33 protein-coding genes, 1 pseudogene and 1 riboswitch are annotated in these 40894 nt (G+C 72.9%); of the genes and pseudogenes, 11 read left to right on the plus strand and 23 right to left on the minus strand.

Features of this window, described 5'->3' with window-relative positions; translation table 11 throughout:
* From ABZ641_RS03340 to ABZ641_RS03365, 6 genes are all read right to left on the minus strand, one after another.
* The coding region (locus tag ABZ641_RS03340) for a right-handed parallel beta-helix repeat-containing protein (protein ID WP_359978807.1) at positions 1–2118 on the minus strand (2118 nt) is incomplete at its 3' end.
* Between the two features lie 185 nt (positions 2119–2303).
* Positions 2304–4511: a right-handed parallel beta-helix repeat-containing protein gene (locus ABZ641_RS03345; RefSeq protein WP_359978810.1), complete on the minus strand. Its 2208-nt coding sequence runs from the start codon at positions 4509–4511 to the stop codon at positions 2304–2306.
* 194 nt (positions 4512–4705) lie between these two features.
* Positions 4706–5395, minus strand: coding sequence for an SDR family oxidoreductase (locus ABZ641_RS03350; RefSeq protein ID WP_359978812.1), 690 nt, complete (start codon positions 5393–5395; stop codon positions 4706–4708).
* Positions 5396–5410: 15 nt separating this feature from the next.
* Positions 5411–5938, minus strand: a complete 528-nt coding sequence (locus ABZ641_RS03355; protein ID WP_344622907.1) for a TIGR00730 family Rossman fold protein — start codon at positions 5936–5938, stop codon at positions 5411–5413.
* Positions 5939–5950: 12 nt separating this feature from the next.
* Complete coding sequence (gene mnmA / locus ABZ641_RS03360; RefSeq protein ID WP_359978815.1) at positions 5951–7150, minus strand: tRNA 2-thiouridine(34) synthase MnmA; 1200 nt, start codon at positions 7148–7150, stop codon at positions 5951–5953.
* A gap of 60 nt (positions 7151–7210) precedes the next feature.
* Entirely contained in the window at positions 7211–8392 is a 1182-nt protein-coding gene (locus ABZ641_RS03365) for a cysteine desulfurase family protein (protein ID WP_359978818.1), read from the minus strand.
* 134 nt (positions 8393–8526) lie between these two features.
* Between ABZ641_RS03365 and ABZ641_RS03370 the strand changes: the two genes are divergently transcribed.
* Positions 8527–9357 carry an IclR family transcriptional regulator gene (locus tag ABZ641_RS03370; RefSeq protein WP_359978820.1) on the plus strand — a complete coding sequence of 277 codons (831 nt, stop codon included), beginning with the start codon at positions 8527–8529 and terminating at the stop codon, positions 9355–9357.
* Here ABZ641_RS03370 and ABZ641_RS03375 read toward each other — a convergent pair.
* Positions 9293–9952 (minus strand): trimeric intracellular cation channel family protein, encoded by a 660-nt coding sequence (locus ABZ641_RS03375; protein WP_344622903.1) that lies wholly within the window; start codon positions 9950–9952, stop codon positions 9293–9295. The two genes, ABZ641_RS03370 and ABZ641_RS03375, sit on opposite strands and share 65 nt — an antisense overlap.
* On the opposite strand from ABZ641_RS03375, the pseudogene ABZ641_RS03380 reads away from it, so the two are divergent.
* Positions 9897–10415 (plus strand): annotated as a pseudogene (locus tag ABZ641_RS03380) (FHA domain-containing protein); the annotation flags it as partial. The gene ABZ641_RS03375 and the pseudogene ABZ641_RS03380 overlap by 56 nt on opposite strands.
* A gap of 236 nt (positions 10416–10651) precedes the next feature.
* Here ABZ641_RS03380 and ABZ641_RS03385 read toward each other — a convergent pair.
* The 4 genes from ABZ641_RS03385 to ABZ641_RS03400 form a co-directional block, all read right to left on the minus strand.
* Positions 10652–11089: a hypothetical protein gene (locus ABZ641_RS03385; RefSeq protein WP_359978823.1), complete on the minus strand. Its 438-nt coding sequence runs from the start codon at positions 11087–11089 to the stop codon at positions 10652–10654.
* 99 nt (positions 11090–11188) lie between these two features.
* Entirely contained in the window at positions 11189–11968 is a 780-nt protein-coding gene (locus tag ABZ641_RS03390) for a ferritin-like domain-containing protein (RefSeq protein WP_344622899.1), read from the minus strand.
* 143 nt (positions 11969–12111) lie between these two features.
* Positions 12112–12924: a class I SAM-dependent methyltransferase gene (locus ABZ641_RS03395; RefSeq protein WP_359978825.1), complete on the minus strand. Its 813-nt coding sequence runs from the start codon at positions 12922–12924 to the stop codon at positions 12112–12114.
* Positions 12921–13370 carry a VOC family protein gene (locus ABZ641_RS03400; protein ID WP_344622897.1) on the minus strand — a complete coding sequence of 150 codons (450 nt, stop codon included), beginning with the start codon at positions 13368–13370 and terminating at the stop codon, positions 12921–12923. The genes ABZ641_RS03395 and ABZ641_RS03400 overlap by 4 nt, the downstream gene beginning before the upstream one ends.
* A gap of 21 nt (positions 13371–13391) precedes the next feature.
* On the opposite strand from ABZ641_RS03400, the gene ABZ641_RS03405 reads away from it, so the two are divergent.
* On the plus strand, positions 13392–13991 hold the full coding sequence (locus ABZ641_RS03405) for a CGNR zinc finger domain-containing protein (RefSeq protein ID WP_359978828.1): 600 nt from the start codon (positions 13392–13394) through the stop codon (positions 13989–13991).
* Between the two features lie 187 nt (positions 13992–14178).
* Positions 14179–14397, plus strand: a complete 219-nt coding sequence (locus tag ABZ641_RS03410; protein ID WP_359978831.1) for a hypothetical protein — start codon at positions 14179–14181, stop codon at positions 14395–14397.
* A gap of 49 nt (positions 14398–14446) precedes the next feature.
* Here ABZ641_RS03410 and ABZ641_RS03415 read toward each other — a convergent pair whose 3' ends face one another.
* The 7 genes from ABZ641_RS03415 to ABZ641_RS03445 all read right to left on the minus strand — a co-directional run bounded on the left by ABZ641_RS03415 (position 14447) and on the right by ABZ641_RS03445 (position 23044).
* The gene (locus ABZ641_RS03415) at positions 14447–15526 is read right to left on the minus strand and encodes a dipeptide ABC transporter ATP-binding protein (protein WP_344622894.1); all 1080 of its coding nucleotides are present in this window, start codon (positions 15524–15526) and stop codon (positions 14447–14449) included.
* A 34-nt stretch (positions 15527–15560) separates the two neighbouring features.
* Complete coding sequence (locus ABZ641_RS03420; RefSeq protein WP_344622893.1) at positions 15561–16622, minus strand: ABC transporter ATP-binding protein; 1062 nt, start codon at positions 16620–16622, stop codon at positions 15561–15563.
* Positions 16619–17617: an ABC transporter permease gene (locus tag ABZ641_RS03425; protein WP_263103577.1), complete on the minus strand. Its 999-nt coding sequence runs from the start codon at positions 17615–17617 to the stop codon at positions 16619–16621. The genes ABZ641_RS03420 and ABZ641_RS03425 overlap by 4 nt, the downstream gene beginning before the upstream one ends.
* A 117-nt stretch (positions 17618–17734) precedes the next feature.
* Complete coding sequence (locus ABZ641_RS03430; RefSeq protein ID WP_359978835.1) at positions 17735–19501, minus strand: ABC transporter substrate-binding protein; 1767 nt, start codon at positions 19499–19501, stop codon at positions 17735–17737.
* Positions 19502–19599: 98 nt separating this feature from the next.
* A complete protein-coding gene (locus ABZ641_RS03435; RefSeq protein ID WP_344622891.1) occupies positions 19600–20586 on the minus strand; it encodes an ABC transporter permease in 987 nt (328 codons plus the stop codon).
* Positions 20587–21175: 589 nt separating this feature from the next.
* Complete coding sequence (locus ABZ641_RS03440; protein WP_359978839.1) at positions 21176–22063, minus strand: enhanced serine sensitivity protein SseB C-terminal domain-containing protein; 888 nt, start codon at positions 22061–22063, stop codon at positions 21176–21178.
* A gap of 189 nt (positions 22064–22252) precedes the next feature.
* Positions 22253–23044, minus strand: coding sequence for an enhanced serine sensitivity protein SseB (locus ABZ641_RS03445; RefSeq protein ID WP_344622889.1), 792 nt, complete (start codon positions 23042–23044; stop codon positions 22253–22255).
* Positions 23045–23160: 116 nt separating this feature from the next.
* Positions 23161–23263: riboswitch (glycine riboswitch) on the plus strand.
* Between the two features lie 186 nt (positions 23264–23449).
* Between ABZ641_RS03445 and gcvT the strand changes: the two genes are divergently transcribed.
* From gcvT to ABZ641_RS03465, 4 genes are all read left to right on the plus strand, one after another.
* Positions 23450–24568, plus strand: coding sequence for a glycine cleavage system aminomethyltransferase GcvT (gcvT, locus tag ABZ641_RS03450; protein WP_359978843.1), 1119 nt, complete (start codon positions 23450–23452; stop codon positions 24566–24568).
* A 113-nt stretch (positions 24569–24681) separates the two neighbouring features.
* Positions 24682–25056, plus strand: coding sequence for a glycine cleavage system protein GcvH (gcvH, locus tag ABZ641_RS03455; RefSeq protein ID WP_344622887.1), 375 nt, complete (start codon positions 24682–24684; stop codon positions 25054–25056).
* 77 nt (positions 25057–25133) lie between these two features.
* Positions 25134–26402: a serine hydroxymethyltransferase gene (glyA, locus tag ABZ641_RS03460; protein ID WP_344622886.1), complete on the plus strand. Its 1269-nt coding sequence runs from the start codon at positions 25134–25136 to the stop codon at positions 26400–26402.
* 209 nt (positions 26403–26611) lie between these two features.
* The gene (locus ABZ641_RS03465) at positions 26612–27994 is read left to right on the plus strand and encodes an L-serine ammonia-lyase (RefSeq protein ID WP_344622885.1); all 1383 of its coding nucleotides are present in this window, start codon (positions 26612–26614) and stop codon (positions 27992–27994) included.
* Between the two features lie 288 nt (positions 27995–28282).
* On the opposite strand, the gene ABZ641_RS03470 is transcribed toward ABZ641_RS03465, so the two are convergent.
* The 4 genes from ABZ641_RS03470 to ABZ641_RS03485 all read right to left on the minus strand — a co-directional run bounded on the left by ABZ641_RS03470 (position 28283) and on the right by ABZ641_RS03485 (position 33013).
* Positions 28283–28831: an ATP-binding protein gene (locus ABZ641_RS03470; RefSeq protein ID WP_344622884.1), complete on the minus strand. Its 549-nt coding sequence runs from the start codon at positions 28829–28831 to the stop codon at positions 28283–28285.
* A gap of 93 nt (positions 28832–28924) precedes the next feature.
* Positions 28925–30127 (minus strand): Ig-like domain-containing protein, encoded by a 1203-nt coding sequence (locus ABZ641_RS03475; protein ID WP_359978847.1) that lies wholly within the window; start codon positions 30125–30127, stop codon positions 28925–28927.
* A gap of 184 nt (positions 30128–30311) precedes the next feature.
* Positions 30312–31607, minus strand: a complete 1296-nt coding sequence (locus tag ABZ641_RS03480) for an Ig-like domain-containing protein (RefSeq protein WP_359978849.1) — start codon at positions 31605–31607, stop codon at positions 30312–30314.
* 197 nt (positions 31608–31804) lie between these two features.
* Positions 31805–33013 carry an Ig-like domain-containing protein gene (locus ABZ641_RS03485; protein WP_359978851.1) on the minus strand — a complete coding sequence of 403 codons (1209 nt, stop codon included), beginning with the start codon at positions 33011–33013 and terminating at the stop codon, positions 31805–31807.
* Positions 33014–33256: 243 nt separating this feature from the next.
* On the opposite strand from ABZ641_RS03485, the gene glgX reads away from it, so the two are divergent.
* A complete protein-coding gene (glgX, locus tag ABZ641_RS03490; RefSeq protein ID WP_359978854.1) occupies positions 33257–35503 on the plus strand; it encodes a glycogen debranching protein GlgX in 2247 nt (748 codons plus the stop codon).
* A 7-nt stretch (positions 35504–35510) separates the two neighbouring features.
* Here glgX and ABZ641_RS03495 read toward each other — a convergent pair whose 3' ends face one another.
* A complete protein-coding gene (locus ABZ641_RS03495; protein WP_359978857.1) occupies positions 35511–36935 on the minus strand; it encodes a family 2B encapsulin nanocompartment shell protein in 1425 nt (474 codons plus the stop codon).
* 258 nt (positions 36936–37193) lie between these two features.
* Between ABZ641_RS03495 and ABZ641_RS03500 the strand changes: the two genes are divergently transcribed.
* Complete coding sequence (locus tag ABZ641_RS03500) at positions 37194–38987, plus strand: ABC transporter ATP-binding protein (protein WP_359978860.1); 1794 nt, start codon at positions 37194–37196, stop codon at positions 38985–38987.
* Positions 38984–40816, plus strand: a complete 1833-nt coding sequence (locus ABZ641_RS03505) for an ABC transporter ATP-binding protein (RefSeq protein WP_359978863.1) — start codon at positions 38984–38986, stop codon at positions 40814–40816. Before ABZ641_RS03500 ends, ABZ641_RS03505 begins: the two co-directional genes overlap by 4 nt.
* Positions 40817–40894 lie beyond the last annotated feature (78 nt).

The raw sequence follows: 40894 nt of genomic DNA on the forward strand, positions 1-40894 counted from the left end.
GTTCGGCCGGACGGTGCCGTTCGGGTAGACCGTCAGGAAGCCGGGGCCGCCAGGCTCGGTCACCGTGACGTTCAGGGTCACGGCCGTCGCGTTGGGGACGTTGACCGCCAGGTCGAGGGTGCCCTTGGCCGCGACGGCGCCCGCGGGACGGGCCGGCCCTTCGCCGCCGCCCCAGTTCTGGCGGGTGTCCATCGCCCGCCACGGGCCGAGCGGCCGGTAGGTGTCGAGGCCCTTGGCTCCGTAGTAGCCGGCGAGGTCCGCGACCACGTGCACGGTGCCGCCGGAGGAGTTGTGGAAGGAGACCTTGCCGTCCTTGACCGGGACGGTCACCAGGTTCGGGATCGTCCGGCCCGCCGTCCAGTTCAGGTTCGAGGCGTTGGGAACGGCGTCACCGTGCGGATAGACCGTCAGGAAGCCGGCCTGGGCGGTGTCGGTGACGGTGACGTTCATCGTCACCGCGGTCACCCCGCTCGCCGGCACCCCGGCCACGCCCGCCACCTGGAGTGCCACGTCGCCGCCGGCGGCGACCGCGGTGGTGGTCGGCACGCCGATCTTCGACCGGGTGTCCAGCAGCCGGGTCGGACCGGCGGCCGTGAAGACGCTGCCCTTGGTGCCGTAGTAGCCGGCGAGGTCTGCCACGATGTGCGCGGTGCCGCCGGAGGAGTTGCGGAAGGAGACCTTGCCGTCCTTGACCGGAACGGTCACCAGGTTCGGGATCGTCTGACCCGCCACCCAGTTGATGTTCGAGGCGTTCGGCATCTCGTCGCCGTGCGGGTACACGGTCAGGAAGCCGGGCTTGGCGGTGTCGGTGACGGTGACGTTCATGGTCACCGCCGTCACCCCGCTCGCCGGGATCCCGGCGACGCCCGCCACCTGGAGGTCGACCGTGGCGCCCGGGGCCACCGCGGTGGTGGTCGGCACGCCGACCTTCTCCCGGGTGTCCAGCAGCCGGGTCGGGCCGGCAGGGGTGAAGACGCTGCCGAAGTCGGCGAACTCGTTCCACCCGCGGTCGTGGTAGCCGCTGCCGGTGCCCGTGTTGGCGACCACCGGGTCGTCGAGGATCGGGTATCCCAGGCCGTCGGTGGTCAGCATGCCGGGCGCGTTCTCGTCCGCCGAGTCGATGATCGGGGACGGCGAGCCCTTCGGGTTCGGGTCGGACACGAAGTCGTGCGCGCCCTGGCCGGTCGCGGCGGTGAACGCCTGCTGGCCCGTGTGGGCCGTGCCGGCCCAGTTGTAGGCGGCGCCGCCGCTCACCGGCGAGACCACGTTGTAGTCGACCTTGGTGCCGGCGGTGGCCGTCTGGGCGACGGTGATCCCGGTGTCGTGGGTGTGCGAGGCGCACGCCTGGTACCAGTTCGACGTGTCGACCACGTTGTTCTCGACGGTCGCCCCGCCGGAGGCACCGTTCAGCACGACGCCCGGGAAGCAGTGCGACATGATGCTGTTCGCCACCACGACCGTGTTCGGCGCGTCGTTCACCAGCACGCCGGTCATGTCGTCGGCGTAGTTGGCGTCGATCTCGTTGGTGGTCACGACCGTGCCGGTGGAACCGCCGTCCACCAGGACCGCGGGCCCCCGGTTGTAGGCGAACCGGCCGCGGCCGTAGACCACGTTGCTGGAACCATTGGTGATCTTGGCACTGCCGGACCAGGTCTGGATCCCCATGAAGGTGACGTCCGAGGCACCGTCCACCAGGACGGCCTGCTTCTGGTTCGCCTCGACCGACAGGTTCTCGATCCTGAGGTGCTGGGCCCCCTGCACGACCAGCCCGTAGGCGGGGCTGCTCGGCGCCCGGAGCGCGGCGGTGCCCGTCGTGTTGGGATCCCACTTCGGGCCGCGGAAGGTGATCGGTGCCTCGGCCGTGCCCGAGCGGGTGAGGACGACGTTGCCGTTGTAGTCGCCGGGCGCGATCTCGACCGTCTGGCCGGGCTCCACGACGGCGGCCGCGGCCGAGACCTGGCAGAACGGGACGGCCTGCGTGCCGCTCCCGGCGTCCGAACAGTGCGCACCCTGGGCGTTGTTCACGTAGAGCGTGGCGCCCTCGGCCGCCGCACCGCCCGACGCGACGACGGGCAGGCCGACCGCGCCGAGCAGGGCGGCGCCGACGGCAGCCGCCATTCGATTCCTGTGGATGGTTGCCCCCCTGGGCAGACAGAAGTGAGCCGCATGCACGCGGCGCCCTCGACATTCGCACACACATGTGGATGGAGAGCGAACGGATCATGCCACAGCGGCGTCGCACGCGCCAGGAGGAATTTCGCAGGCGGACGAGCCCGGCGGGGGAGGCCCCGCCGGGCGGTCCGTCAGCGCGACTGGTAGCCGAAGACGTCCACCACGACGTGCACGGGGTAGCCGCTGGCGTTGTAGAACGACACCTTGCCGTCCTTGACCGGGACGACGACCTGGTTGGCGATGGTCTGGCCCGCCACCCAGTTCAGGTTGGAGGCGTTGGGAACGGCATCACCCTGCGGATACACCGTCAGGAAGCCGGGGCCGCCGGGCTCGGTCACCGTGACGTTCAGGGTCATGGCCGTCGCGTTGGGGGCGGTGACCGCCAGGTCGAGGGTGCCCTTGGCCGCGATCGGGGCCGCGCGGCGGGTGTCCATCGCCCGCCACGGGCTCACCGGCCGGTACATGTCGAGGCCCTCGGCGCCGTAGTAGCCAGCGAGGTCCGCGACCACGTGCACGGTGCCGCCGGAGGAGTTGTGGAAGGAGACCTTGCCGTCCTTGACCGGGACGGTCACCAGGTTCGGGATCGTCCGGCCCGCCGTCCAGTTCAGGTTCGAGGCGTTGGGAACGGCATCGCCGTGCGGATACACCGTCAGGAAGCCGGCCTGCGCCGTGTCGGTCACGGTCACGTTCATCGTCACCGCCGTCACCCCGCTCGCCGGCACCCCGGCCACGCCGGCCACCTGCAGGTCCACATCGCCGCCCGGGGCCACCGCGGTGGTGGTCGGCACGCCGATCTTCGACCGGGTGTCCAGCAGCCGGGTCGGACCGGCGGCCGTGAACAGACTGCCCTTGGCACCGTAGTAGCCGGCGAGGTCGGCCACGATGTGCGCGGTGCCGCCGGAGGAGTTGCGGAAGGAGACCTTGCCGTCCTTGACCGGGACGGTCACCAGGTTCGGGATCGTCTGACCCGCCACCCAGTTCAGGTTCGACACGTTGGGAACGCCATCGCCGTGCGGATACACGGTCAGGAAGCCGGCCTGCGCGGTGTCGGTCACGGTGACGTTCATCGTCACCGCGGTCACCCCGCTCGCCGGGATCCCGGCCACGCCGGCCACCTGGAGGTCGACCGTGGCGCCGGGCGCCACCGCGGTGGTGGTCGGCACGCCCACCTTCTCCCGGGTGTCCAGCAGCCGGGTCGGACCGGCGGGGGTGAAGACGCTGCCGAAGTCCGCGAACTCGCTCCAACCCCGGTCGCGGTAGCCGCTGCCGGTGCCCGTGTTCGGGATCACCGGGTGGTCGAGGATCGGGTGGCCCGAGCCGTCGGTGGTCAGCATGCCGGGCGCGTTCTCGTCCGCCGAGTCGATGATCGGGGACGGCGAGCCCTTCGGGTTCGGGTCGGCCACGAAGTCGTGCGCGCCCTGACCGGTCTCGTCGGTGAAGACCTTCCGGTCCGTGTAGGGCGTGCCGGCCCAGTTGTAGGCGGCGCCGCCGCTCAACGGCGAGACCACGTTGTAGTCGACCTTGGTGCCGGCGGTGGCCGTCGGGGCGACGGTGATCCCCGTGTCGTGCGTGTGCGAGGCGCACGCCTGGGACGAGGCCGACGTGTCGACCACGTTGTTCTCGACGGTCGCCCCGCCAGAGGCACCGCTCAGCACGATTCCGGGCGAACACCGCGTGGCGATGGTGTTCGAGACGACGACCGTGTTCGGTGCGTCGTTCACCTGCACGCCGGCATTGTCCTCGAGGTCGCCCGTGGGGATCCTGTTGGTGGTCACGACCGTTCCGGTGGAACCGCCGTCCACCAGGACGGTGGGCCCCGACTTGAAGACGAAAGTGCCGCGACCGTAGACCACGTTGCTGGAGCCGTTGGTGATCCTGACGCCGCCCATCCAGGTCTGGGTCCGCAAAAGGGTGACGTCCGAGGCGCCGTCCACCAGCACGGCCTGCTGCTGGTTCCCCTCCACCACCAGGCCCTCGATCCTGAGGTGCTGGGCCCCCTGGACGACCAGCCCGTGGCCGGGGCTGCTCGGTGCCTTGAGCCTGGCGCTGCCCGTCGTGCGGCGGAAGGTGATCGGCGCGTCGGCCGTGCCCGAGCGGGTGAGGACGACGTTGTGGTAGTTGCCGGGCGCGATCTCGACCGTCTGGCCGGGCTCCACGACGGCGGCCGCGGCCGAGACCTGGCAGAACGGGACGGCCTGCGTGCCGCTCCCGGTGTCCGAGCAGTTGGAGTCCGGGGCGCTGTTCACGTAGAGCGTGGTGCCCTCGGCCGCCGCACCGCCGGACGCGACGGCGGGCAGGCCGACCGCGCCGAGCACGGCGGCGCCGACGGCAGCCGCCATTCGATTCCTGTAGATGGTTGCCCCCTGGGCAGGCAGAAGTGAGCCGCTGTCAGCGGAGCTCTCGACATTCGCACGCGCGTGTGGATGGAGAGCGAACGGATCATGCCACAGCGGCGTCACGCGCGCCAGGAGGAATTTCGCAGACGGACGGGCCCCGACAGGGATCGCCCTGTCGGGGCCCGTCAGGCTGTTCGTCAGTTGCCGGGGCGGACGGTGATCTCGGTGAGTTCGGCGTCGCGCGGGAGGTCGAGCGCGGTGAGGATCGCGGTGGCCACGGACTCGGGGGCGATCCACTGCGCCGGGTCGTACGAGCGGCCCTCCTGGCGGTGGACCTTCTCCTGCATCGGGGTGGCCGTGCGGCCCGGGTACACGGTGGTGACCCGGACGCCGTTGCCGTGCTCCTCGGCACGCAGCGCGTCGGCGAGCGCCCGGACGGCGAACTTGCTGGCCGCGTAGGCGGACCAGTCGGCGTCGGCGCGCAGCCCCGCACCGGAGTTGACGAAGACCACGTGGCCGCGGGCCAGCCGCAGCGAGGGCAGCAGCAGCCGGGTGATCTCCGCGGGGGCGACCGCGTTGACGTTCAGCTGTTCCTGCCAGGCCTTCACCGGGAGGTCGCCGACCCGGCCGAGTTCGACCACGCCGGCGATGTGCAGCAGCGAGTCCAGCTCGACCGGCAGGCTCTGGTGGCCGAACGCCCAGGACAGCTTCGCCGGGTCGCCGAGGTCGCCGACCAGGGTGGCGGCACCGGTGAAGCGCTCGCGCAGCTCGGCGGCGCGCCGGGCGTCCCGGGCCAGCAGCAGGACGTCCTCGCCGCGGGCGAGCAGTCTCTCGGCGACGACCGCGCCGATGCCGGAGCCGGCGCCGGTGATCAGGTGGGTTCCCATGGGGTGGTCCTGTCGTCAGAGGCGGTCGAGGGCCGCGAAGGCCTCGGCCGGGGTGGTGGCGAACACGACGAGCTCGGCCAGCGGACGCGGCAGGAAACCCTCGGTCTCCATCCGCTCCAGCTGGGTGCGCAGGCCCGCGTAGAAGCCCTCGGTGTCCAGGAACACCACCGGCTTGTCGTGCAGGGCGTGCTTCTTGAGCTCCAGCACCTCGGTGACCTCGTCCAGGGTGCCGAGGCCGCCGACCAGGACGACCACGGCGTCCGCGCGCTCCAGCAGCCGGGCCTTGCGGTCGGCCAGGTCGGGCGCGGTGACCAGCTCGTCGGCGCCCTCGTAGGCCTTGTGCGCGAGCAGCTCCACGGAGATGCCGACGAGCCGGCCGCCGGCCTCCTTCACGCCGTCGGCCAGCAGGCCCATCAGGCCGGCGTGCGAACCGCCCCAGACCAGGGTGTGGCCGCGCTCGCCGAGCAGCCGGGCGAACTCGGCGGCCGGTGCGGTGTAGCGCTCGTCGAGCGAGTACGCGGAGCAGAAGACGGTGATGTTCACAGGACCCCAGATCTACCACGGGCGGCATCCCGCCCGGCGAACAGTTTCGGTACGCGGCCGGTCAGCGCCGTACGGCGACGCCGCTCGGGCGGCGACGGTGCGGCGCTCGGTGGTGGCGATCGTCGCCGAGCCCACCACCCGGGTGCCGTCGTACAGCACCACCGCTTGGCCGGGGGCGATGCCCCGGGCCGGGGTGTCCAGCCGGACGCGCAGCACCTCGCCGTCCAGCTCGGCGGTGACGGGCACCTCCTCGCCGTGCGCGCGCAGCTGCGCCGTGTACCGGCCCTCCCCCGCGGCGGGCTCGCCGCACCAGCGCGGCTTGACCGCGGTCAGCCCCAGCACGTCCAGCCCCTCGGCCGGGCCGACGGTGACGGTGTTGGTCACCGGCGAGATGTCCAGCACGTAGCGGGGCTTGCCGTCCGCGGCCGGACGCCCGATCCGCAGACCCTTGCGCTGGCCGATGGTGAAGCCGTACGCGCCCTCGTGCTCGCCCAGCTTGGTGCCGTCGGTGTCCACGATGTCGCCGGTGGCGGTGCCGAGGTGCTGGGCCAGGAAGCCCTGGGTGTCGCCGTCCGCGATGAAGCAGATGTCGTGGCTGTCCGGCTTCTTCGCCACGGCCAGCCCACGGCGCTCGGCCTCCAGCCGGATCTCGTCCTTGGTGGTGTCGCCGAGCGGGAACAGCGAGTGCGCCAGCTGGTCGGCGTCCAGCACGCCGAGGACGTACGACTGGTCCTTCGCGCCGTCCACCGCGCGGTGCAGCTCGCGGCCGCCACCGGGGAGGTCGACGATCCGGGCGTAGTGGCCGGTGCACACCGCGTCGAAGCCGAGGGCGATCGCCTTGTCGAGCAGCGCCGCGAACTTGATCTTCTCGTTGCAGCGCAGGCAGGGGTTGGGGGTGCGGCCCGCGGCGTACTCGGCGACGAAGTCGTCGATGACGTCCTCGCGGAAGCGCTCGGCGAGGTCCCAGACGTAGAACGGGATGCCGATCACGTCGGCGGCCCGGCGGGCGTCACGGGAGTCCTCGATGGTGCAGCAGCCGCGGGCGCCCGTCCGGAACGACTGCGGGTTCGACGACAGCGCCAGATGCACGCCGGTCACGTCGTGGCCGGCCTCGGCGGCACGGGCCGCGGCGACGGCGGAGTCCACACCGCCGGACATCGCGGCGAGCACACGGAGGCGGGGGGCGGTCGGGGCACCGGCGAAGTCACTCATGATGCCCCCAAGCCTACGTGCTCCGGCCAAACGAAATCCGGTCGGCACATCAGGGACGCGTCAGCGGCGGGCGGTGGCGAGGCCCGCGTTGCGGGCGCGTTCGACGGCCGGGGTGATGGCGTCGGTCAGGGCGTCGACGTCCCCGGGGGTGGAGGTGTGGCCGAGGGAGAAGCGGAGGCTGGCGCGGGCGAGCAGCGGGTCCGCCCCCATGGCGAGCAGCACGTGGCTGGGCTGCGGCACGCCGGCCGAGCAGGCGGAGCCGGTCGAGCATTCGACGCCCTGGGCGTCGAGCAGCATGAGCAGGGCGTCGCCCTCGCAGCCGGGGAAGGAGAAGTGGGCGTTGGCGGGGAGCCGTCCGGCCGGGTCGGGGTCGCCGTTGAGGACGGCGTCGGGGACGGCGGCGGTGACGGCGGCGACGAGTCCGTCGCGGAGGGCGCCGACCGTGGTGGCGAAGTCGCTGCGCCGTTCGACGGCGAGTGCGGCCGCGGCGGCGAAGCCTGCGGAGGCGGGCACGTCGAGGGTGCCGGAGCGGACGTCGCGTTCCTGGCCGCCGCCGTGCAGCAGCGGGACGGGGGTGGCGTTGCGGGCGAGCAGCAGGGCGCCGATGCCGTACGGGCCGCCGATCTTGTGGCCGGTGACGGTGAGTGCGGTGAGTCCGGAGTCGGCGAAGGAGACCGGGACCTGGCCGAGCGCCTGCACCGCGTCCGCGTGCATGGGGATGTCGAACTCGCGGGCGACGGCGGCGAGTTCGACGACGGGCTGGAGGGTGCCGACCTCGTTGTTGGCCCACATGACGGTGACCAGGGCAACGTCGGCGGGGTTGCGGAGGACGGCCTCGCGCAGCGCGTCGGGGTGGACCCGCCCGTACGCGTCGACGGGCAGGTAGTCGACCTGGGCGCCCTCGTGCTCGGAGAGCCAGTGGACGGCGTCGAGGACGGCGTGGTGCTCGACGGGGCTGCACAGGATGCGGCGGCGGGCCGGGTCGGCGTCGCGGCGGGCCCAGTAGAGGCCCTTGACGGCGAGGTTGTCCGACTCGGTGCCGCCGGCGGTGAGGACGATCTCGCTGGGTCGGGCGCCGAGGGACTCGGCGAGCGACTCCCGGGACTCCTCGACGACCCGGCGGGCGCGGCGGCCGGCCGCGTGCAGCGAGGAGGCGTTGCCGACGACGCCGAGGTGGGCGGTCATGGCGGCGACCGCCTCGGGCAGCATCGGCGTGGTGGCCGCATGATCGAGGTATGGCATGGCGGCTCCCAGTGTAGGGGCCGTCACCGGGTGCGCCGGGCGGGAGGTCCGCCGGGGTCACGATTTGGCCATTGCAGCCCGTGCAACGCGCCGTTAGCCTCCTGCCTCACTGCCGTGCGTTGAGGGGTGGACGGATGTCGCAGACGGTGGACCGGGCCCTGACGATCCTCGCCTCGCTCGGAGAGGGTCCCGCCTCGCTCGAGCAGGCGGCCGCCCGGATCGGCGTGCACAAGTCGACGGCGCTGCGGCTGCTGCGGACCCTGCAGGAGCACGGCTTCGTGCACCGCCAGCCGGACCACCGCTACCGGCTGGGCGGGCGGCTGTTCGGGCTGGCGCAGCAGGCCCTGGAGTGCATCGACATCCGGCAGGTCGCCGCGCCGTACCTGGCCTCGCTGTGCGAACGGTACGGGCACACGGTGCAGCTGGCGGTGCTGGAGGACGGCTCGGTGCTGTACCTGGACCGGGTCGAGGGCCGGTACCCGGCGGAGCCGAGCGGCGCCCCGGAGGCGGCCGGCCGGATCGGCACCCGTGTCCCGGCGGCGGCGAGCGCGGCCGGCAAGGTGCTGCTGGCCGATCTGCCGGAGGAGCAGCTGACGGCCCTTCTGGACGGCCCGGACGGCGGGCCCGCGACGGCCGCGCCCCCGACCGACGGACTGCGGGCCGACGGGCTGCGGGCGGAACTGGCGGCGGTGCGCCGGCAGGGCTGGGCGGCGGGCCAGGGCGGCTACCGGGACTCGGTGGACTGCCTGGCGGCGCCGATCGTGGGTGCCGAGGGCCGGTCCATCGCGGTGTGCACCATATCCGCCCCGCCCCGCCTCGCACCAGGCGCCGAACTGAGCCGGCTGCTGCCGGAGCTGCTCTGCACGGCGGAGGCGATCTCGCTGGCGTACGGCGGTTCGCCTACTCCTCGCTGGTGCGAGAATCGTTGCGGTGCCAAGCACGCGGTGCGCGCCAGCCGTACCTGAGCGCGAGCATCCGGATGGCGAAGGCGCTGAGCGCGGCCGCACCGGCGTTCAGCGGGGTGAGCCGGTTGCCGGCGATGAGCGCCGCGACGACGGTGGAGCCGACCAGGGCGGGCACGGCGTAGATCTCGCGGTCCCAGCGCAGCAGGGCGGGCGGTTCGAGGGCGAGCAGGTCGCGGACGACGCCGCCGCCGGCCGCGGTGAGCATGCCCAGGGCGACGGACGGGACGAAGCCGAGGCCGTAGTCGTGGGCCTTGATGGTGCCGGCGACGCAGAACAGGCCGAGTCCGGCGGCGTCCAGGGTCTGCACGGCGGTGTTGATCCGTTCGACCTGCGGGTGCAGGAAGAAGACGACGAGCCCGGCGGCGAGCGGGGTGGAGAAGTAGCCGAGGTCGGAGAAGGCCGCCACCGGCGTGGCCCCGATGACCAGGTCGCGCATGACGCCCCCGCCGAGGGCGGTCGCCTCGGCGAGGACGCAGATGCCGAAGATGTCCATGTTCTTGCGGACAGCCAGCAGGCCGCCGGACAGGGCGAAGACGAAGATGCCGACCAGGTCCAGGGCCTGCTGCAGCCCCGGGGAGAAGATTTGCGAGCTCACCGCCCCATCCTCCCCGGTCGGATTGTCCGATCTTGCACCACCCTGCCGCGAGGTACGCCCGGTCGGGGGATCGCCCCGGGCGGCACCGTTCCGGCAGACTCCGCTGCAGGGCCGAAGGCCGGGGGCGCGTGTGCCGTACGGCGCTGTCGACCGGTGCGGCTGCGGAGCCGCCCGGCCGGACGGGCGGCAGCTGGTCTGCCGCGGCTGCCTGACGCCGTACGCACTGCTGCGGCCGGGGCCGGTGCTGCGACTGGGGTTCCCGACCGGCACCGTCGAACCGGCCGCCGGCGAGCAGGCGGTGCTCGGCCGGGACCCGGTGCAGTCGCCGTACGCGTACCTCTTCCGGGACCTGCCCGTCATGTCGGCACGGCACCTGAGGGCCGGACTCCCGCCCGGCGGACCGGCCTGGGTGGAGGACCTGGGCTCCACCAACCGCACCACGCTGAACGGCCGCCGCCTCCCGCCCGGCGAACGCCGCCCCCCTCACCGACGGAGACCGCCTCCGCATCGCCCGCGACATCCCCGTCCGCATCCACCTCCCCCCTCCGGTCCTGCCGTAGGGGGCGCGGAGGACCCTGATACGTCCGAGCCGGAACAGGGGCGCGTCCCCGCTGGCAGGCACAGCCTCCCCGGCCTGCGCAGTTCTCCCCCCAGCCTTCGCCCGGGAGGTGACCCCACGCACCCCTGCGGTCTCGCCCCTCAGTGCGGCGGCAGGGTGTGGACCGCTCGGGAGAGGGGGTGGTGGGCCTCGCCGAGGTCGGCGAGCGGCTGCTGGTGGGTGGGGCAGTGCGGGGTGCGGTGGCCGCGGCAGTCGGGCAGCGGTCCTGCGGCGGGTGCGGCGGGGCCGAAGGTCGGGCAGCCGGGGGCCGGGCAGCGCCAGCGGCGGGAGAGCAGGTCGCGGCGGGGTCCGTCGCCGCGGCGGCGGTAGGGCCCGGCGGCGAGCAGCGCGCTCTCCTCCTCCTTGCGGGAGATCACCCAGTCGGGGGGCAGTTCCATCAGGCGGGGGACGACGGCGATGCCGGGTGGGGCGCCGATCGGAACGGGTTTCAGGAAGCGCCGCCGGAAGCGGCCGAGGTCGGCGGCCCGGCTGCCGAGGAGTCCGGTCTCGCGGGCCACGTCGGAGAGGTCGACGACCACGTCGGCGGCGAGCGCGTCGACGGCGGGGTGCGGCCCCGGCTGTATGGCACGGAAGGCAGCACCCCGCCGTCGGGCGGTTCGGTCCTTCGCCCGATCGGGTCAGGCGAAGGACTCCTGCGGGGCCGGGCCGCCGAGGGCGTTGCGCCGCTCGGGCATCGCCAGGGTGGTCATCCGCCGCCAGCCGAGGGCGCGTTCGTAGAGGTAGACGCCGTGGATGCCGGCCGCGAGCGCCGCCGACTTGGCGCGCGGCCAGCGGAGGATCGTCCCCATGTGCGCCATGACGGCGAGGCTGACGTCGCGGTAGGTGCGGATCTCGGCGTGCGCGGTCCGCTGAAGGGTGGTCAGGATCGCCCGGCCGTGGCCCTCGGCGGCGAGGCGCAGCAGTTCCTCGTGGCAGAAGGCGAGGTGGTTGTCCTCGTCGTTGGAGATCATGCGTACCGCGCGGCCGACCACCGGGTGGTCGCCGAAGACCTTCTTCAGCAGCTGCATCTGCTCGGCGGCGCGCTGCTCGGTGACCCGGCTGTGCGCGAGGTAGGTGATGACGTCCTGCCGGGTGAGCGGTTCGTCGCGCTTGAGCCTGGTGTGGGCGAGGCCGATGCCCTGGCGTTCCAGCATCATCGTGTAGTCGGTGTCGTCGGGGACGTCGACCGGTGCGAGGCCGCGCTTGTGGAGCAGGGCGTTGAAGATCCGGCCGTGCTTGTCCTCGTCGGCGCCGTGGCGGGCGATCTTGGGGGCGAGGACCTGGTCGGAGACCAGCTTGGAGATCCGCCCGTTCTCCCAGCCGCCCTGGTCCTCGCCCTTGGCGGCGATGCTGCAGAACAGTCGGAACGAGTCGTCGTTGTCGTGGATCTCCTGGAACAGGCTGCGTGCGGAGAGCATCTGGCCCACCTCCCCCGGTCGCCGGGCAGGCGCCGTCGTCGATCGGATCCGAACACCGTCAGTGAACGCAGCCTCCCGGGCGCCCGCAACAGCAGGCCGGGCGGCACTGGTCCGGACGAAGGACCCGCGCCGCCCGGGGCCGCTCAGCCGCGGGTTCCGGTGGCGACCAGTGCGGCGACCGGCAGGCCCCGGGCCGCGTACGGGGCGGCCAGCCGGAGGTACTCGGTGCGGATCGCGTCGATCTCCTCGGGCGGGCGGCCCTCGACCAGGGCGGCGGTGATCACTGTGCCGCCGAGGACGTGCCGCCACCAGTCGGCCGGGTCGACCCGGTGCGTCCAGCGGACCCGGTCGACCGACACCTCGGTGAAGCCGGCGCCGGCGAGCAGGGCGGCGAGGCCGTCGGGCGAGGCGTACCGGGTGAAGGGGGCGACGCCGGGGAGTCCGGCGGGCGGCGGGCCGCCGGCCGCGCGGACGGCGTCGAAGACCAGGCCCTGCGCCCGGTTGGCGGCGAGGGTGTCCCAGCAGGAGAGGGCGAGCCGGCCGCCGGGGGCGAGCACCCGGTGGAGGTCGCCCGCGGCGGCGGGCGGGTCGGGCACGTGGTTGATCACGAAGGCGCCGACCGCCGCGTCGAACCGGCCGTCCGGGTACGGGAGCCCGGGCAGGGCCGCCCGTTCGACCCGGGCGCCGGACAGCGCGGCCGCGGCGGCCTCGACCATCTCGGGGACGGCGTCGGTGGCGGTCACGTCGGCGCCGCGCCGCAGGGCGAGCGCGGCGAGCCGGCCGGTGCCGCAGCCGACCTCCAGCAGCCGGGTGCCGGGGCCCGCGCCGACGGCGTCGAGCAGAGCCGGGTGGGCCCCGGCGGTCATCGCGCCGAAGCCCTCGCCGTAGGTGGTGCTGCGGGCGGCCCAGCCGCGCCGTTCGAACGCGGCGAAGTCCGCCGCCCCTGCGCCGCTCACTGGACGCAGAACTCGTTGCCCTCGGGGTCGGCGAGGGTGACGTGCCTGGTGCCGGGCTCGTCGATCCGGGCGAGCACGGTGGCCCCCAGGGCGACCAGCCGGTCCACCTCGGCCTCACGGCGCTCGGGCCCGGCGTGCAGGTCGAGGTGGAGCCGGTTCTTGACGGTCTTGGCCTCGGGGACGGCCTGGAAGAGCAGGCGCCGGCCGTGGCCGATGCCGGTGGCCGGGTCGAAGGGGTCCTCGGGGTGCCGGACGGCGGCCATCGCCTTGAAGGCCTTGCGCCCGTCGACGACCGTCCAGGCCTCGGCGGGCAGCATGCCGCCGGTGATCAGCCGCTCCACGACGGGGCTGTTGTCCTCGACGAGGTAGCCGAGGGCCTCGCCCCAGAACGCGGCCTGGCGGTGCGGGTCCGCGCAGTCCACGACGATCTTGTAGTCGAGAGTCATGCTACCGGTTATAGTGGTTACATGGACGACGCCGCAACCGGACTCGTGCTGCACCACCCCGACGGCACCTCCCACCGCTTCGACCCCGGCGCGCTCTGCCTGGAGCTGCTGCCCACCGGCGGGCCCGGCGCCCACGCCCGCTACGAGGTGCTGCACCGGCCTGCCGACCTCGCCGAGTGGATCGCCGCCTGCCGGCTGGACACCGGCGAGGTCGCCGTCGACGAGGCCGGGGTGGCCGCCGCCCGGGAGCTGCGCGACGCGCTCTGGCGGCTCACCGAAGCCAGGGCCGAGGGCCTCCCCGGCGCCCCCGCGGACTACGCGGCGGTCAACCGGGCCGCCGCCGCTCCCCCGCCCGTCCCCCGGATCGGCCCCGACGGACGGCGCGCCGAACCCGCGCCCACCACCGCGGGCGCGGTGCTCTCCGCGGTCGCCCGGGACGCCGTCGAGCTGTTCACCGGCCCGTACGCCGACCGGATCCGCGTCTGCGGCGCCCACGACTGCCAACTGCACTTCGTCGACACCTCGCGGCCCGGCCGGCGGCGCTGGTGCTCGATGGAGCGCTGCGGCAACCGGCAGAAGGTCCGGGCGCTGCGCGCCCGGCAGTCGGGAGGAGAGGGCTGACGCCCACCGGGCTCACCGGGGACGCAGGCCGGCGGATCGGCGTCCCGCGCACCCTGCCGCACCGCCCGGGGCGCTCTGGCTGCTCGTCACCTCGGCCGGGGGCACCGCGCTCCGGCCGGGCGCGGGCGTCCACCCGCCGGGCGGCCCCGGCAGCCGGTACGAGTCGTCGGACGGCACCACCGGCGAGGTGCGCCGCCACCACCCGGGCTCGCGGCTGCGGCTGACCCGGCGTCCGCCCGGCCGCGCCGCCGACACCGTGCTGCAGGTGACCGTCTCGCCCGCACCGCACGGCGTGGCGCTCCGCTTCCACCGGGAGCGGCCGGCCGACGCGGCGGAGCGGGAGCGGCGGCGGGCGCACCGGGCCGCGGTGATCGACGCGCTGGAACGCCTCGGCCCGGGTGCCTGATTCAGGCACCCGGGCCGGGGTGGGTACTGCTTCGAACAGACTTTGCGGGTCAGCGGCCGCGCTGGGCGTGGATGCCCGGCTTGCGCGTGCCGACCGACAGGTCGTCGTTCTCCGGGAAGTGGCAGGCCACCTGGTGGCCCGGCCGCGCGGCGACGAGCGGCGGCTCCTGGGTGGCGCAGACGTCCTGCGCCTTCCAGCAGCGGGTGCGGAAGCGGCAGCCGCTCGGCGGGTTGAGCGGCGACGGCACGTCACCGGTGAGCAGGATGCGCTCGCGGCGCTCCTTGCGGCGCGGGTCCGGCGTCGGCACCGCCGACATCAGCGCGTTGGTGTACGGGTGCATCGGCACGCTGTAGAGCGAGTCGCGGTCGGCGATCTCGACGATCTTGCCGAGGTACATCACCGCGACGCGGTCCGACACGTGCCGGACGACCGAGAGGTCGTGGGCGATGATCAGGTAGGTCAGGCCCAGCTCGTTCTGCAGGTCGTCGAGGAGGTTGACCACCTGCGCCTGGATCGACACGTCGAGCGCGGAGACCGGCTCGTCCGCCACGATCATCTTCGGCTTGAGGGCCAGCGCGCGGGCGATGCCGATGCGCTGGCGCTGGCCGCCGGAGAACTCGTGCGGGTAGCGGTTGTAGTGCTCCGGGCTCAGGCCGCAGAGCTCCAACAGCTCCTGCACGGCCTTCTTGACGCCGCCCTCGGTGGCCACCTTCTGCAGCCGGAACGGCGCGCCGACGATGGTGCCGACGGTGTGCCGCGGGTTCAGCGACGAGTACGGGTCCTGGAAGATCATCTGGATGTCCCGGCGGAGCGGGCGCATCGCCGAGACGCCGAGGTGCGTGATGTCCGTGCCCTCGAACTCGATCTTCCCGCCGGTGGGCTCGTCCAGACGGGTCACCAGGCGGCCCATGGTGGACTTGCCGCAGCCGGACTCGCCGACCACGCCGAGGGTCTCGCCGGGCCGGACCTCGAAGTCGAGGCCGTCCACGGCGCGCACGGCGCCGGCCTGGCGGCGCAGCAGCCCCTTGGTGATCGGGAAGTGCTTGGTCAGCCCGGTCACCTTGAGCAGGGGCTGACGGTCGGAGGCGGGCGCGGGTGCGGGGATCGCCGCCGTCTTCGAATCCGTCATCGGTTGTCTCCTGAGTGTGTTGCTGGCGGCCGGGTCACAGCCGGGGCGCGATCTCGTCGGCGAAGATCCGGTGCCGTTCGGCGATCGGCAGGTGGCAGGCCGCGAGGTGCCGGGGGGCGGCCTCGGCCAGCACGGGCACCTCGGAGGTGGACCGGCCGCCGGTCAGCTCGGCGTACGGGCAGCGCGGGTGGAAGGCGCAGCCGGACGGCACGTTGATCAGGCTCGGCGGGGTGCCCTTGACCGGGATCAGCCGGTCCTGGAGCTCCCGGTCGAGCCGGGGCATCGAGCCGAGCAGGCCCCAGGTGTAGGGGTGCTCGGGCGCCTCGAAGAGGGACGCGGCCGGGCCGCGCTCCACGGACTTGCCGCCGTACATCACCAGGATGTCGTCGGCCAGTTCGGCCACCACGCCGAGGTCGTGCGTGATGATGATGACGGCCGAGCCGAACTCCTTCTGCAGGTCCCGGATGAGGTCCAGGATCTGCGCCTGGACGGTGACGTCCAGGGCGGTGGTGGGCTCGTCCGCGATCAGCAGCGACGGGTCGTTGACCAGGGCCATCGCGATCATGGCGCGCTGGCGCATGCCGCCGGAGAACTCGTGCGGGTAGGCGTCCACCCGCTTGTCCGGCTGCGGGATGCCGACCCGGTCGAGCATCTCGATCGCGCGGGTGCGCGCCTGCTTCTTGGTGGCGCCCGGGTGGTGGGCCCGGTAGCCCTCGACGATCTGCGCGCCGACCGTGTAGTACGGGTGCATCGCGGTCAGCGGGTCCTGGAAGATCATCGCCATCTTCTGGCCGCGGAGCTTGCGGACCCGCTCGGGGTCGGCGGCGACGAGCTCCTCGCCGTCCAGCCAGACCTCGCCGGTGATCCGCGGGGCGCCGCGCTTGGTGCCGGTGCGGTGCAGGCCCATGATCGACAGCGAGGTGACGGACTTCCCGGAGCCGGACTCGCCGACGATGCCGAGCGTCTTGCCCTTCTCCAGGTCGAAGGTGAGGCCGTCGACCGACTTGACCAGTCCGTCCTCGGTGGGGAAGTGCACCCGCAGGTCGCGCACCGAGAGGAAGGCGGAGGGCTTGGTGGTGTTCAGGGTCTTGCTCATGCCAGCCTCACCCGAGGATCGACAACGGCGTACAGCACGTCAACCAGCAGGTTGGCGATGATGATGAAGAAGCCGGCGAAGAGCGTGACACCCATGATCACCGGGAGGTCGCTGGAGCTGACCGCGGAGACCGCCTCGTAACCCAGACCACGGAAGTTGAAGGTCGACTCGGTGAGCACCGCGCCGCCGATCAGGGCGCCCAGGTCCATGCCGAAGACGGTGAGGATCGGGGTGAGGGTGGAGCGCATGGCGTGCTTGCCGATGACCGTCCGCTCGCCGAGGCCCTTGGCCCGGGCGGTGCGGATGTAGTCCTCGCCGAGCACCTCGAGCAGGGTGGCGCGGGTGAGGCGGGCGTAGGTCGCGGCGTAGAGGAACGCCAGGGTGACCCACGGCAGCACCAGGTTCTGGAACCACGCGACCGGGTCGTCGCCCAGGTTCACGTAGTCGTGCGGGAACCAGCCGAGCTGGTAGACGAAGATCGCGCTGGCGAGCATGCCGGTGAAGTAGATCGGCAGCGAGACGCCGGCCAGGGCGGTCGTCATGGTGAAGCGGTCCAGCAGGGTGCGGCGGCGCAGCGCGGAGACGACGCCGGTCGCGGTGCCGAACACGAGCCACAGGGTGGCCGCGCCGGCGGCGAGCGAGGCGGTGACGCCCAGTCGGTCCAGCAGGACGGGCCACACCTCCTGCTCGGTCTTGAAGGAGTAACCGAAGCACGGCGCGGAGCAGTGGGTGATGTCCACGCCGGTGCTGTAGTCGCGCCCGACGAACAGGCCCTTCAGGAACAGGAAGTACTGCTCGACGATGGACTTGTCGAGGCCCATCTTGTGTCGGATACCCTCGACGGCCACCTTGTCGGCGATCTTGCCGACGTAGAGCAGCGCGGGGTCGGTCCCGGTCAGTTTCGGCACCATGAAGAAGATGCCGAAGGTGACCGCGGAGACCACCAGCAGCATGGCGACGACATTGACGAGCCGTCGGATGAGATATACGAGCACTGCGGTCGGCCCCGCCCCGGGCCGGCCGCGTCCCTGTGGGGACGCCGGCCGACCCGGGCGGAGCCTTCACCTGCCCTTCGGACTAGCTGTGCGAACTACGATTGCGGGCGGGGCAGGTCACTTGCCGTCGGAGACGCCCAGGGCCTGGAAGTCGACCTCGCCGAACGCGTCGGTGATGAAGACGTTGGTCAGGCGCGGGTTGCGGTAGTTGAGCGCCTTGTCGGCCACGATGGGCAGCCACACCGCGGTGTCGACGACCTTGTGGTTGATCTGCTTGTAGAGGTCGGCAGCCTTGGCCGGGTCCGTCTGGGCGGCGGCGTCGTCGAAGAGCTTGTCGATCGCCGGGTCAGAGGTCTCGGGGTAGTTGCTGTTGCCGTTCTTGGTGATGAAGCGGCTGTCCATCAGGGGCTGCATGTAGCCGGCGCCGTTCGGGTAGTCGGCACCCCAGCCGGCGACGATCAGGCCGTAGCCCTTCTGGTGGACGACGTCCGGCGCACCGGCGACGGAGGCGAGCAGCTTGCCGTCGTACTGGTCGACGTTCACCGTCACGTTGATGGCCTTGAGGGCGGTCTGCAGCGCGACGGCCGAGTTGACCTCCTTGGCCTTGTTGCCGCGGACGGCGATCGTGGTGGTGAAGCCGTCGGCCTTGCCGCACTCCTTGAGCTCGGCCTTGGCCTTCTCCAGGTCCGCCTTGCCGTCGGTCAGGCCGAACGGGTCGTACTCGTCCGAGCCGAGGATGTTCGGGGGCAGCATGTTGCCGTAGGTGGAACCGGCGACCGAACCGCCGCGGGCGGTCTGCAGCGCGGTGGGGTCGGCCGCGTACAGCACGGCCTTGCGGCAGTGGATGTTGTCGAAGGGGGCGACCTTCTGGTTCAGCGCGATGAAGCGGATGAAGCCGTTGTACGGGTCGTCCGTGTTGGCCTTCAGCTTCTCGTCCTGCAGGACCTTGACCTGGGCGGCCTGGGAGAGACCGGTCTGGCCGAAGTCGATGTCGACGGAGCCGGCCAGCAGGCGGGCGTCCATGTCGTCGGCGTTCGAGGTGACGGTCAGCTTGACGGTGTCCGGCAGCGCCTTGCGGAACGGGTCGGAGGCCGGGTCCCAGTTCTCGTTGCGGACCAGCTCGTAGCCCTTGCCCGGCTCGACCTTGGCGAACTTGTAGGGGCCGGAGGAGACCGGCTTGTCGCCGTACTTCGCGCCGGTGTCCAGCTTCTGCGGGACGGGGGCGGCGGAGCCCATCGCGAGCAGGTACGGGAAGGACGAGTCCGCCTTCGCCAGCTTGAAGACGATGGTGGTGTCGGTCGGGGTCTCGACCGACTTCAGACCCAGCTTGTTGGGGTCGGTGTCGGTGTAGGGGCCCTTGTAGTTCTGGCCCTGGTCCAGGGACTGGATCAGGTAGGTCGGGCCGCCGGAGACGACGTCCTGCGCGAAGATGCGCTCGATGCCGTACTTGATGTCCTTCGAGGTGATCGGCGAGCCGTCCTCGAACTTCAGACCCTGCTTCAGGTGGAAGGTGTAGGTCTTGCCGTCGGAGGACACGGCCGGCTGGTTCGCCGCCAGGTCCGGGACGAGCTTGAGGCCTTCCTTGCCCGGCTTGGCGTCGTAGGCCAGGAGGGTGCGGGCGTAGTAGCGCTCGAAGTTCCACACCGAGGCGTAGTAGGCACGGCCCGGGTCGAGCGAGTCGACGTCGGTGCTCGTCCAGAGGTTGAGCGTGCCGCCCTTCTTGTCGGAGGGGTTCAGCACCTTGTCAACCGCGGCGTTGAAGCCGGCCGAGCCCTTGCTCGCGCTGTCGCTCGTGCCACCGCCCTTGGTGCCGCCGCAGGCCGCGGTGGTCAGGGCGAGCGCAGCCACGAGGGAAGCTGCGGCAAGTGTCCTGTTGCGCTTCATGGGTACGGAGTCCTCCTGGTGATGTGCGGGCACGAACGGTCCGCCGGGGGTGGGCAGGCTGAGAGGGACCTGCCTGGTATGTGGGGGGAGAGGGAGGGCTAGTTGCCCTTGGGGTCGAGCGCGTCCCGGAGGCCGTCGCCGAAGAGGTTGAACGCGAGCACCGTGACGAAGATCGCGAGACCGGGGACGACCATGTAGGTCGGGTCGGCCTGGTAGATCCGGGTCGCCTCGGAGAGCATCTGTCCCCAGGAGGGCGTCGGCGGCTTGACGCCGGCACCCAGGAAGCTGAGCGCCGCCTCGCTGAGGATGTTGGTGGGGATGATCAGCGTCGTGTAGACGAGGATCGGGGCGACCAGGTTCGGCAGCAGCTCGCGGAAGAGGATGTGGATGCTGCCGGCGCCGAGGCTGCGGGCGGCGTCCACGAACTCCCGCTCGCGCAGCGACAGTGCCTGGCCGCGGACGATGCGGCCGATGTACGGCCAGCCGAAGAAGCCGATGACCAGGACCAGGATGCCCATGCGCAGGGCGGTGCCGCCGAGGCCGAGCAGCGAGTTCGGCATGACCGAGACGAGCGCGATGGAGAACAGCAGCTGCGGGAAGGCCAGCAGCACGTCCATCACCCGGCTGATCGCCGCGTCGACCCAGCCGCCGAAGTAGCCGGCCGCGGCGCCGAGCACGACGCCGATCAGGACGGAGACGCCGGCCGCGAGGAAGGCCACGGTGAGCGAGATCTGGGCGCCGTAGAGGATCCGGCTGAAGACGTCGCGGCCGAACGTCGGGTCGACGCCGAGCAGGAAGTCGCCGCTCATGCCGCCGAACGCGCCCCTGGGGAGGCCGAGGTCCGGGTTGATCTGGTCCGGGTGGGGCTCGTCGACCGGGTGGCCGAACAGCGCCGTCAGCACCGGCGCGAAGATCGCGGCGAGGATCAGCAGGAGCACCACGGTGCCGCCCGCGAGGGCGACCTTGTCACGCTTCAGCCGGTCCCAGGCGATCCGGCCCGGAGAGCGGCCCTGGATGCGCTTGGCCGGGGCGGCAGTTGCGGCCTCGGGCCGGGCAGAGCCGGTGGTCTCGGTGGGTGTGGTCATGAGTCAGTTCGTTCCCCTCGCCGACGGTGGCCGGCCCACGGCCCGGTCCGGCGGGGCGACCCGGGCCCGATCAGGGCCCGGACCCCGGTGCGGTCCGGAGTTCGCGACAGGTGCGGTGCAGAGCGGTGCGGTGGTTCCGTACGCCGGTGCGGCGGTGCAGAGTTCGTTTTCGGGGTGCCGGAGCCTGCCGTCCGGGCACGGGGCCGGGGCGGCGGATCACGGCGTTTGCGGGGGTACTGCGGGTCCTGCGTGGTGCCGGAGTGCGCGGCATGCACATCGCGCGGTTCGGCGTCGCCAGGGCGCGATCACCTTTGTGGGGATCGGCTCGCGCACTGGCCGTGGGCAGCACTCTCTGTCATCGGGGAGAGGTTCCGCCAGAGGGGGCAACCGAAGGATGCCTAACTGTGATCTGTCGGCATGCAGCCCGTTGTGACCGCGAATACACCTCTTCACACGGCTGAAACAAGCCTGTCAAGACGGGTACTGACGGAAGCCCGCCAACGGCGGGAAACCGCCACCACCTGGGCATGACCCGCCACTGGCGGACGGTCGCCACAAGGGCGGGTAAAGGGGAGGGAAAGGCGAAGGATCAGCGGCCGGGGTAGCCCGGCCACGGCTGCTGGGGCCACGGCTGCGGACCCGGCGCCGATTGCGGAGAGTAACCGTAGGGCGGGTAGGGGGCCGCGCCCTGCGGGTGCCCGAACTGGGTGTCGCGGTCGAAGAACGGGCGGGCGTTCGCCCGCATCCACATCGCGACCGGGTCGAACTCGTCCGCCATCGCGACCGTCGACACCGCCAGCCCCTCCGGGGCGAGCTGCGCGGCCCGCTGCACCAGGGCGCGGGCGGCCTCCACCGACGGCGGAGAGTTGTCGTACAGGTCCAGGCCGACGGCCAGGTACGCCTCGCCCAGAGCGGGCTGCACCCACGCCTGGCGCAGCGAGCGCAGCGGACGGGTCTGCACGGCCTGCTGCTCCAGCAGACCGTAGAACTGCGGCGCGTTCAGCCGCGGCTCGGAGATCCGCAGCGGACCGGCCGGCAGCCGGTCCAGGCCGATCGCGACGCGTCTCAGGTCGGCCCAGGGGACGCCGACGCCGCCGCCCGGGGCGTGCGGGTTCAGCCACAGGCCCCAGCGGGTGCGGAAGAGCGCGGCGGCGATCTCCTGGCCGGAGATCACCTCGTGGGCGCGGGCCCAGCCGCTGGCGGCGAGCTGCTCGGCCGAGGTGACGGCGGGGGCGTAGCCGTGCCCGCCGATGTCCATGTTCCCGTACTGGGCGTCCGGGCTGCCGGGCGTGCCGTGCCAGAGCAGCATCCAGACCTGCCCCTGGGCGAGCGCCCGCAGCAGGTTCTCGTACGCGTCGTAGCGTTCCGGGACGACCGCGCCGAGGGCGCGCTCGATGGCGCCCGGGTCACCGCCGGGCGGTGCCACGGGTGCCTGGCCCCACGGGCCCGGCCCGCCGCCTGCCGCTGCCGCGCTCATGCGCCCGCCTCGCTCCGCTCGCTCACGTCGCCGTGCCCCGTCTTGTTCCGTCTTCCGCCGCTCGTGCCCACTGCCGGGCAGCACCCTATTGCGCGCGGCCGACAGGCGTCATGCCGCATACCCCCTCGTGATACCCCCGGGCGGCGCCGGTGTCCCGCCGGCAGGCGCCCGGGCCGGCCGGACCGGCGGTCACGCCCGGACGTAGAAGGGCGCCACGCAGGTCAGCAGCCACTCGACGACGGGGTCGTCGGCCATGTCCAGCAGCACCAGGTGGACGCCCCACGGCGGCGGCGCGGTTCCGAGCGCGCGGCCGAGCGCCTCGTTGACCTGCACCGGATCGGCCGGACCGGCCGGGTCGAGCTGGATCCCGACGTACAGCTGCGGGGCGTCCGCCTCCACCCGGGCGAGCGCCCGACGGGCCGTCAGCACGCCGGGCAGCCGGGACAGTTCGGAGGTGGCCGCGGCGAGGAAGGCGTACGGCTCCTGGTGCGGCTCGGGCTCGCGCAGCGCCACCGAGGCGCCCTCGACGGCCTCGCCGGCGGTGCGGCCGCCCTGCGGTCCGCGGCGCAGCTCGCCGACGCCCTCCGGCGGCACCGGGATGCCCACCGGCGCCTCCGGGTTGACGGCGATGCCGATGCCGAGCGGCAGCCCGCGGGCGAACTCCCACACCGGTGCGATCGCGAACGCCATGCCCGGGGCGTGCTGCAGGAACTGCTCCTGCGAGGAGAACACCGGCACGTAGGGGGTACCGGCGAGTTCGATGGTCGGCAGGTCCAGCGAGGTGCCCTGCGGGTCGGCGCCGGCCGGCAGCGGGATCCACACCTGGCTGCGGGCGAGCACCTCGATCACCCGGGGCGTGGCGCCGGGGTCGCCGAGCGCGGCGGTGAGCACCTGCTCCAGTTCGTTGGACGGCCAGGTGCCGCCCTCCGGCGCCGTGCCGGGTGCGGCCCACGCCTGTGCCTCGCCCGCCGGATACCCCATGTACGGCCCCTTCGCTCGTCCCCTGCACAGAGCCTAGCGGGCCGCCCCCTCTCCCATCAGGCCCGGCGGCATGCCATGATGAGCGCGCTCGACCCTCCAAGTTCATACTGGCCGCTCGAACCCGCGCGGGAGAGTCCGGAACGCCCCCAGGGGCGAGGCCGGCGCCGAAGGAGCAAGTCCTCCCCGGAATCTCTCAGGCACCCATACCGCACGGGCGAGGCACATCTGGAAAGTGGACACGGCCGCGCCGTGCGCCCACCCACGGTGCAAGCCGCCATCCTTGAGGTGGCGGTGAAGCTCTCAGGTTGTTGACGACAGACGGGGAGACTCCATCCGCCGTCCTGCCCGTTTCCGGGCGGGAGGGTCGCCCGTGTGCCCGCAGAGCAGCCAAGGAGTCCTGCCGTCATGTCCCTCCGCCTCACCGCGCTCGACGCGCTGCACCGTTCGCTCGGTGCCACCATGACCGACTTCGCCGGCTGGGACATGCCGCTGCGCTACGGCAGCGAGCGCGAGGAGCACCTCGCCGTCCGCACGAAGGCCGGTCTGTTCGACCTCTCGCACATGGGCGAGATCACCGTCTCCGGCCCGCAGGCCGGCGAGATGCTGGACCACGCGCTGGTCGGCTTCATCTCGGCGCTGGGCGTGCTGCGCGCCCGCTACACCATGATCTGCCGCGAGGACGGCGGCATCCTCGACGACCTGATCGTCTACCGCACCGCGGAGGACGAGTACATGGTGGTCGCGAACGCCTCCAACGCCCAGGTGGTGCTGGACGCGCTGACCGAGCGCGCCGAGGGCTTCGACGCCGTCGTCCGCGACGACCGCGACGCCTACGCGCTGATCGCCGTCCAGGGCCCGGAGGCGAACGACATCCTCGCCTCGCTGACCGACGCCGACCTGCCCGGCCTGAAGTACTACGCGCTGCTGCCCGCGACCGTCGCCGGCAAGCAGGTCTGGCTCGCCCGTACGGGCTACACCGGCGAGGACGGTTTCGAGGTCTTCTGCGCCCCGGCCGACGCCGAGCACCTGTGGTCGGCGCTGACCGCGGCCGGTGCCGACAAGGGCCTGGTGCCGTGCGGCCTGTCCTGCCGCGACACGCTGCGCCTGGAGGCGGGCATGCCGCTGTACGGCCACGAGCTGTCCACCGACCTGACCCCGTTCGACGCCGGCCTCGGCCGCGTGGTGCGCTTCGACAAGACCACCAACGAGGGCGCCTTCGTCGGGCGCAAGGCCCTGGAGCAGGCGGCCGTCGAGGCCGAGTCCGCGCCGCCGCGCAAGCTGGTCGGCCTGGTCTCCGAGGGCAAGCGGGTGCCGCGCGCCGAGTACGCGGTGGTCGACGCCGACGGCAACCCGATCGGCCGGATCACCTCGGGCGCGCCCTCCCCCACCCTCGGCAAGCCGATCGCCATCGCCTACGTGGACGCGGCGCACGCCGCGCCCGGCACCGCCGTCGCGGTCGACGTGCGCGGCAAGGCCGAGCCGGTCGAGGTCGTGGCGCTGCCGTTCTACAAGCGCGCCCGCTGAGCGCCCCCGCCGCTCCCAGCACCGCCCTGAACCGTCCTGAACCGTCCTGCCCGGGGCGGTCCGCTCAGCGGACGGCCACGCCCCTCCCTCTTGCGATCCTGGAGAATGACGCCATGAGCAACCCCACGCACCTGCAGTACACCAAGGAGCACGAGTGGCTGACCGCCGCCGTGGACGGGGTGTCGACGATCGGCATCACCGCGCACGCGGCCGACGCCCTCGGCGACATCGTCTACGTCCAGCTCCCGGAGGTCGGTGACAGCGTCACCGCCGGTGAGACCTGTGGCGAGCTCGAGTCCACCAAGTCGGTCAGCGACCTGTTCTCGCCCGTCACCGGCGAGGTCGTGGAGGTCAACCAGGCCGTCCTCGACGACAACGCCCTGGTGAACAGCTCCCCGTTCGAGGATGGCTGGCTGTTCAAGGTCCGCGTCGAGGCGACCGACGAGCTGCTCGACGCCGAGGCGTACACCGCGTTCATCGGCGGCTGACCGCCCGCCCAACGGGGCGGCCGCAGTGCGGCGGCCGCCCCGCTCCAGCCCTTCGCTCCACGGGGAGACCCCACCTCATGACGGTTCTGAACCAGTCCCTGCACGCGCTCGACCCGGAGATCGCGGCCGCGGTCGACGCCGAGCTGCACCGCCAGCAGACCACCCTCGAAATGATCGCCTCCGAGAACTTCGCCCCGGTGGCGGTCATGGAGGCCCAGGGTTCGGTCCTGACCAACAAGTACGCCGAGGGCTACCCCGGCAAGCGCTACTACGGCGGCTGCGAGCACGTCGACGTCGCCGAGCAGATCGCCATCGACCGGGTGAAGGCGCTGTTCGGGGCGGAGCACGCCAACGTCCAGCCGCACTCCGGTGCGCAGGCGAACGCCGCCGCGATGTTCGCGCTGATCCAGCCGGGCGACACCATCCTGGGCCTGAGCCTGGCGCACGGCGGCCACCTCACCCACGGCATGAAGATCAACTTCTCCGGCAAGCTCTACAACGTGGCCGCGTACCACGTCGACGAGAAGACCGGCCAGGTGGACATGGCCGAGGTCGAGCGCCTCGCCAAGGAGCACCAGCCCAAGCTGATCATCGCCGGCTGGTCCGCCTACCCGCGCCAGCTGGACTTCGCCGAGTTCCGCCGCATCGCGGACGAGGTCGGCGCGCTGCTCATGGTCGACATGGCGCACTTCGCCGGCCTGGTCGCCGCGGGCCTGCACCCCTCGCCCGTGCCGTACGCGGACGTGGTCACCACCACCACCCACAAGACGCTGGGCGGCCCGCGCGGCGGCGTCATCCTCTGCAAGGAGCAGTGGGCCAAGAAGATCAACTCCGCGGTCTTCCCCGGCCAGCAGGGCGGCCCGCTGGAGCACGTGATCGCCGCCAAGGCCGTGGCCTTCAAGGTCGCCGCCTCGGAGGAGTTCAAGGACCGCCAGCGCCGCACCCTGGAGGGCGCGAAGATCCTGGCCGAGCGCCTGCTGCGCCAGGACACCGTGGACGCCGGCGTCTCGGTGCTCTCCGGCGGCACCGACGTGCACCTCGTCCTGGTCGACCTGCGCAACAGCGAGCTCAACGGCCAGGACGCCGAGGACCGCCTGCACGAGGTCGGCATCACCGTGAACCGCAACGCGGTGCCGAACGACCCCCGCCCGCCGATGGTCACCTCCGGCCTGCGCATCGGCACCCCGGCGCTGGCCACCCGCGGCTTCGGCGCGGAGGACTTCCGCGAGGTCGCCGACGTCATCGCCGAGACCCTGCTGCCCGGCTTCGACGAGGCCAAGGCCACCGCGCTCAAGGCCCGGGTGACCGCGCTCGCCGCGAAGTACCCGCTCTACCCCGAGCTGTGATCCGCACCCCGCGGTAGGACCGATCGGCGATCGGAGCGCGACGCCCCCGATCGCCGGCCGGTCTCGGCGGTTCGTCCCCCGGTGACCGGCCTCACCCCGGCCGGACACCAGGAATTCCGGGGCACCGCGCACACTGGACAGTGCGCGCGGTGCCCCCTTCCGTGTCACCCAGCAAGTCCTTCCACGAGACCAGACAAGGACGTCCCCCCGTGGCCATCAGCGTCTTCGACCTCTTCTCCGTCGGCATCGGGCCGTCCAGTTCCCACACCGTGGGCCCGATGCGGGCGGCCCGGATGTTCGCCCGCCGCCTGCACTCGGAGGGGCTGCTGGAGAGCACCGCCTCCGTCCGGGCCGAGCTCTTCGGCTCGCTCGGCGCCACCGGCCACGGCCACGGCACCCCCAAGGCCGTCCTGCTGGGCCTGGAGGGCAACTCCCCGCGCACCGTCGACGTCGACCAGGCCGACCTCGACGTCGAGCGCATCCAGCGCGACAAGCGGCTGCGGCTGCTCGCCCAGGACAAGGACGTCCAGCACGAGATCGCCTTCGACCCGGCGACCCAGCTGGTGCTGCACCGCCGCCGCTCGCTGCCGTACCACGCCAACGGCATGACCCTGGCCGCGTACGACGAGGCCGGTGCGCCCGTCCTGGAGAAGACCTACTACTCGGTCGGCGGCGGCTTCGTCGTCGACGAGGACGCGATAGGCGCCGACCGGGTCAAGCCGGACGACACCGCGCTGCGCTACCCCTTCCGCACCGGCGAGGAGCTGCTGCGGCTCACCCGCGAGACCGGCCTGTCGATCTCCGGCCTGATGCTGGAGAACGAGAAGGCCTGGCGCAGCGAGGCCGAGATCCGGGCCGGGCTGCTGGAGATCTGGCACGTCATGCAGGAGTGCGTCGCGGCCGGGCTCGGTCGCGAGGGCATCCTGCCGGGCGGGCTGAAGGTCCGCCGCCGGGCCGCCTCGGCCGCCCGGGCGCTGCGCGCCGAGGGCATCGGCCCGGCCAACGCGATGGAGTGGGTGACCCTCTACGCGATGGCGGTGAACGAGGAGAACGCCTCCGGCCGCCGGGTGGTCACCGCGCCGACCAACGGTGCCGCGGGCATCGTCCCGGCCGTGCTGCACTACTACCTGAACTTCGTGCCCGGCGCCGACGACGAGGGCATCGTGCGCTTCCTGCTGGCGGCCGGCGCGATCGGCATGCTCTTCAAGGAGAACGCCTCGATCTCCGGCGCCGAGGTCGGCTGCCAGGGCGAGGTCGGCTCGGCCTGCTCGATGGCGGCCGGCGGCCTCGCCGAGGTGCTCGGCGGCAGCCCCGAGCAGGTCGAGAACGCCGCGGAGATCGGCATCGAGCACAACCTCGGCCTGACCTGCGACCCGGTCGGCGGCCTGGTGCAGATCCCCTGCATCGAGCGGAACGGCATGGCCTCGGTGAAGGCCGTCACGGCGGCGCGGATGGCGCTGCGCGGCGACGGCCGGCACCACGTCTCCCTCGACAAGGCGATCAAGACCATGAAGGAGACCGGCGCCGACATGAAGATCAAGTACAAGGAGACCTCGCGCGGCGGCCTCGCCGTGAACGTCATCGAGTGCTGACCGGGCCGGGCGGAAGCCCGGCCTGACGGCAGGCATTCATGGGCCGTTCATTCGGGTTTGGTAAGTCTTCGAAGGTTGCGAGGGGTATGCACCTTTGGATCGATTTGTCCAGACCAGTCCTGGCATGCGACAGTGGAGGCATTCCACGGCCTCCACCGACCCGGTTCGGCCGTTCCCACCGCGCGGCGCGCACCCCCTTGGCCGCGCGGTGACGCGCACGGGCCCCCGACACCGCACACCGAGCGGAACGGGGGCCCTGCTCATGTCCGGGCACCCGGGCCCGCCGCGTCAGGCGGCGCGCTCGCGCACCCTCAGCTCGCACCAGACGGACTTGCCGCGCGGCAGCAGGTCCGCGCCCCAGCGGTCCGACACCGCGTCGACCAGCACCAGCCCGTGGCCGTTCTCCGCCCCGCCGCGCTCGGCCGCCACGATCAGGCAGGGCAGCGCCCGCGAGGAGTCCCGGACCTCGATCCGCACCCAGCCCGGCCGGCGTGCCATCTTCAGGCCGACGGTACGCCCCCCGGCGTGCCGCACGGCGTTGGCGACCAGCTCGCCGACCAGTAACTCGCCGACGTCCAGCTGCTGCACCAGCTCCCAGGCGCCGAGCACGGCGACGACCAGGCGGCGGGCGATCCCGGCCGACTCGGGGCGGGAGGGCAGCCGCACCTCCTCCTCGGCCGCCGGGTCGCGCAGCAGCTCGAAGGCGGCCTGCTCCAGCTCGTCCGCGGTCAGCCGCTCCAGGGCCGCCAGCGCGAGGCCGCGGCCGGCCGACGCGTCGTCACCGGCCGTGCCGAGCACCCGATTCGACGCCTGGTCCGCCTCACGCCATCCCGCCATGGCGCCCATCATTGCGGAACGCATGCGGGTGCGTACGGACAATGAGCAAACGATCACGGCGGGGGACATATGACAGCGGCACGCCGGACGGGCCTACCAGGCAGTCCAGGGCACGTTCCACCCGCTCAGGCCGTTCTCGCCGGACACCCGCGGGCCGTCGGAATTCACCACGGTGACGACGTCGCCGATCATTGACGCGTTGTAGAAGCGGCCGGCGTCGGTGCCGTCGCTGCCGTAGCGGGTGTCGGCGATGCCGATGCAGCCGTGGCTGGCGTTGGAGCGGCCCATCGAGCCGATCGCCCAGGAGTTGCCGTGCACGTAGGTGCCGGTGTCGGTGAGCCGCATGGCGTGCGGCACGTCGTCGAGGTCGTACTCGTCGCCGGCCCGGATGCCGCTGACGCCGTTGGAGGACATCCGCGTCTTGCGGGCCATCTCCTCGATGACCATGGTGCCGTTGAAGCTGTCGAACCCGGCCTTGCCGGCGGTGAACTTCACGGTGTCCACCGTCTGCCCGTTCTCCACCACGGCCATCCGGTGGGTGGCGACGTCCGCCGTGCTCACCCGGGAGCGGCCGACGGTGAAGTGCTCCTCGCCGTCCTTGTCCCCGTAGACGCCGGGGGCGAGCTCGGCGCTCTTCAGCCGGTACTTCACCGTCACCTTGGTGCCGGGCTTCCAGTACTCCGCCGGGCGGAAGTCCACCCGGTCGTCGCCGAACCAGTGCGGCTTCACCGCGGTGCCGTCGGAGGTCTCGAAGACCACCGCGCGCTCCACCTCGGCGCGGTTCTGCACCGCCTTGCGGAAGCGCAGCGACACGATCATGCCGACGCCGTACGTCTGCCCGTCGTCCAGGTTGCTGTAGGAGCCGGTCCGCCGGGCCGGGGTCAGCGTGCTGAAGGCGCTCTCGGCGGTGGTCACCAGCCCGTTCGGGTCGGTGGCCCGCGCCGTCACCCGGTACCGCGCGGAGACGGCGAGTGCGGCGGCGGGCGTCCAGCCGAGGCCGTCCGCGGCGAGCGTGCCGGGCACCTCCCGGCCGTCCTCGCCGGTCACCTTGACGGAGGTCAGCTTCCCGCCGGTCGCGGTGACCTTCAGCGCCCCGGACGGCTTGACGTCGGTGGCGCCGTTCTTCGGCTCGACGGTCACCACCGCCGCCGGGACGGTGGGCCGCGGCCGGGCGGCCGTCGTCCCCGCGGCGGAGGCCGCGCCCCCCGGCGACCCGGACGGCCCGCAGGCCGCCGCCGCCAGCACCAGTGCTCCCCCGAGCAGACCCGCCGTCAGACCTCTGCGCACGGACCCCATGCCGGTCCCCCTCCGTCCCCGCCGCGCACTCCCCGTCGCGGCACCCACCGAATACACGCTCCGGGCGGGGCCGGAGTTGCAGCCCGCAGCGCGACGATCCGGTCACGAACCCGCAACGGCCCGGCCGCTCACGGGGAGCGGCCGGGCCGTCGGCGGGGTCACCGGGTGTCCGGAGGCGTGCGGCCTACCAGTTGCTCCAGGGGAGCGTCCAGCCGCTGAGGCCGTTGTCCGGGGAGACCGTGCGGCCCTTGGAGTTGACGATCTTCACCACGTCGCCGACCAGCGAGCTGTTGAAGAAGGTGCCGGCCGAGGAGGACTCGCTGCCGCCCTTGACGTCCTTCAGGCCGATGCAGCCGTGGCTGGCGTTGGACTTGCCGAAGGCGTTGCCCCAGTAGTTGCCGTGCACGTAGGTGCCCGTGGTGGTGAGACGCATCGCGTGCGGCACGTCCGGGACGTCGTACTCGTCGCCCTTGACGTTGGCCACGGTGGCCGAGTTCATCCGGGTCACCTTCTCCTTGCCGGAGATGACCATCGTGCCGTTCCAGGACGGGTTCTGGTCGTTGCCCGCGGTGATCGGGATGCTCTTGGTGGCGCCGCCGCCGCTCGCCACCGTCATCACGTGCTTGGCGGCGTCGACGGTGCTGACCTGGTAGCGGCCGATGGTGAACGGCTCGTCGCGGTCCACGTCGCCGTAGACGCCCGGGGAGACCTCGACGCTCTTCAGCCGGTACTTGACCGTCACCTTGGTGCCGGGCTTCCAGTACTCCGCCGGGCGGATGTCCAGGCGCTGCGAGCCGAACCAGTGGCCCTTCACGACGGTGCCGTCGCTGGCCTCGACGGTGATGCCCTTGAGGACGGCGTCCTTGTTCTTGACCGGCTTGCTGAACGCCACCGAGACGATCATGCCGACGCCGTAGGTGCCGTTGTCGGCGATGTTGTCGTTGGTCGCGACCTTCTTCGCCGGGGACAGCGTGGTGAAGCCGGAGGAGATCGCGGCGGGCAGGCCGGCGTCGTCCTTGGCCTGCGCGTTGACGGTGTAGGCCATGCCGACCGCGAGCGGCGCGCTCGGCTTCCAGCTGAGGCCGTCGGCGGCGATGGTGCCGGCGACCGCCTTGTCGTTCTTGTCCTTCAGCTCGACGGAGGTGAGCTTGCCGCTCGCGACCGTCACGGTGAAGCCGCCCGGCTGGACGTCGGTGGCGCCGTCCTTGGCGCTGACGGTGAGCACCGCGGCGGACGCCTTGGGGGCGGCCTGCGTGGTGGAGCCGCCGGACGAGCCGGCCGCGCCGCTCGCACCGCCGGAGGCGCCCGCGGCAGCCGAACCGCCGGATCCGCCCGAACCGCCGTCGTTGCAGGCGGCGGTGAACAGCAGCACGCCGCCCATCGCCAGCGCGACGGCCGCGGTGCGTGCGGTACGACCGGTGCGGCCCGTCGCGGCCGCACCTCTGACTATCGCGGCCTCGGCCGCCTGAACCGGCTTCACTCGGTTGCTCCCCTCCCGGTACCCACGCTGGATACACGCATCCGCGCCCGGGTCGGTTTCACCGGGGGTCGGACTTCTTCCGCGCGCCGCCGACGGGGAAGAGCCCCCGGCCCGCGCGGCACGCCAGGATAACTGCCCCGGATGAGTGAATCTTCCGCAGGTGGGGGGTGCCGGTTCGGTGAATCGCCGGGTGCAGGTCAGCGCGGTGCGGAACCCAGCGCGCTGCCCTGCAGCCAGGCCGCCCAGGGCAGGTTCCAGCCGTTCAGGCCGTTGGACGGCTGGACGACCGCGCCGGTGTCGCCGCGCACCTCCAGCACGTCGCCGACCAGGGTGTGCTCGAAGAACCAGCCGGCCGGCGAGTCGGCGTCACCGCCCTGCCGATCGGCGATCCCGATGCAGCCGTGGCTGGTGTTGGCGGCGCCGAACACCTCCTCCTCGGCCCAGTAGTTGCCGTGCACGAAGGTGCCGGAGTCGGTCAGCCGCATCGCGTGCGGGACGTCCTTGATGTCGTACTCGTCGCCGAGGCCGACCGTCCGGGCGTTCATCCGGGTCTCCTCGAACTTCTCCGAGACCACCATGACGCCCCGGTAGGTGGGGTGCTGCGGGCCGCCGGCGGTGATCTTCAGGGTGCGCACCGGCACCCCGTCCTCGCGCACCGTCAGCGTGCTGCCCGCCAGGTCGACGGTGGACACCCGGGCCCGGCCGACGGTGAACGCCACCTCCTTGGCCTGGGTGCCGAACTCACCGGGCGCCAGCTCCACGTCCTTCAGCCGCAGGGTGACGGTCACCCGGGTGCCCGGCGCCCAGTAGGACTGCGGCCGGACGTCCAGGCGGCGGTTGCCGAACCAGTGCGCGGCCAGCGGCACCGGCGGGTCGGCGGCCACCTCGACGGCCCGCTCCGCCGCCGGCCGGTCCGCGACCGGACGGGTGAACCGCAGCGAGACGGGCATCCCCACCCCGACCAGCGCCCCGTCCTCCGGAGTGACGAGGGCGGCCACGGTGTGCGCCGGACCGGCCGTCACGAAGGCGGAGTGGTGGGCGGCGCGCAGCCCGTCCGCGTCCTGGGCGAGGGCGTCGACGGTGTACGGGGTGGCCGGGGCGAGCGGCTCCTCCGGGGTCCAGCGGGAGCCGTCCGGGGCGGTGCGGCCGGGCACCGCCACCCCGCGGTCGTCGGCCAGCCGCACCGACAGCAGCCGGCCCTCGGCGACGGTGACGGACACCTCGGCGTCGGAGTGGACCTCCTGGGCGCCGTCCGCCGGCAGCGCGGTGACCACCGCGCGGGAGATCGGCGGACGGCCGCCCGCCGGGCCGCCGTCCCCGCCCCCGGCCGGTCCGCCGGTGCAGCCGGCCGGCAGTGCGAGGAGCGCAGCCGCCGCCACCGCCCAGCGCCGTGCCACCGCGAGCATGTTCGTCCCTCCAGGTCCGCCGCTTCCCGCCGCGCTTCCGGTCGGCCGCGCGCCGTCGCGCCCAGGGCGCCCGGCACCCGGTCAAACGAGGCCGCGGGGCGCCGGACACGAGCCGGCGCGCCACCCGGCGGACGCCGCCCCGTTCACCCAGCGTCACAACACGATCGGCCACGTGACACCTGCACGGGATCAGGGAACAACTGGAGGGCGGGTACGGGACCCCCGCGCAGGGAGGGTGCGGCGATGACGGCGTGGCAGGAGCTGGCACGGAGCACGCGCCGGGAGACCGGCCGCCCACCCGCGGCCGCGCCCGAACGCGCCGCCGACGCGCAGCCGGCGCCGCCCGCAGACCCGTGGCCGGGCAGCTGGCAGCCGCTCGGCGCCCGCTTCCGCACCGCCCCGGACGGCGGCTGCGGCACCAACTTCGCGCTCTGGGCGGCCGGCGCCGAGGCCGTCGACCTGTGCCTGTTCGCCGAGGACGGCACCGAGACCCGGCACCGGCTGACCGAGCAGACCTTCCAGACCTGGCACGGCTACCTGCCCGGCGTGCTGCCCGGCACCCGCTACGGCTACCGGGTGCACGGCCGCTGGGACCCGTGGACGGGCGCCCGCTGGAACCCGGCCAAGCTGCTGCTCGACCCGTACGCCCGGGCGATCGACGGCGACTACACCAGCCACGACGCGACCTGCAGCGCGGTGCGCGGCTGGCCCGAGCCGGACGTCGCCGACACGGTGCGCGACAACCGCGACTCGGCGCCGTACGTGCCGAGGGCGGTGGTCGTCCACGACGACGACGACTGGTACGACGACCAGCGGCCGAAGACCCCGTGGGCCGAGACGGTGCTGTACGAGGTGCACGTGCGCGGCTTCACCATGCGCCACCCGGAGGTGCCGCCGGAGCTGCGCGGCACCTACGCGGGCCTCGCCCACCCGGCGGCGATCGCCCACCTCACCCGGCTCGGCGTCACCGCGGTGGAGCTGCTGCCCGTCCACCACCACGTCAGCGAGGACCACCTGCAGGCCCGCGGGCTGACCAACTACTGGGGCTACAACACGCTCGGCTACTTCGCCCCGCACGCCGGCTTCTCCGCCTCCGGCAGCCGCGGCGGCCAGGTCGGCGAGTTCAAGCGGATGGTGCGGGCGCTGCACGCGGCCGGCATCGAGGTGATCCTCGACGTCGTCTACAACCACACCGCCGAGGCCGGGGTGATGGGCCCGGCACTGTCGCTGCGCGGCATCGACAACGGCGGCTACTACCGGCTCGACCGCAGCCGCCGCGGCTACGCCGACTACACCGGCTGCGGCAACACCCTGGACACCCGGCAGCCGCACGTCGTCCGGCTGATCACCGACTCGCTGCGGTACTGGGTCGGCGAGATGGGCGTCGACGGCTTCCGCTTCGACCTCGCCGCGGCGCTGGCCCGTGGGCACGACGGCGTGGAGATGCACCACCCCTTCCTCGCCGCGGTCTCCCAGGACCCGGTGCTCAGCCGGGTCAAGCTGATCGCCGAGCCGTGGGACGTCGGCCCGGGCGGCTACCAGGTCGGCGGCTTCCCGCCGCTGTGGGCCGAGTGGAACGACAAGTACCGGGACACCGTCCGCGACTTCTGGCGCGGCGCCAGACCAGACGTCCGGGAGCTCGGCTACCGGCTCTCCGGCTCCTCCGACCTCTACCAGCGCGGCGGCCGTCGCCCCTACGCCTCGGTCAACTTCGTCACCGCGCACGACGGCTTCACCCTGCGCGACCTGGTCTCCTACAACCGCAAGCACAACGAGGCCAACGGGGAGCAGAACCGCGACGGCACCGACGACAACCGGTCCTGGAACCACGGCGCCGAGGGCGAGACCGACGACCCGGCGGTGCGCACCCTGCGCCGCCGCCAGCTGGCCAACCTGCTCGCCACCCTGCTGCTCTCCGGCGGCGTGCCGATGCTCACCGCCGGCGACGAGCTCGGCCGCACCCAGCACGGCAACAACAACGCCTACTGCCAGGACAACGAGACCGGCTGGCTGGACTGGTCGCTGCTGGACGACTCGGAGTGGTCCTCGCTCACCGACCTGGTCTCCCGGCTGGTCCGACTGCGCCGCGCCCACCCGGTGCTGCGGCAGCGGGCGTTCTTCTCCGGGCGGGAGACGGTGCCCGGCGGCCAGCGCGACCTCGCCTGGTTCACCCCGCGCGGCGAGCAGATGACCGAGGCGGACTGGTTCGCGCCGACCGCGGTGCTCGGCATGCTGCTCTCCGGCAGCGCGATGTCCGAGCGCGACCAGCGGGGCCGGCCGCTCGCCGACGACAGCTTCCTGCTGCTGGTGAACGCCGGCGCCGAGCCCGTCCCCTTCGCGCTGCCCGGCGCGCCGTGGGCGGACTCCTACGAGACGGTCGTCGACACCGCGGCCCCGGCGGACGGGCCGGGGCCGCACCACCCGGCGCCGGGCAGCGTGCTGCTGGGCGGGCGTTCGCTGCAGCTGCTGCGGGTGCCCGCCCCGGACTGACCGCGGCTCAGCCGAGCGGGCGGTTGACCTCGACGTTCTCGAGCAGTCCGAGCGCGTCCGGGACGAGCACGGCGGCCGAGTAGTAGGTGCTGACCAGGTAGGAGATGACGGCCTTGTCGTCGATGCCCATGAAGCGGACGTTGAGGCCGGGCTCGTACTCGTCGGGCAGGCCGGTCTGGTTGAGGCCGATCACGCCCTGCTCCGCCTCGCCGACGCGCATCGCGACGATCGAGGTGGTGTGCCCCTCGGTGACCGGGATCTTGCCGCAGGGCAGGATCGGCACCCCGCGCCAGGCCGGCAGGTGGTGGCCGCCGACCTCGACGGTGCCGAAGTACAGGCCGCGCCGGTTGCACTCCCGGCCGAAGGCGGCGATCGCCCGCGGGTGGGCGAACAGGTGGGTGGTCTGCCGCCGCATGCTGAGCAGCTCGTCCAGGTCGTCCGGGGTGGGCGGGCCGGAGTGGGTCTGGATCCGCTGGTCGTAGTCGGCGTTGGCGAGCAGGCCGAACTCGGGGTTGTTGACCAGCTCGTGCTCCTGGCGCTCGCGCAGCGCCTCGATGGTCAGCCGCAGCTGCTGCTCGGTCTGGTTCATCGGCTTGTTGTAGAGGTCGGCGACCCGGGTGTGCACCCGCAGCACCGTCTGGGCGACGCTCAGCTCGTACTCGCGGGGGGCGAGTTCGTAGTCGACGAAGGTCGCCGGCAGCTCGTGCTCGCCGGTGTGGCCGGCGGACATCTCGATCGCGGCCTCGCCGTGGGCGTTCTGCGGCCGGTGCCCGTTGCCGGACAGGCCCAGGACGTGGTCGCGCAGCTGCTGGTACTCGGCGGCGACCAGCTGGTACGCCTGGTGGGGCAGCGCCAGCACGGTGACCGCGGTCGCCGCCTTGGCGGTGAACTCCCAGTCGCCGTCGAGCCCTCCGAGCACGTGGCCGCCGAAGGACGCGCCGTCGGCGAGCACGCCGAGGACGGTCTCCTCGCCGTACTTGCCGGCGCCGATCTGCTCCACCTTGCCGTGCGCGATCAGGTAGACGTGGTCGGCCGGGCGGCCGCGCTCGACGATCACCTGGCCCGGCTCGAACTCCTGCTGGACGAAGCGGCCGGCCAGCGCGCCGAGCGCCAGCGGCTCGTCGAAGCCGCGCAGCAGCGGCAGCTCGCCGAGCTCCGCCGGGACGACCTGGACCCGGGAGCCGGTCTTCACGAAGGTCAGCCGGCCGTCGCCGACGGCGTAGCTCAGCCGCCGGTTGACCCGGTAGGTGCCGCCGGACACCTGGACCCACGGCAGCGCCTTGAGCAGCCACCGCGAGCTGATCTCCTGCATCTGCGGCTGCGACTTGGTGGTGGTGGCGAGGTTGCGCGCCGCCGCCGTGCTGAGGCTGCTGAGCTGGATCCGGTCCTGTGCGCCGGCCGGCTGCGCCGCGGGCTGTGTCTCGACCGTCATGGGACACCTCTCGAACGTCGTGGGAGGCCGCCATGGCAGGTCGGCGGCCACTCTTCGCACACGGATCACATCGCACGGCGACACCCGGACGGCCGAGGCGCGCACGGCGCGCGGGTGCCACGGATGCACTCGAATGGCCGCACGCCCCCTGCGCACCTCCCACGCTGCGCGCGACCACCGGCCCGTCCGGCCGGAACCCGACGTCAGGTGCGAAAAACCGGATGAGAAATGACCGGACAGCGCCTACCCTCAGGCGCGATGTCCACGAACCAAGCCCCCGACGGCCCCCGCCGGTCCACCGTGCGCTCGCTGCTGCGCCTGTGGCCGTACGCCCGCATCGCCCGCTGGCGGATCGCCGGCTCGGTCGCCGCCGCGCTCACCGCCTCGGTGAGCGTGCTCGCCGTGCCGGTGGTGCTCCGGCGGATCGTCGACGGCCCGATCGCCGACCACGACATGGCCGGGCTCTGGCCGCTCGCCGGCCTGCTCCTGCTGCTCGGCCTCGCCGAGGCGGGCCTGTTCGGGGTGCGCAGGGTGGTCGTCGCCCGCCCGCTGGCCCGGGTCGAGGCCGCCATGCGCGGCGACCTGTTCGCCAAGCTGCAGCGGCTGCCGGTCTCCTTCCACGACCGGTGGCCCTCCGGCCAGCTGCTCAGCCGGGCCACCTCCGACATGTTCACCATGCGGCTGTTCCTGGCCTTCCCGCTGGTCTTCCTGATCGTCAACTGCACGGTCTTCCTCGTCGGCACCGGCCTGATGTTCGCCCTGGACTGGCGGCTCGCGCTGATCGCGCTGATCCCGATGGGGCCGCTGACCTGGCTGACGCACCACTTCGAGCAGCGGTACTCCGGCGCCGCCCGCCGTGCGCAGGACCAGAACGGCGACCTCGCCACGGTGGTCGAGGAGTCGGTGCTCGGCATCCGCATCCTCAAGGCCTTCGGCCGGCACCGCACCATGGCCGAGCGCTTCGCCGAGCAGTCCCGCTCGCTGCGCGAGACCGAACTCGGCAAGGCCGGGATGCTGGCCAACCTCTGGGCGGTCATCGTCGGCCTGCCGGAGCTCGCGCTCGGCGCGGCCCTGGCGCTCGGCGCCGTCCTGGTTGCCCACGACGAGATGTCGGCGGGCACCCTGGTGGCCTTCCTCTCCACCGCGCTGGCCCTGCGCTGGCCGGTCGAGTCGCTGGGCTGGCTGGTCGCGTACGCGAACGAGGCCGCCACCGCCACCGACCGCTTCTACGAGGTGATGGACGAACCCGAGCCCTCCGACACCGAGCAGGCCGGGCCCGGCCCCGCCGCCGAGCGGGGCATCCGGCTGTCCGGGGTGCGCTTCCGCTACCCCGACGCCCCCGCGGACAGCCCCGACCTGCTGTGCGGCATCGACCTGCACGTCCGGCCCGGCGAGACGATGGCCCTGGTCGGCGCGACCGGCAGCGGCAAGACCACGCTCACCGCCCTGCTGCCCCGGCTGTACGAGGCCACCGGCGGCACCGTCGCCCTGGACGGCCGGGACATCCGCACGATCCCCCGCGCCGAGCTGCGCGAACTGGTCGCCGTCGCCTTCGAGGAGCCGACGCTCTTCTCCGCCTCGGTCGCCGAGAACGTGCTGATGGGCGCACCGGCGGCCGGCACCGAGCAGCTGGCCGCCGCCCTCGACACCGCCCAGGCGCACTTCGTCGACCGGCTGCCGGCCGGCACCGCGACCCAGGTCGGCGAGCAGGGCCTCAGCCTCTCCGGCGGCCAGCGCCAGCGCCTCGCCCTGGCCCGCGCAGTCGTCGGCGACCCGCGCTTCCTGGTGCTGGACGACCCGCTCTCCGCCCTCGACGTGCACACCGAGGCGCTGGTCGAGCAGGCGCTGCGGCGCGTCCTCGACGGCACCACCGCACTGGTCGTCGCGCACCGCCCGAGCACGGTCATGCTGGCCGACCGGGTGGCCGTGCTGCACGAGGGCCGGATCGCCGCCGTGGGCACCCACCACGAACTGCTGCAGAGCTCCGCCGTCTACCGCGAGCTGATGACGGGCGAGGCCGCCCCCGTACCGGAAGGGATCAGCACCCGATGAGCACCACCGCGGTCGACGCCGCCGAGGAGCTGGCCGAGGAACTCCCGGCGCCGGCCGAGGACGAGGACATCCCCGTCCCGCAGGGCGCCGCCCGCCGGCTGCTCGGCGAACTGCTCGGCCCGCACCGCGGCCGGATCGCCGCCGCCATGCTGGTGATCCTCGTCCAGCAGGCCGCCCTGCAGGCCGGGCCGCTGCTGGTGGCCTTCGCGATGGACCGCGGCATCCCGGCCCTGCGGGAGCACGACAGCGGCCCGCTGATCGCGGTGATCGCCGCCTACCTGGGCTGCGCCGCGCTCAGCACCGTGCTGCAGCGCGCCTTCATCCGCTTCAGCGCCCGGATCAACCAGGACGTCCTGCTGGAGCTGCGCGGCCGGATCTTCCGGCACGCCCAGCGGCTCAGCCTGGACTTCCACGAGCGCTACACCTCCGGCCGGATCATCTCCCGCGCCACCAGCGACGTCGACGCCCTGCGCGAACTGCTCGCCGAGGGCCTGCAGGAGCTGCTCTCGGTCGTCCTGTCGGTGTTCTGGATCTCGCTGGTCCTGATGGTGATGGACTGGCGGCTCGGCCTGCTGTCGCTGCTGTCCTTCCTGCCGATGTACCTCAGCGTCCGGTCGTTCCGCCGGCGCTCGCAGCGGGTCTACCGGCGCTCCCGGACGGCGGTGGCCGCGGTGATCGTCCGGTTCACCGAGACCATGAACGGCATCCGCCCCGTCCAGGCCTTCCGCCGCGAGCGGGCCAACGACGAGGCCTTCGGCACGGTCAACCACCAGTACGCCGCCACCACCGCGGACGGCCTGCTGGAGATGGCCCGCTACGTCACCACCTCCCGGGCGATCGCCAACGTGTGGATCACCGGCGTGGTGGTGGCCGGCGCCCTGCTGGTCGCCGACGGCTCGGTCGAACTCGGCGTGCTCACCGCCTTCGTGCTCTACCTGCGCCGGCTGTACGAGCCGCTCGACCAGCTGGCGATGTTCCTCAACAGCTACCAGTCGGCGGCCGCCGCACTGGAGAAGATCGCCGGCCTGCTGGCGCACGAGCCCTCGGTGGCCGAGCCGGCCGTCCCCGCACCGCTGCCGGAGCACCCGGTGAAGGGCCGCACCGTCTCCTTCGACGGCGTCCGCTTCGCCTACCGCACCGGCAAGGAGGTGCTGCCCCGCTTCGACCTGGTGCTCCCCGCCGGGCGCACCACCGCGGTCGTCGGCGCCACCGGCGCCGGCAAGTCCACGCTGGCCAAGCTGCTCGCCCGGTTCTACGACCCGACCGACGGCCGGGTCGCGCTCGACGGCGTCGACCTGCGCGAGCTCTCCGGGGACGAGCTGCGGCGCAACGTCGTCATGGTCACCCAGGAGTCCTTCCTGTTCTCCGGCACGGTCGCCGAGAACATCGCGATCGGCCGTCCCGGCGCCACCCGCGAGGAGGTCGAACGGGCCGCCCGGGACATCGGCGCGTACGAGTTCATCACGGCGCTGCCGGAGGGCTTCGACACCGACGTCCGCAAGCGCGGCGGCCGGATCTCGGCCGGGCAGCGGCAGCTCGTCGCCTTCGCCCGGGCGCTGCTCGCCGACCCGGCGGTGCTGATCCTCGACGAGGCCACCAGCTCGCTGGACGTGCCGGGCGAACAGGCGGTGCAGCAGGCCATGCGGACGGTCCTGGCGGGCCGCACCGCGGTGGTCATCGCCCACCGGCTCTCCACCGTCGAGATCGCCGACCGGGTGCTGGTGATGGACCAGGGCCGGATCGTCGAGGACGGCCGCCCGGCCGACCTGATCGGCGGCCGCGGCCGCTTCGCCGACCTCCACCGCGCCTGGCGCGACAGCCTGGTCTGACAGACGCCCGAACGCAAAGGGGCAGTCACTCAGGGGCGCGTGGGGGCACCTCCCGGCCTTTGGCCGGGAGGCGCTGGC

The organism is Kitasatospora sp. NPDC007106 (genome assembly GCF_040634455.1).
GTDB lineage: Bacteria > Actinomycetota > Actinomycetes > Streptomycetales > Streptomycetaceae > Kitasatospora > Kitasatospora arboriphila.

Excerpts from the sequence above, each read along its gene's own strand:
- ABZ641_RS03495 (WP_359978857.1), bottom strand. The coding sequence starts at position 36,935 with ATGACGGTCGAGACACAGCCCGCGGCGCAGCCGGCCGGCGCACAGGAC.
- glgX (WP_359978854.1), top strand. The coding sequence starts at position 33,257 with ATGACGGCGTGGCAGGAGCTGGCACGGAGCACGCGCCGGGAGACCGGC.
- gcvT (WP_359978843.1), top strand. The coding sequence starts at position 23,450 with ATGTCCCTCCGCCTCACCGCGCTCGACGCGCTGCACCGTTCGCTCGGT.
- ABZ641_RS03440 (WP_359978839.1), bottom strand. The coding sequence starts at position 22,063 with ATGAGCGCGGCAGCGGCAGGCGGCGGGCCGGGCCCGTGGGGCCAGGCA.
- ABZ641_RS03445 (WP_344622889.1), bottom strand. The coding sequence starts at position 23,044 with ATGGGGTATCCGGCGGGCGAGGCACAGGCGTGGGCCGCACCCGGCACG.
- ABZ641_RS03415 (WP_344622894.1), bottom strand. The coding sequence starts at position 15,526 with ATGACGGATTCGAAGACGGCGGCGATCCCCGCACCCGCGCCCGCCTCC.
- ABZ641_RS03365 (WP_359978818.1), bottom strand. The coding sequence starts at position 8,392 with ATGCCATACCTCGATCATGCGGCCACCACGCCGATGCTGCCCGAGGCG.
- ABZ641_RS03435 (WP_344622891.1), bottom strand. The coding sequence starts at position 20,586 with ATGACCACACCCACCGAGACCACCGGCTCTGCCCGGCCCGAGGCCGCA.
- glyA (WP_344622886.1), top strand. The coding sequence starts at position 25,134 with ATGACGGTTCTGAACCAGTCCCTGCACGCGCTCGACCCGGAGATCGCG.
- ABZ641_RS03405 (WP_359978828.1), top strand. The coding sequence starts at position 13,392 with ATGGACGACGCCGCAACCGGACTCGTGCTGCACCACCCCGACGGCACC.
- ABZ641_RS03350 (WP_359978812.1), bottom strand. The coding sequence starts at position 5,395 with ATGGGAACCCACCTGATCACCGGCGCCGGCTCCGGCATCGGCGCGGTC.
- gcvH (WP_344622887.1), top strand. The coding sequence starts at position 24,682 with ATGAGCAACCCCACGCACCTGCAGTACACCAAGGAGCACGAGTGGCTG.
- ABZ641_RS03430 (WP_359978835.1), bottom strand. The coding sequence starts at position 19,501 with ATGAAGCGCAACAGGACACTTGCCGCAGCTTCCCTCGTGGCTGCGCTC.
- ABZ641_RS03390 (WP_344622899.1), bottom strand. The coding sequence starts at position 11,968 with ATGCTCTCCGCACGCAGCCTGTTCCAGGAGATCCACGACAACGACGAC.
- ABZ641_RS03475 (WP_359978847.1), bottom strand. The coding sequence starts at position 30,127 with ATGGGGTCCGTGCGCAGAGGTCTGACGGCGGGTCTGCTCGGGGGAGCA.
- ABZ641_RS03370 (WP_359978820.1), top strand. The coding sequence starts at position 8,527 with ATGTCGCAGACGGTGGACCGGGCCCTGACGATCCTCGCCTCGCTCGGA.
- ABZ641_RS03505 (WP_359978863.1), top strand. The coding sequence starts at position 38,984 with ATGAGCACCACCGCGGTCGACGCCGCCGAGGAGCTGGCCGAGGAACTC.
- ABZ641_RS03470 (WP_344622884.1), bottom strand. The coding sequence starts at position 28,831 with ATGGCGGGATGGCGTGAGGCGGACCAGGCGTCGAATCGGGTGCTCGGC.
- ABZ641_RS03345 (WP_359978810.1), bottom strand. The coding sequence starts at position 4,511 with ATGGCGGCTGCCGTCGGCGCCGCCGTGCTCGGCGCGGTCGGCCTGCCC.
- mnmA (WP_359978815.1), bottom strand. The coding sequence starts at position 7,150 with ATGAGTGACTTCGCCGGTGCCCCGACCGCCCCCCGCCTCCGTGTGCTC.
- ABZ641_RS03420 (WP_344622893.1), bottom strand. The coding sequence starts at position 16,622 with ATGAGCAAGACCCTGAACACCACCAAGCCCTCCGCCTTCCTCTCGGTG.
- ABZ641_RS03400 (WP_344622897.1), bottom strand. The coding sequence starts at position 13,370 with ATGACTCTCGACTACAAGATCGTCGTGGACTGCGCGGACCCGCACCGC.
- ABZ641_RS03500 (WP_359978860.1), top strand. The coding sequence starts at position 37,194 with ATGTCCACGAACCAAGCCCCCGACGGCCCCCGCCGGTCCACCGTGCGC.
- ABZ641_RS03485 (WP_359978851.1), bottom strand. The coding sequence starts at position 33,013 with ATGCTCGCGGTGGCACGGCGCTGGGCGGTGGCGGCGGCTGCGCTCCTC.